General features: G+C 36.6%; 67 protein-coding genes, 6 tRNA genes, 1 rRNA gene, 1 pseudogene and 1 riboswitch (1 of these 76 only partly in view). Of the genes and pseudogenes, 50 read left to right on the forward strand and 25 right to left on the reverse strand.

The features are described 5' to 3' along the window. A 5S ribosomal RNA gene (gene rrf, locus ACIP9G_RS19055) occupies positions 1–95 on the forward strand; the annotation flags it as partial. A gap of 131 nt (positions 96–226) precedes the next feature. Here rrf and mbcS read toward each other — a convergent pair. After that, entirely contained in the window at positions 227–1,804 is a 1,578-nt protein-coding gene (gene mbcS, locus ACIP9G_RS19060; protein WP_401021454.1) for an acyl-CoA synthetase MbcS, read from the reverse strand. Positions 1,805–2,075: 271 nt separating this feature from the next. Here mbcS and ACIP9G_RS19065 point away from each other — a divergent pair. The 14 genes from ACIP9G_RS19065 to glmS all read left to right on the forward strand — a co-directional run bounded on the left by ACIP9G_RS19065 (position 2,076) and on the right by glmS (position 12,039). After that, positions 2,076–2,152: transfer RNA gene (locus tag ACIP9G_RS19065), tRNA-Asn, on the forward strand. Between the two features lie 116 nt (positions 2,153–2,268). Continuing rightward, a tRNA-Glu gene (locus ACIP9G_RS19070) sits at positions 2,269–2,343 on the forward strand. Positions 2,344–2,417: 74 nt separating this feature from the next. Continuing rightward, a tRNA-Val gene (locus tag ACIP9G_RS19075) sits at positions 2,418–2,493 on the forward strand. 16 nt (positions 2,494–2,509) lie between these two features. Then, positions 2,510–2,593, forward strand: a tRNA-Tyr gene (locus tag ACIP9G_RS19080). 20 nt (positions 2,594–2,613) lie between these two features. Continuing rightward, positions 2,614–2,688 (forward strand) — tRNA-Gln (locus ACIP9G_RS19085). Between the two features lie 15 nt (positions 2,689–2,703). After that, positions 2,704–2,776: transfer RNA gene (locus ACIP9G_RS19090), tRNA-Lys, on the forward strand. 180 nt (positions 2,777–2,956) lie between these two features. Then, on the forward strand, positions 2,957–3,862 hold the full coding sequence (gene rocF / locus ACIP9G_RS19095) for an arginase (RefSeq protein ID WP_340821803.1): 906 nt from the start codon (positions 2,957–2,959) through the stop codon (positions 3,860–3,862). A gap of 134 nt (positions 3,863–3,996) precedes the next feature. Beyond that, complete coding sequence (gene sigW / locus ACIP9G_RS19100) at positions 3,997–4,560, forward strand: RNA polymerase sigma factor SigW (RefSeq protein WP_004225410.1); 564 nt, start codon at positions 3,997–3,999, stop codon at positions 4,558–4,560. Between the two features lie 13 nt (positions 4,561–4,573). Beyond that, positions 4,574–5,197, forward strand: coding sequence for a zf-HC2 domain-containing protein (locus ACIP9G_RS19105; RefSeq protein WP_340821805.1), 624 nt, complete (start codon positions 4,574–4,576; stop codon positions 5,195–5,197). A 149-nt stretch (positions 5,198–5,346) separates the two neighbouring features. Next, positions 5,347–6,183, forward strand: coding sequence for a diadenylate cyclase CdaA (cdaA, locus tag ACIP9G_RS19110; protein WP_340821807.1), 837 nt, complete (start codon positions 5,347–5,349; stop codon positions 6,181–6,183). Beyond that, the gene (locus tag ACIP9G_RS19115; RefSeq protein ID WP_340821808.1) at positions 6,176–7,234 is read left to right on the forward strand and encodes a CdaR family protein; all 1,059 of its coding nucleotides are present in this window, start codon (positions 6,176–6,178) and stop codon (positions 7,232–7,234) included. Before cdaA ends, ACIP9G_RS19115 begins: the two co-directional genes overlap by 8 nt. 322 nt (positions 7,235–7,556) lie before the next feature. Next, a complete protein-coding gene (gene glmM, locus ACIP9G_RS19120; protein ID WP_340821809.1) occupies positions 7,557–8,912 on the forward strand; it encodes a phosphoglucosamine mutase in 1,356 nt (451 codons plus the stop codon). 113 nt (positions 8,913–9,025) lie between these two features. Continuing rightward, positions 9,026–9,547: a type 1 glutamine amidotransferase domain-containing protein gene (locus ACIP9G_RS19125; protein WP_401021458.1), complete on the forward strand. Its 522-nt coding sequence runs from the start codon at positions 9,026–9,028 to the stop codon at positions 9,545–9,547. Between the two features lie 689 nt (positions 9,548–10,236). Then, a complete protein-coding gene (gene glmS / locus ACIP9G_RS19130; RefSeq protein WP_340821812.1) occupies positions 10,237–12,039 on the forward strand; it encodes a glutamine--fructose-6-phosphate transaminase (isomerizing) in 1,803 nt (600 codons plus the stop codon). Between the two features lie 306 nt (positions 12,040–12,345). Here glmS and ACIP9G_RS19135 read toward each other — a convergent pair whose 3' ends face one another. After that, positions 12,346–12,816: a DUF2975 domain-containing protein gene (locus ACIP9G_RS19135; RefSeq protein WP_401021461.1), complete on the reverse strand. Its 471-nt coding sequence runs from the start codon at positions 12,814–12,816 to the stop codon at positions 12,346–12,348. 296 nt (positions 12,817–13,112) lie between these two features. On the opposite strand from ACIP9G_RS19135, the gene ACIP9G_RS19140 reads away from it, so the two are divergent. Beyond that, positions 13,113–13,598, forward strand: coding sequence for a DUF2975 domain-containing protein (locus ACIP9G_RS19140; RefSeq protein ID WP_401021463.1), 486 nt, complete (start codon positions 13,113–13,115; stop codon positions 13,596–13,598). Between the two features lie 10 nt (positions 13,599–13,608). Beyond that, the gene (locus ACIP9G_RS19145) at positions 13,609–13,827 is read left to right on the forward strand and encodes a helix-turn-helix domain-containing protein (RefSeq protein WP_401021465.1); all 219 of its coding nucleotides are present in this window, start codon (positions 13,609–13,611) and stop codon (positions 13,825–13,827) included. A gap of 235 nt (positions 13,828–14,062) precedes the next feature. On the opposite strand, the gene ACIP9G_RS19150 is transcribed toward ACIP9G_RS19145, so the two are convergent. The 4 genes from ACIP9G_RS19150 to ACIP9G_RS19165 form a co-directional block, all read right to left on the reverse strand. Then, complete coding sequence (locus ACIP9G_RS19150) at positions 14,063–14,953, reverse strand: alpha/beta fold hydrolase (RefSeq protein ID WP_401021741.1); 891 nt, start codon at positions 14,951–14,953, stop codon at positions 14,063–14,065. An 18-nt stretch (positions 14,954–14,971) separates the two neighbouring features. Further along, on the reverse strand, positions 14,972–15,412 hold the full coding sequence (locus ACIP9G_RS19155; RefSeq protein WP_401021468.1) for a DUF1330 domain-containing protein: 441 nt from the start codon (positions 15,410–15,412) through the stop codon (positions 14,972–14,974). 316 nt (positions 15,413–15,728) lie between these two features. Next, positions 15,729–17,174 carry an MDR family MFS transporter gene (locus ACIP9G_RS19160; RefSeq protein ID WP_340821818.1) on the reverse strand — a complete coding sequence of 482 codons (1,446 nt, stop codon included), beginning with the start codon at positions 17,172–17,174 and terminating at the stop codon, positions 15,729–15,731. 253 nt (positions 17,175–17,427) lie between these two features. Beyond that, a complete protein-coding gene (locus tag ACIP9G_RS19165) occupies positions 17,428–18,135 on the reverse strand; it encodes a DUF421 domain-containing protein (RefSeq protein ID WP_401021471.1) in 708 nt (235 codons plus the stop codon). A 323-nt stretch (positions 18,136–18,458) separates the two neighbouring features. Here ACIP9G_RS19165 and ACIP9G_RS19170 point away from each other — a divergent pair, with 323 nt between their 5' ends. The 5 genes from ACIP9G_RS19170 (at position 18,459) to ACIP9G_RS19190 (ending at position 22,921) form a co-directional block, all read left to right on the forward strand. After that, positions 18,459–18,980: a GNAT family N-acetyltransferase gene (locus ACIP9G_RS19170; RefSeq protein WP_340821820.1), complete on the forward strand. Its 522-nt coding sequence runs from the start codon at positions 18,459–18,461 to the stop codon at positions 18,978–18,980. Positions 18,981–19,574: 594 nt separating this feature from the next. Continuing rightward, positions 19,575–20,078 (forward strand): GNAT family N-acetyltransferase, encoded by a 504-nt coding sequence (locus ACIP9G_RS19175; RefSeq protein ID WP_401021473.1) that lies wholly within the window; start codon positions 19,575–19,577, stop codon positions 20,076–20,078. Between the two features lie 469 nt (positions 20,079–20,547). Next, positions 20,548–21,090 carry a cupin domain-containing protein gene (locus ACIP9G_RS19180; protein WP_401021475.1) on the forward strand — a complete coding sequence of 181 codons (543 nt, stop codon included), beginning with the start codon at positions 20,548–20,550 and terminating at the stop codon, positions 21,088–21,090. Between the two features lie 263 nt (positions 21,091–21,353). Continuing rightward, the gene (locus ACIP9G_RS19185; RefSeq protein ID WP_340821839.1) at positions 21,354–22,292 is read left to right on the forward strand and encodes a ring-cleaving dioxygenase; all 939 of its coding nucleotides are present in this window, start codon (positions 21,354–21,356) and stop codon (positions 22,290–22,292) included. 20 nt (positions 22,293–22,312) lie between these two features. After that, entirely contained in the window at positions 22,313–22,921 is a 609-nt protein-coding gene (locus tag ACIP9G_RS19190) for a flavin reductase family protein (RefSeq protein ID WP_401021477.1), read from the forward strand. Positions 22,922–23,026: 105 nt separating this feature from the next. Here ACIP9G_RS19190 and ACIP9G_RS19195 read toward each other — a convergent pair whose 3' ends face one another. Then, positions 23,027–23,419: a RidA family protein gene (locus tag ACIP9G_RS19195; protein ID WP_401021480.1), complete on the reverse strand. Its 393-nt coding sequence runs from the start codon at positions 23,417–23,419 to the stop codon at positions 23,027–23,029. A gap of 452 nt (positions 23,420–23,871) precedes the next feature. On the opposite strand from ACIP9G_RS19195, the gene ACIP9G_RS19200 reads away from it, so the two are divergent. Next, entirely contained in the window at positions 23,872–24,915 is a 1,044-nt protein-coding gene (locus tag ACIP9G_RS19200; RefSeq protein ID WP_340821842.1) for an AI-2E family transporter, read from the forward strand. A 290-nt stretch (positions 24,916–25,205) separates the two neighbouring features. On the opposite strand, the gene ACIP9G_RS19205 is transcribed toward ACIP9G_RS19200, so the two are convergent. Continuing rightward, positions 25,206–26,558 carry an MATE family efflux transporter gene (locus ACIP9G_RS19205; RefSeq protein ID WP_401021482.1) on the reverse strand — a complete coding sequence of 451 codons (1,353 nt, stop codon included), beginning with the start codon at positions 26,556–26,558 and terminating at the stop codon, positions 25,206–25,208. After that, positions 26,545–27,012, reverse strand: coding sequence for a GNAT family N-acetyltransferase (locus ACIP9G_RS19210; protein WP_401021484.1), 468 nt, complete (start codon positions 27,010–27,012; stop codon positions 26,545–26,547). The genes ACIP9G_RS19205 and ACIP9G_RS19210 overlap by 14 nt, the downstream gene beginning before the upstream one ends. A gap of 84 nt (positions 27,013–27,096) precedes the next feature. Here ACIP9G_RS19210 and ACIP9G_RS19215 point away from each other — a divergent pair, with 84 nt between their 5' ends. Continuing rightward, a complete protein-coding gene (locus ACIP9G_RS19215) occupies positions 27,097–27,930 on the forward strand; it encodes a MerR family transcriptional regulator (protein WP_340821847.1) in 834 nt (277 codons plus the stop codon). Positions 27,931–28,000: 70 nt separating this feature from the next. On the opposite strand, the gene ACIP9G_RS19220 is transcribed toward ACIP9G_RS19215, so the two are convergent. Then, positions 28,001–28,354, reverse strand: a complete 354-nt coding sequence (locus tag ACIP9G_RS19220) for a hypothetical protein (RefSeq protein ID WP_340821849.1) — start codon at positions 28,352–28,354, stop codon at positions 28,001–28,003. A 21-nt stretch (positions 28,355–28,375) separates the two neighbouring features. Continuing rightward, entirely contained in the window at positions 28,376–29,071 is a 696-nt protein-coding gene (locus ACIP9G_RS19225; RefSeq protein ID WP_340821850.1) for a DUF2225 domain-containing protein, read from the reverse strand. Between the two features lie 462 nt (positions 29,072–29,533). Between ACIP9G_RS19225 and ACIP9G_RS19230 the strand changes: the two genes are divergently transcribed. After that, positions 29,534–30,307 carry a Cof-type HAD-IIB family hydrolase gene (locus ACIP9G_RS19230; protein ID WP_340821852.1) on the forward strand — a complete coding sequence of 258 codons (774 nt, stop codon included), beginning with the start codon at positions 29,534–29,536 and terminating at the stop codon, positions 30,305–30,307. Positions 30,308–30,732: 425 nt separating this feature from the next. Then, positions 30,733–31,329: a DedA family protein gene (locus ACIP9G_RS19235; protein WP_340821853.1), complete on the forward strand. Its 597-nt coding sequence runs from the start codon at positions 30,733–30,735 to the stop codon at positions 31,327–31,329. Between the two features lie 72 nt (positions 31,330–31,401). Here ACIP9G_RS19235 and ACIP9G_RS19240 read toward each other — a convergent pair whose 3' ends face one another. After that, the gene (locus ACIP9G_RS19240; RefSeq protein ID WP_401021489.1) at positions 31,402–32,139 is read right to left on the reverse strand and encodes a cyclase family protein; all 738 of its coding nucleotides are present in this window, start codon (positions 32,137–32,139) and stop codon (positions 31,402–31,404) included. Positions 32,140–32,350: 211 nt separating this feature from the next. Further along, a riboswitch (SAM riboswitch) is annotated at positions 32,351–32,452 on the reverse strand. Positions 32,453–32,560: 108 nt separating this feature from the next. Continuing rightward, positions 32,561–32,866: a YuzC family spore coat inner layer protein gene (locus ACIP9G_RS19245; protein ID WP_340821855.1), complete on the reverse strand. Its 306-nt coding sequence runs from the start codon at positions 32,864–32,866 to the stop codon at positions 32,561–32,563. Positions 32,867–33,120: 254 nt separating this feature from the next. Here ACIP9G_RS19245 and ACIP9G_RS19250 point away from each other — a divergent pair, with 254 nt between their 5' ends. The 3 genes from ACIP9G_RS19250 (at position 33,121) to ACIP9G_RS19260 (ending at position 34,511) form a co-directional block, all read left to right on the forward strand. Further along, complete coding sequence (locus ACIP9G_RS19250; RefSeq protein WP_340821856.1) at positions 33,121–33,564, forward strand: VOC family protein; 444 nt, start codon at positions 33,121–33,123, stop codon at positions 33,562–33,564. A gap of 72 nt (positions 33,565–33,636) precedes the next feature. Beyond that, positions 33,637–34,239, forward strand: a complete 603-nt coding sequence (locus ACIP9G_RS19255; RefSeq protein WP_401021492.1) for a methyltransferase domain-containing protein — start codon at positions 33,637–33,639, stop codon at positions 34,237–34,239. A 113-nt stretch (positions 34,240–34,352) separates the two neighbouring features. Next, positions 34,353–34,511 (forward strand): DUF1540 domain-containing protein, encoded by a 159-nt coding sequence (locus ACIP9G_RS19260; protein WP_401021495.1) that lies wholly within the window; start codon positions 34,353–34,355, stop codon positions 34,509–34,511. 42 nt (positions 34,512–34,553) lie between these two features. On the opposite strand, the gene ACIP9G_RS19265 is transcribed toward ACIP9G_RS19260, so the two are convergent. Further along, on the reverse strand, positions 34,554–34,802 hold the full coding sequence (locus ACIP9G_RS19265; protein ID WP_340826400.1) for a group-specific protein: 249 nt from the start codon (positions 34,800–34,802) through the stop codon (positions 34,554–34,556). A 153-nt stretch (positions 34,803–34,955) separates the two neighbouring features. Between ACIP9G_RS19265 and ACIP9G_RS19270 the strand changes: the two genes are divergently transcribed. Then, positions 34,956–35,501, forward strand: coding sequence for a histidine phosphatase family protein (locus ACIP9G_RS19270; RefSeq protein ID WP_401021498.1), 546 nt, complete (start codon positions 34,956–34,958; stop codon positions 35,499–35,501). A gap of 71 nt (positions 35,502–35,572) precedes the next feature. Here ACIP9G_RS19270 and ACIP9G_RS19275 read toward each other — a convergent pair whose 3' ends face one another. The 3 genes from ACIP9G_RS19275 to ACIP9G_RS19285 all read right to left on the reverse strand — a co-directional run bounded on the left by ACIP9G_RS19275 (position 35,573) and on the right by ACIP9G_RS19285 (position 36,802). After that, on the reverse strand, positions 35,573–36,223 hold the full coding sequence (locus ACIP9G_RS19275) for an SIMPL domain-containing protein (RefSeq protein ID WP_401021500.1): 651 nt from the start codon (positions 36,221–36,223) through the stop codon (positions 35,573–35,575). Between the two features lie 35 nt (positions 36,224–36,258). Beyond that, positions 36,259–36,561 (reverse strand): YunC family protein, encoded by a 303-nt coding sequence (locus ACIP9G_RS19280; RefSeq protein WP_173479305.1) that lies wholly within the window; start codon positions 36,559–36,561, stop codon positions 36,259–36,261. A 118-nt stretch (positions 36,562–36,679) separates the two neighbouring features. Continuing rightward, positions 36,680–36,802: a hypothetical protein gene (locus ACIP9G_RS19285; RefSeq protein ID WP_401013313.1), complete on the reverse strand. Its 123-nt coding sequence runs from the start codon at positions 36,800–36,802 to the stop codon at positions 36,680–36,682. Positions 36,803–37,235: 433 nt separating this feature from the next. Between ACIP9G_RS19285 and ACIP9G_RS19290 the strand changes: the two genes are divergently transcribed. After that, positions 37,236–37,907, forward strand: a complete 672-nt coding sequence (locus ACIP9G_RS19290; RefSeq protein ID WP_401021744.1) for a polysaccharide deacetylase family protein — start codon at positions 37,236–37,238, stop codon at positions 37,905–37,907. A 71-nt stretch (positions 37,908–37,978) separates the two neighbouring features. Here ACIP9G_RS19290 and ACIP9G_RS19295 read toward each other — a convergent pair whose 3' ends face one another. After that, a complete protein-coding gene (locus ACIP9G_RS19295) occupies positions 37,979–38,245 on the reverse strand; it encodes a hypothetical protein (RefSeq protein WP_401021502.1) in 267 nt (88 codons plus the stop codon). Positions 38,246–38,354: 109 nt separating this feature from the next. Here ACIP9G_RS19295 and ACIP9G_RS19300 point away from each other — a divergent pair, with 109 nt between their 5' ends. From ACIP9G_RS19300 to ACIP9G_RS19320, 6 genes are all read left to right on the forward strand, one after another. Next, positions 38,355–39,146 carry a DUF2268 domain-containing putative Zn-dependent protease gene (locus tag ACIP9G_RS19300; RefSeq protein ID WP_401021504.1) on the forward strand — a complete coding sequence of 264 codons (792 nt, stop codon included), beginning with the start codon at positions 38,355–38,357 and terminating at the stop codon, positions 39,144–39,146. A gap of 146 nt (positions 39,147–39,292) precedes the next feature. Then, positions 39,293–39,805 (forward strand): DNA-deoxyinosine glycosylase, encoded by a 513-nt coding sequence (locus ACIP9G_RS19305; RefSeq protein ID WP_401021506.1) that lies wholly within the window; start codon positions 39,293–39,295, stop codon positions 39,803–39,805. A 139-nt stretch (positions 39,806–39,944) separates the two neighbouring features. Next, the gene (locus ACIP9G_RS19310; protein ID WP_401021509.1) at positions 39,945–40,493 is read left to right on the forward strand and encodes a hypothetical protein; all 549 of its coding nucleotides are present in this window, start codon (positions 39,945–39,947) and stop codon (positions 40,491–40,493) included. 281 nt (positions 40,494–40,774) lie between these two features. Then, positions 40,775–40,996 (forward strand): transcriptional regulator, encoded by a 222-nt coding sequence (locus tag ACIP9G_RS19315; RefSeq protein ID WP_401021512.1) that lies wholly within the window; start codon positions 40,775–40,777, stop codon positions 40,994–40,996. After that, the gene (locus ACIP9G_RS22710; protein WP_483869665.1) at positions 40,993–41,190 is read left to right on the forward strand and encodes a YhjD family protein; all 198 of its coding nucleotides are present in this window, start codon (positions 40,993–40,995) and stop codon (positions 41,188–41,190) included. The genes ACIP9G_RS19315 and ACIP9G_RS22710 overlap by 4 nt, the downstream gene beginning before the upstream one ends. Beyond that, the gene (locus ACIP9G_RS19320; protein WP_401021515.1) at positions 41,172–41,333 is read left to right on the forward strand and encodes a hypothetical protein; all 162 of its coding nucleotides are present in this window, start codon (positions 41,172–41,174) and stop codon (positions 41,331–41,333) included. Before ACIP9G_RS22710 ends, ACIP9G_RS19320 begins: the two co-directional genes overlap by 19 nt. A 38-nt stretch (positions 41,334–41,371) precedes the next feature. On the opposite strand, the gene ACIP9G_RS19325 is transcribed toward ACIP9G_RS19320, so the two are convergent. The 3 genes from ACIP9G_RS19325 to ACIP9G_RS19335 form a co-directional block, all read right to left on the reverse strand. Then, on the reverse strand, positions 41,372–41,611 hold the full coding sequence (locus ACIP9G_RS19325) for a helix-turn-helix domain-containing protein (protein ID WP_401021518.1): 240 nt from the start codon (positions 41,609–41,611) through the stop codon (positions 41,372–41,374). Positions 41,612–41,867: 256 nt separating this feature from the next. Beyond that, positions 41,868–42,017, reverse strand: coding sequence for a hypothetical protein (locus ACIP9G_RS19330; RefSeq protein WP_401021519.1), 150 nt, complete (start codon positions 42,015–42,017; stop codon positions 41,868–41,870). A 90-nt stretch (positions 42,018–42,107) separates the two neighbouring features. Then, the gene (locus tag ACIP9G_RS19335) at positions 42,108–42,728 is read right to left on the reverse strand and encodes a hypothetical protein (RefSeq protein WP_401021520.1); all 621 of its coding nucleotides are present in this window, start codon (positions 42,726–42,728) and stop codon (positions 42,108–42,110) included. A gap of 154 nt (positions 42,729–42,882) precedes the next feature. Here ACIP9G_RS19335 and ACIP9G_RS19340 point away from each other — a divergent pair, with 154 nt between their 5' ends. Beyond that, the gene (locus ACIP9G_RS19340) at positions 42,883–43,008 is read left to right on the forward strand and encodes a hypothetical protein (RefSeq protein ID WP_401021523.1); all 126 of its coding nucleotides are present in this window, start codon (positions 42,883–42,885) and stop codon (positions 43,006–43,008) included. Between the two features lie 766 nt (positions 43,009–43,774). Here the strand turns inward: ACIP9G_RS19340 and ACIP9G_RS19345 are convergent. Continuing rightward, on the reverse strand, positions 43,775–43,996 hold the full coding sequence (locus tag ACIP9G_RS19345; protein WP_401021526.1) for a hypothetical protein: 222 nt from the start codon (positions 43,994–43,996) through the stop codon (positions 43,775–43,777). 523 nt (positions 43,997–44,519) lie between these two features. Beyond that, positions 44,520–44,900 carry a sigma factor-like helix-turn-helix DNA-binding protein gene (locus ACIP9G_RS19350; protein WP_401021528.1) on the reverse strand — a complete coding sequence of 127 codons (381 nt, stop codon included), beginning with the start codon at positions 44,898–44,900 and terminating at the stop codon, positions 44,520–44,522. A gap of 254 nt (positions 44,901–45,154) precedes the next feature. On the opposite strand from ACIP9G_RS19350, the gene ACIP9G_RS19355 reads away from it, so the two are divergent. From ACIP9G_RS19355 to ACIP9G_RS19370, 4 genes are all read left to right on the forward strand, one after another. Then, positions 45,155–45,679 carry a recombinase family protein gene (locus ACIP9G_RS19355; protein WP_401021529.1) on the forward strand — a complete coding sequence of 175 codons (525 nt, stop codon included), beginning with the start codon at positions 45,155–45,157 and terminating at the stop codon, positions 45,677–45,679. Continuing rightward, the gene (locus ACIP9G_RS19360) at positions 45,652–45,720 is read left to right on the forward strand and encodes a helix-turn-helix domain-containing protein (RefSeq protein ID WP_401021746.1); all 69 of its coding nucleotides are present in this window, start codon (positions 45,652–45,654) and stop codon (positions 45,718–45,720) included. The genes ACIP9G_RS19355 and ACIP9G_RS19360 overlap by 28 nt, the downstream gene beginning before the upstream one ends. A 467-nt stretch (positions 45,721–46,187) precedes the next feature. Further along, positions 46,188–47,819, forward strand: coding sequence for a ribosomal protection-like ABC-F family protein (abc-f, locus tag ACIP9G_RS19365; RefSeq protein ID WP_401021532.1), 1,632 nt, complete (start codon positions 46,188–46,190; stop codon positions 47,817–47,819). Positions 47,820–47,983: 164 nt separating this feature from the next. Next, entirely contained in the window at positions 47,984–48,790 is an 807-nt protein-coding gene (locus ACIP9G_RS19370; RefSeq protein WP_401021534.1) for a hypothetical protein, read from the forward strand. Positions 48,791–48,836: 46 nt separating this feature from the next. Here the strand turns inward: ACIP9G_RS19370 and ACIP9G_RS19375 are convergent, their stop codons facing one another. Further along, the gene (locus tag ACIP9G_RS19375; RefSeq protein ID WP_401021537.1) at positions 48,837–49,325 is read right to left on the reverse strand and encodes an SRPBCC family protein; all 489 of its coding nucleotides are present in this window, start codon (positions 49,323–49,325) and stop codon (positions 48,837–48,839) included. Positions 49,326–49,457: 132 nt separating this feature from the next. Between ACIP9G_RS19375 and ACIP9G_RS19380 the strand changes: the two genes are divergently transcribed. After that, on the forward strand, positions 49,458–49,817 hold the full coding sequence (locus tag ACIP9G_RS19380) for a YybH family protein (RefSeq protein ID WP_401021540.1): 360 nt from the start codon (positions 49,458–49,460) through the stop codon (positions 49,815–49,817). Positions 49,818–49,843: 26 nt separating this feature from the next. Here the strand turns inward: ACIP9G_RS19380 and ACIP9G_RS19385 are convergent, their stop codons facing one another. Beyond that, on the reverse strand, positions 49,844–50,299 hold the full coding sequence (locus tag ACIP9G_RS19385; RefSeq protein WP_401021542.1) for a GNAT family N-acetyltransferase: 456 nt from the start codon (positions 50,297–50,299) through the stop codon (positions 49,844–49,846). Between the two features lie 96 nt (positions 50,300–50,395). Between ACIP9G_RS19385 and ACIP9G_RS19390 the strand changes: the two genes are divergently transcribed. The 7 genes and pseudogenes from ACIP9G_RS19390 to ACIP9G_RS19420 all read left to right on the forward strand — a co-directional run. Then, complete coding sequence (locus tag ACIP9G_RS19390; protein WP_340821873.1) at positions 50,396–50,578, forward strand: GNAT family N-acetyltransferase; 183 nt, start codon at positions 50,396–50,398, stop codon at positions 50,576–50,578. Positions 50,579–50,611: 33 nt separating this feature from the next. Then, a pseudogene (locus ACIP9G_RS19395) lies at positions 50,612–50,782 on the forward strand (GNAT family N-acetyltransferase); the annotation flags it as partial. A 69-nt stretch (positions 50,783–50,851) separates the two neighbouring features. Beyond that, positions 50,852–51,424, forward strand: coding sequence for a nucleotidyltransferase family protein (locus ACIP9G_RS19400; protein WP_401021545.1), 573 nt, complete (start codon positions 50,852–50,854; stop codon positions 51,422–51,424). A gap of 18 nt (positions 51,425–51,442) precedes the next feature. Then, the gene (locus ACIP9G_RS19405; protein WP_340821875.1) at positions 51,443–51,919 is read left to right on the forward strand and encodes a DinB family protein; all 477 of its coding nucleotides are present in this window, start codon (positions 51,443–51,445) and stop codon (positions 51,917–51,919) included. Further along, complete coding sequence (locus tag ACIP9G_RS19410; protein ID WP_401021548.1) at positions 51,910–52,737, forward strand: AraC family transcriptional regulator; 828 nt, start codon at positions 51,910–51,912, stop codon at positions 52,735–52,737. Before ACIP9G_RS19405 ends, ACIP9G_RS19410 begins: the two co-directional genes overlap by 10 nt. A 352-nt stretch (positions 52,738–53,089) precedes the next feature. Then, positions 53,090–54,070 (forward strand): ABC transporter substrate-binding protein, encoded by a 981-nt coding sequence (locus ACIP9G_RS19415; protein WP_340821878.1) that lies wholly within the window; start codon positions 53,090–53,092, stop codon positions 54,068–54,070. A 90-nt stretch (positions 54,071–54,160) separates the two neighbouring features. After that, positions 54,161–55,026 carry the 5' portion of a FecCD family ABC transporter permease gene (locus tag ACIP9G_RS19420; RefSeq protein ID WP_340821879.1) on the forward strand. It continues 142 nt past the right edge of the window, so the window shows 866 of its 1,008 coding nt (coding positions 1–866); the start codon lies at positions 54,161–54,163; its stop codon lies off the right edge, out of view.

The raw sequence follows: 55,026 nt of genomic DNA on the forward strand, positions 1-55,026 counted from the left end.
GTCACACCCGTTCCCATACCGAACACGGAAGTTAAGCTCTTTAGCGCCGATGGTAGTTGGGGGCTTCCCCCTGTGAGAGTAGGACGTCGCTAGGCGCAAAAAGTCGCTGCTGATACACTCAGTAGTGGCTTTTTTTATTTTTATATAAATATTATTTAACTTAACTGAAATAGAACAAAAAATAGAGACATTCCATCACGATAGGTGAAATGTCTCTTTAAATATTTTAAACAGTTATAGCTCGTAGCTCTACACGTCGGATTTTCCCCGATGTTGTTTTTGGCAGCTCATCTATAAAGACAATACTGCGTGGGTATTTATATGGCGCTGTTAAAGCTTTAACGTGCTCCTGAAGCTCTTTTGTTAATTCTTCCTCATCACGGTCTCGGAAGCTCTCACGTAGGATTACAAAGGCTTTAACAATATTACCTCTAATTTCATCTGGTGCAGCGACAACAGCGCATTCTTGTACAGCCTCATGCTTATTTAAAGCATCCTCTACTTCAAATGGACCAATTGTATAGCCTGATGAAATAATAATGTCATCTCCACGTCCTTCAAACCAGAAGTAACCATCTTCATCGCATTTTGCTTGGTCTCCTGTAATATACCAATCGCCTCTAAAAGCAGCTTGTGTGCGTTCAGGTTCACGATAATATTCTTTGAATAAAGCTGGTGATGATTTGTGGACAGCGATATCTCCGACTTCTCCTACAGGTGCCTCATTGCCCTCATGGTCAATAATACGCACAATATTTCCTGGTGTAGGAACACCCATAGAGCCAGGTCGTAATTCGGTGTTTTCAAGTGTACCAATTAATAATGTATTTTCCGTTTGTCCATAGCCATCTCGTACTTTAAGGCCGAAATTTTTCATAAATGTTTCGATTACTGGACGATTTAACGGCTCGCCTGCAGATACGGCACTTCTTAATTCAGCTAATTTGTAATCTTTTAGATTATCAATCTTTGCCATAATACGATATTCAGTAGGTGTACAGCAAAGTACATTTACTTTTTCGTCCTGAAGAAGCTGAAGATAAGTATGAGGATCGAAACTACCATGATAGACGAAAGCAGTTGCTCCTAACATAATCGTCGATAAAAATGGACTCCAAATCCACTTTTGCCAACCTGGTGCTGCTGTAGCCCATACTAGGTCACCTTCACGTACACAAAGCCATTTGGAAGCTGCTGTTCGAATATGCGCATAACCCCAGCCATGAGAGTGAACTACTCCTTTAGGTTTACCCGTTGTTCCGGAAGTATATGAAAGAAACGCCATATCATCACGTTTTGTAGCTACAGCCGTAAAGTTTGTTGATTGCTTGTCAGCTAATGCATCTAAAGATACCCAATTGTTTGTAGCATTACCAATGACTAATTTATTGTTTAAAGCCGCGACGGAAGAAGTAATTTGATCAACCTCGCTAGTAAAAGCCTCGTAGGCAATAACTGCTGTTGCAGAAGAGTGTTCCATACGATACTCTAAATCACTTGCACGTAACATCTCAGAACAAGAGATAGGAACTATACCAGCCTTTAAACAACCTAGGAAAACAAAATATGCTTCTGGTAGACGTGGAATAATGACTAAAACACAATCACCCTTTTGAAGTCCCTGTTCAGTAAACGCATTCGCGTATTGATTCATTTTTTGACATAGGTCGGCATAAGAAATTGTTCGACGATTTTGCTTTGTATCCAACCATCTTATAGCTTGACGATCACTATCTTGCGAAAACTTCTCTAATTCCTCTGTGATGTTGTAAAGTTCTGGTGCAATTAAATCATTTGTTACCATATATGAACATTCCTCCCCAAAACAAATTTAATAGAAAATTCTTAAAACTATTTTTATTTTAGCAATTACAATAATATACAGCAAGAATATTTGATGCACAAAATAGAAATATTAGATTTAATAGAGAACTATTGTGCTTTAGTACCTACGAATTAAAAATTATGCAATAAATTAAATAATTTTTTTTGAAAAAGTATTGCATAATTTAGAATGCTTGCTATAATAATAAATGTACTTAAGAGGTTGTTAAAACCGAATTGAATAGTATTGTTCCGAAGTAGCTCAGTTGGTAGTAGCACCTGACTGTTAATCAGGTTGTCGCAGGTTCGAGTCCTGCCTTCGGAGCCATTTTTTTGCCCTTTTTTAATTAAAAGTTATTTTTAAAAAGAAATTATTGAAAAAGGCTTGCATCATAATAAAAATGATGTTAATATAAATCTTGTCTTGTTTGAGACATAACGAATGGCCCCTTGGTCAAGCGGTTAAGACACCGCCCTTTCACGGCGGTAACACGGGTTCGAATCCCGTAGGGGTCACCATTTTCTAAGCATCGTAGTAATGCATAGGCTTAAAATGATAAATAAACTGTGAAGAAATAAACACCTGTCTCTATGGAGGATTAGCTCAGCTGGGAGAGCATCTGCCTTACAAGCAGAGGGTCGGCGGTTCGAGCCCGTCATCCTCCACCATATTGTGTTTTTTTTCGGAGGGGTAGCGAAGTGGCTAAACGCGGCGGACTGTAAATCCGCTCCTTAGGGTTCGGCGGTTCGAATCCGTCCCCCTCCACCAGTTTTATTTATACAAATGAATGGGGTATAGCCAAGCGGTAAGGCAACGGATTTTGATTCCGTCATGCCCTGGTTCGAATCCAGGTACCCCAGCCATTCATTTCTTAATTTGAGCCATTAGCTCAGTTGGTAGAGCATCTGACTTTTAATCAGAGGGTCGAAGGTTCGAGTCCTTCATGGCTCACTTTTCTATAATTTAAATTCAAAAGTGTAACATTAACTACAGATACTAATCTCTTGCTGAAAACAGCAGGAGATTTTTTTTGCTATTTTAAAATGTATAAATATACGATTTTTTGTGGGGTTGAGCCAAGTACATTGTAGGCTTTACAATAGTCTTATTAAGAAAAGGGGGTATAAAATAATGAATAAACATCAAGTATCAATTATTGGAGTTCCAACAGATTACGGACAAACACGAAGAGGAGTTGACATGGGGCCAAGCGCAATCCGCTATGCGGGAGTTGTAGAGCGATTAGAAGCAATTGGTCACAAAGTAGAGGATCAGGGAGATATTCTTGTTAGCCAAGTACAAGAGAGTAATAAAATAGATAAACAGCTATTAAATTTAGAAGAAGTTGTAGATGTTAGTACATCGTTAGCAAATCAAGTACATGAAGCATTAGAGCAAAAAAAATTCCCACTTGTCTTTGGTGGAGATCATAGTATTGCAATCGGGACACTTGCAGGACTAGGTGAGCATTTCAAAAACTTAGGCGTTATTTGGTTTGATGCACATGCGGATCTAAACACACCTGAAACTACACCATCTGGTAATATTCATGGTATGCCACTTGCTGTTAGTATTGGCTTAGGGCATGAACGCCTTGTACAAATTCGTAACTATGCACCAAAGGTTAAACCTGAAAATGTAATTATTATCGGGGCGCGTTCAGTAGATCCTGGTGAGCGTGAGCTAATTCGCCAACAAGGAATTAAAGTATATACAATGCATGAGGTAGATCGCCTTGGAATGACGCGTGTAATGGAAGATGCTATTGCCTATTTACAAGAACGTAAAGTAGATGGCTTACATTTATCGTTAGACTTAGATGGTCTAGATCCACTTTATACACCAGGAGTAGGTACGCCAGTGCCAGGTGGCATAACATATCGAGAAAGTCATTTAGCGATGGAAATGCTACAAGAATCAGGAATGCTAACATCTGCTGAGTTTGTTGAGGTAAATCCAATATTAGACGAAAAAAATAAAACTGCAGATGTAGCTGTGGCATTAATAGGTTCTTTATTTGGTGAGACACTAGTTTAATTCCAAATTGTGAAAATATTGTTTATCGCCACATTGAGTAAAAATCTTTTGTTATAATTGAATATAAATTGAAACTTTTCTTATAGTCGGGCCGTATAGTATAAGACAGTTGTAAAGGTGGAGAAGTAAACACAATGGATGCGTTAGTAAATAAGAGAATAAAACAAGTGCTTAAAGGCGATCAAAACGCATTTGCCGATATTGTGAGTCTCTATCAGCACAAACTGTACCAAGTATGCTACCGAATGTTAGGAAACAAGCAAGAATCTGAGGATATTGCACAAGAAGCGTTTGTTCGCGCTTATATGAATTTGCATACTTTTGATCAAAAAAGAAAATTTTCGACGTGGCTTTATCGAATTGCGACGAACCTCTGCATAGACCGTATTAGAAAGAAAAAGCCGGATTATTACTTAGATGCGGAGGTAGCTGGTACAGAAGGGCTGGATATGTATTCGCAAATTGCAGCAGATGACCAGCTACCAGAAGAGCAGTTAGAGCAGATGGAGCTACAAGATCGCATTCAATATGAGATTGGACGATTGCCGGATAAATATCGTTCAGTTATAGTATTGAAATATATTGAAGAATTATCGTTACAAGAAATCAGTGAAATTTTGGATATGCCTCTTGGGACAGTGAAAACGAGAATTCACCGCGGACGTGAAGCATTACGAAAGCAATTAAACAATCTGTAGGAGGGGGAGCGTCATGAATATTTGTCCAGAGCATATCATAGATTATATGCATGATTATTTAGACGGTGACATTAGTCGTGAGCATGAACAAGAGTTGAAACAACATTTGCATTCATGCGGTGATTGCAAGCAATTGATGCAGGAATTGAGTGAAACGATCGCCTTTGTGAAGAGTGCTTCCCATATTACAGCACCTCCAGATTTTGAAGCTGCGGTGATGGCTCGTTTACCGAAACCCAAAAGTCGTGTAGGTATGCAAAAATGGATTCGCCGTCATCCGTTCTTTGTTGCGGCAGCAGTTTTCTGTTTATTTATGAGTGCTACTTTATTGGGTAACTTTATGGATGATCAGCATTTCTCTGTTACAAAACAACCAAACCTAGTTGTTGAAGGACAAACGGTTATAGTACCAAAAGGTGAGGTTGTAAAGGGCGATATTGTCGTTAAAAATGGCGATTTAATTGTTGAGGGTGAAGTAGATGGCAATGTAACGATTATTAACGGCCAGTATATGGCATCTTCTGCAGTTGTTTCAGGTAAAATCGAGGAAATAGACGAAGCGTTTGAATGGTTATGGTATTCCATCAAAAATTCCGTTAAGACTGCAATGACATTTGAGGAAAAAGAAACTAAATAGAACTCTATACGTCCTACATGGTAGTGCACGTGAGAGGATGAAAGGTCTACTCATCTGGGTAGACTTTTCTTTTGAAAAAAGTTACATTTGAAAAGAATGTGCTATACTTAAATGTGTATGGATTCGCAATGAAAAGTGGGGGATGCCACGTGCAAATTATCGAACAATTCACGGATTTAACACCAGTGAATATTGTTATTAACTTCATAGATGTACTGCTCGTTTGGTACGTTGTTTATAAAATTTTAACCCTCATTAAAGGGACGAAAGCTGTCCAATTATTAAAAGGCATTTTCGTCATTATTATTGCACGCATTGCAACAGACTTTTTGGGGTTAGAAACATTAGGATGGATGCTAAAACAAGTAATCGAGTTTGGTTTCTTGGCTATCATTATCATCTTCCAGCCTGAAATCAGACGTGGTCTTGAGCAAATTGGCCGAGGCAAGCTGTTCCAACGTTCAACAAGTCAAGAAGAAGAAGAGCAAACTAGACTGATTGAGGCTATGAAGAAATCTGTTAGTTATATGGCTAAACGCCGTATTGGTGCGTTAATTTCTATTGAAAAAGACACAGGCCTAAATGAATATATTGAAACGGGAATCGCTTTAAACGCAGAGGTTTCGTCTGAATTACTTATAAATATTTTCATACCGAATACACCACTTCATGATGGGGCTGTCATTATGCAGAAAGATAAGGTCACAGCAGCTGCTTGCTATTTACCGCTTTCTGAAAGTCCGTTTATTTCGAAAGAGCTTGGAACACGACATCGTGCAGCTCTTGGGCTCAGTGAAGTAACAGATGCGATTACGATTGTCGTATCTGAGGAAACTGGAGCAATTAGTATTACGTTAAACGGTAATCTACATCGCAATCTTTCTCTAGAGGAATTCGAAACACTATTACGTAAAATGTGGTTCGGCTCAGTACAAGAATCTAATGCAGCCTCTAAGTTGACTTGGAGGGGGAAAAAGAATGGATAAAATGATGGATAGCCCTTGGGTTTTGCGGATCATTGCACTTTTCCTAGCGTGCTTACTATTTTTCTCTGTTCGGACTGAATTATCTTCTACAGATAAGACGGCGATGAATGAACAGATGGAAGTGATTCAAGATGTCCCAGTAGAGGTTTATTATGATGACGATAATCTTATTGTAACGGGTATACCGAAAACAGTTAATGTCACGATTAAAGGACCAAAGCAAATTGCTTTAAATACAAAGCTAGTGAAGGATTTCTCAATATTTGTTGACCTAAATGATTTATTAATAGGTGAACATAATGTCAAACTACAATACGAGAATATTTCTGATAAATTGCAAGTGACGCTCGACCCAGCAACAGTGAATGTAAATATTGAGGAAAAGGTCACACAAGAATTCCGTGTCGATCCTGAAATGAATAATCGTTTAATTGATGAAGGATATTACCTAAAAGGAATGTCTGCCAACCCAGCGACTGTGTTTGTAACAGGGGCAAAAAGTGCTATTGAGAGCATTAGTTATGTGAAAGCAACTGTAACGGGTGAACAAGGTCTGAAACAATCCTTCTCTCAAGAAGCGGCAGTTAAAGTGTTAGATCGCGATTTAAATAAACTAGATGTGACGATAGAACCAGAAAAAGTAAAAGTGCGAGTAGATATTGGAGAATATAGCAAAGAACTACCGGTCTCAATAAAGGAAACTGGTAAAGCAGCAGAAGGCATTACAATAAATCAATTAACGCTCGTTACGCCTACGCTAAAGTTATATGGGAGAAAATCGATTATTGATGTTTTAACAGAAATACCTGTTGAAATTGATTTGTCAAAAATTACTGAATCAAAAACATATGAATTTGATGTAAAATTACCAGATGGTGCGACTAAAGTATCTGAACAAAAAATTAAAATTAAAGCAGATGTTACTAAGGCAGAAAAAGCCGACAAGGTAGAAAAGGTAGAAAAAGAAGAAAAAGAAACGCCTGCAAATGCTGAAACAAAACCTGAAGAAACAAATCCTGATTCTGTCACAGAAGAAGATATTGATTCTTAAACAATAACTGACTATAATTTTAACTTGATTCATTAGAGATTCCTGTCTCAACAAATCATGCTTTCTAGCATAAATCAAAATGCTACGAACAAGTGAGGCTCAGGTTAACATTATTACAAGTGCGATTTAGTTAGATTAAACGCACAACGCCTGAGTACCAATAGCTTGGAGCTATAGAGCCTCTGAAAGATAGTTAGAGAGGCCTAACTACTACTACATGAATGAAAAAAGACTTTTCCAAAAGTAAGCAGACGAGCCGTCCGATTGTCCGCAGGAAACAGCATGATGCGGTCGTCTTGCATTGAAGGAGAGAACAATTAAAATGGGTAAATATTTTGGAACAGATGGCGTCCGTGGCGTCGCGAATAGTGAATTAACACCGGAATTTGCATTTAAACTAGGCCGCGTAGGTGGCTATGTTTTAACGAAGGATGCAACAGCAACAGGGCGTCCAAAGGTATTAATTGGTCGTGACACACGTATTTCAGGCGAAATGCTTGAAGGTGCACTGGTAGCCGGGCTATTATCAATCGGCGTAGAGGTAATGCGTCTAGGTGTAATTTCTACACCAGGTGTTGCTTATCTTTCCCGAATTATGAGTGCAGATGCAGGCGTCATGATTTCAGCTTCACATAACCCAGTTGCCGACAATGGCATTAAATTTTTCGGTCCGGATGGTTTTAAACTAACTGATGCACAAGAAGCAGAAATCGAAGCAATTCTTGATGCAGAAGATACATTGCCACGTCCAATTGGAGCAGATTTAGGTATTGTAAGTGACTACTTCGAAGGTGGACAAAAGTATATTCAATACTTAAAGCAAACGGTAGATGAAGAATTTGATGGTATTCATGTGGCACTAGATTGCGCACATGGTGCAACATCATCACTAGCGACTCATTTATTTGCTGACTTAGAAGCAGACATTTCTACAATGGGTGCTTCACCAACTGGTCTTAACATTAATGACGGTGTTGGTTCAACACATCCGGAAGGTCTTGCTACATTTGTTACTGAAAAGGGTGCAGATGTTGGTTTAGCATTCGATGGTGATGGGGACCGCCTAATCGCAGTAGATGAAAAAGGTAAAATCGTTGATGGCGACCAAATTATGTTTATCATTGGTAAGCACTTAAATGCAGTCGGTCGTTTAAAAAAACAAACGATTGTATCTACTGTGATGAGTAATATGGGCTTCTACAAGGCTGTTGAAGAAAACGATATGCACAGTGTCCAAACAGCTGTAGGTGATCGTTACGTTGTAGAAGAAATGCGTGCCAATGAATACAACCTAGGTGGCGAACAATCAGGCCATATTATTTTCTTAGACTTCAATACAACAGGTGATGGTCTGTTAACAGGTATTCAACTTGTCAATATTATGAAGGCTACTGGGAAAAAACTATCTGAGCTTGCGGCAGAAATGACGATTTTCCCACAACGTTTAGTAAATGTACGTGTAACAGACAAGCATGCAGTGACGGAAAATGCAAAAGTTGCGGCCGTAATTGCGGAAGTTGAATCTGATATGGCTGGTAACGGTCGCATATTAGTTCGCCCTTCAGGTACAGAGCCACTAGTTCGTGTAATGGTGGAAGCTGCTACAGAAGCGGACTGTGAACGTTATGTAGAACGTATTGCAAATGTAGTACGTAGTGAAATGGGTTTAACAGAATAATTGTCATGTAACTCGATCTCTCATTATTGAGAGATTGAGTTTTTTTATGTTTGAAATAGATTGGAGCGGGAAGAATACTATTGAGTCACAATAACAAGGGGTGTTTTATTGATATGGCTAAAATAGCAACAGTAATAACAGATATGTTTGAAGATGTAGAGTATACAAGTCCAAAGGAAGCGTTAGAAGCAGCAGGTCATGAGCTAGTAACAATTGATACTGAGGCTGGAAAAGAAGTAAAAGGTAAACATGGGGAGAAAGTAAAAATCGATAAAGGTATTGATGAAGTCAAAGGTTCAGAATTTGATGCATTGTTCATTCCAGGTGGCTTTTCACCAGATATTTTACGTGCAGATGATCGTATTGTAGCCTTCGTCAAAACGTTTATGGACGACATGAAGCCAACCTTTGCGATTTGTCATGGGCCACAGCTTCTAATAACAGCGAAGACTTTAAACGGGCGTGATGCGACAGGCTATAAGACCATACAAGTGGACTTAGAAAATGCAGGTGCTAATTTCCATGATGAAGAAGTATTTGTTTGCCAAAAGCAATTAGTAACAAGTCGTACGCCGAAAGACTTACCCGCTTTTAATCGAGAAATTGTGAAATTACTTGCAAGTAAAGAGAGCTAATTAAAGGGCACTCTAAATAATCTTAACGTAAGATGCAACCTGTGATACATGTTGTGTCTTACGTTTTGTATTGCTTCTAAAGAATCTTATTCATTAGTATGAGATTGTAATACTGCTAGAATCTTGGCGAAGCTAATTTTTTATGTCTTTGCACTAAAATTCGCCTTAAAAAAGGAGGAAAAGAAGAAGTTTTTATAACGAAAATTTGACGAATAGCATATGATTGAGTATTATGGAGAAGCTGACGGCTTGGCTAGACCTTGACCGCTTAGCAAGTGCAAAAGGGGGAAAGATAGCACATAAATCGGAAAACAATTATAGCGCCTGAGCTGAGGAAATTGGACGAAGACATCTTCAGCAGACGAGGTGGAGGTTTATCGAAAATTCGGCGGATGCCTCCCAATCGACATACCCGATTGTCATTTTTCATTTTGAAAGCATTTAAGTGATTGAATGTACAGAAAATGGAGAAGGTATAAGTAAAAGCAATAGATAAATAGGAAAACTTCACATATCGAAGCAAAGCACTATTTTAGATGGCTGAAATAGTACGAGGATGTGCGCGCATAAGTATGCTTATTTTTGAGATGAAAATAAGTGGTACTGTTTACGCCCACTGAAAAAATTTCGATACGCTGAGGTCTAGTTTGTCATTGCGTTAATATGACAATATCGGAGGAAAAGTTATTATGTGTGGAATTGTAGGATATATTGGTGAATCAGATGCAAAGGAAATTTTATTAAAAGGGTTAGAAAAGCTTGAATACCGTGGCTATGACTCAGCAGGTATTGCTGTGCGCAATGAAGAGGGCGTAACGATCTTCAAAGAAAAAGGTCGTATCGCTGACTTACGTGAAGCAGTAGACGAGGACGTTGCTGCAAAAGTTGGGATTGGTCATACACGTTGGGCAACTCACGGTGTGCCAAACCGCTTAAACGCTCACCCTCATCAAAGTGCATCAGGTCGTTTTACGATTGTGCATAATGGTGTTATCGAAAACTATCATTTATTACAAAAAACATATTTAAAAGGCATTCCAATGAAGTCTGACACAGATACAGAAGTTATCGTGCAGTTAGTTGAGCTATTTGTGAAGGATGGTCTGCAAACAGCAGAAGCATTCCGCAAAACATTATCATTATTACACGGCTCTTACGCACTTGCATTGTTAGATGCTGAAGTGGCGGATACAATTTTTGTTGCGAAAAACAAATCACCACTTCTTGTAGGTGTAGGTGAAGGCTTTAACGTAGTTGCATCAGATGCGATGGCAATGCTACAAGTAACGGATCAATTCGTGGAATTACACGATAAAGAAGTTGTTATCGTACACAAAGGCAGTGTGGAAATTACAAAATTAGATGGCACAGTAGTAGAGCGTGCACCATATACAGCAGAGCTTGATATGAGCGATATTGAAAAAGGTACGTACCCTCACTATATGTTAAAAGAAATGGATGAACAGCCAACGGTTATCCGTAAAATCATTCAAGCATACGAAGGCGAAAATGGCGATTTAACAATTGATGCAAATATTTTACAAGCATTGCAAGCTGCAGACCGTTTATACATTATCGCTGCGGGCACAAGCTATCATGCAGGTTTAATTGGTAAACAATATTTCGAGAAAATGGCTGGTATTCCTGTTGAAGTGCATATTTCAAGTGAGTTTGGCTACAATATGCCATTACTATCAGAAAAGCCGCTATTCATCTTTATTACACAATCAGGTGAAACAGCGGATAGCCGCCAAGTGCTTGTAAAAATTAAAGAGCTAGGTTACCCAACATTAACAATTACAAACGTACAAGGTTCGACGCTGTCACGCGAAGCAGACCATACGCTATTATTACACGCAGGTCCTGAAATCGCAGTAGCTTCTACTAAAGCATATGTAGCACAAGTCGCAGTACTTGCAGTAACAGCTTATGTAACAGCAAAAGCAAGTGGTCAAGGCTTAGAATTTGATTTGAAACAAGAGCTTGCGATTGCAGCAAACGGTATTCAAACAATTATCGATTCAAAAGATGTATTAGAAGATATCGCAGAAGACTATTTAAAAATTGCACGCAATGCATTCTTTATCGGACGTAATATCGATTTCTGTGTAAGTCTTGAAGGTGCTTTGAAACTTAAAGAAATCTCATATATTCAAGCGGAAGGCTTTGCAGGTGGCGAACTCAAACACGGTACAATTGCTTTAATTGAAGAAGGAACACCAGTATTCGCCCTTGTAACACAGGAAGCGGTAGCATTAAATATTCGCGGCAATGTTAAAGAGGTAGCTGCACGTGGCGCTTATCCATGTATTATCGCAATGGCTGGCGTAGACGAAGACGGCGACCGTTTAATCATTCCGCATGTCAATGAATACTTAACACCACTCGTTTCAGTAGTACCATTACAGTTAATTAGCTACTATGCCGCATTACACCGTCGTTGTGACGTTGATAAGCCTCGTAACTTAGCTAAATCAGTAACTGTAGAGTAGGGCTGGAGAGTTTGCGTTTGTTGTAGTTTTATAAAAAAGATTCTTTAAAGATCCTGCTATAATATGCAGGATCTTTTCTTATTCCACAATCGGGCCATATTGTTGAGTTATAAGCGTGAACTTGAACTATATATTGAACACTATAATTACAAACGTATATAAGTAAAATTAAAAGGATTGAGCTCGGTACAATACCGAATTCAATCCTGAACTTAATATAGTGTTTTAGTGTCATATCAAAAAAGATAGGCGCTGGGTCATGATGCAGTAGGGATAATATTTACTATACTTGCATAGTAAACACCTCTACATTTTTTCTAGTATATTTTTTATGGGCTTTTGAAGTACGTCTATAATGGCAGCAATGATAGCTGTTACTAAAATTCCTATTAGACCAAGTGCTATCGGACCTGCTGCGTCTTCACCCGTGAACATAGCAAAAATCCTTAAGTAAACTATTATAAATAAAATGAAGATAATAATTGTAAAAGCACACTTTTTTATAACCTTCAAGGATTTAAGGGATACCTCAGAAAACGCATTGTTTATATTGATATAACTCAATAATTTATATGCTTGATACAACGCAACAGAAAACGTAATGCATACTCCATAGGCACTTATTAGCAATGGATATATCGAGTAATCTCCTGGACGCACTTTTGCATCTCGTATAGCTGCTTGAGGTAACCAATATATACACACAGCAAGTACCGCAACGCCAATAAGAAAAGCAACGGTCTTTAAGAAAAAAGTTGAACTTAGTTTAACATTCATTTGAAGCACCCCACTGATTTAATAATAATATGTTTTAATACGATATTAGTTTATTTTTTATCGTTTATCAATATATTTATGTTGTTTTTCATAAAATTATTATTGCTATTAAGTAATTATTTAATAATCTCGTAGGAATTGTACTTCAGTTATTATGAAAACTAATATACGTTTTGTCAAAATTAGAAGGATGTTAAGATACCCTAATACCATAGCGAAAAACAATCTATATTTATTGTAAAACGATAAATTTTATGTTAAATTTATTTTGTCATTAAATAACTGAGGTGCTTACTATGAATGTTAAACGCGGTTCAACCACTTTTTTAAAGGTAATTATTTTTCTGGCTGGAATTGCAGTTCTTGCTTTATGTATATTTTTAGTGCCCCATATAGCGAATTTTGCATCGGAATTGTATCCAGATATTTCACCGATGAAATATCTCATTTTCATCGTAATGTATGGAGCGGCTGTACCTTTTTACGTTGCTCTCTATCAGGCCTTTAAACTTTTACGGTACATTGAGGAGAATACAGCGTTCTCGGAATTATCAGTAGAAGCATTAAAGAACATTAAGCGTTGTGCGATTATAATCAGTAGTTTGTATATATTGGGTATGCCACTCTTCTCTTTTATCGCGAAGAAGGTTGATCCTCCTGTTGGATTTATAGGACTTATTATCATTTTTGCTTCGTTCGTTATTGCCGTTTTTGCTGCTATTCTTCAACGGCTTTTACAAGAAGCGATTAACATAAAATCAGAAAATGATTTGACGGTCTGAGGTGGATGATATGGCGATTATTATTAATATTGATGTAATGTTAGCAAAGCGGAAAATGAGCGTAACGGAGCTTTCGGAGAAGGTTGGAATTACTATGGCGAATCTTTCTATTCTAAAAAATGGGAAAGCAAAAGCAGTTCGTTTTTCAACATTAGAAGCGATTTGCAAAACTTTAGATTGCCAGCCTGGTGATATTTTGGAGTATAAAGGCGATGAAGATACTGAATAAAAACAGATAATAAATCTGATTAACGAACAGGAGTTAATAGAGAATTAAAGGGGATAGCATAATTGCTATCCCTTTTTTGCTTTTATTTAAGTAATATGTACTGTTTGCACATCAATAGGGAACCCGTTAAAGTACCCGACTTTGATTTCGCTTAACATGTACATAAGTCGTGATGTTTATAGAACTTAACTCTGTTTTTTATTGCTCAATTATAGCCCTTATCCATGTAGCGATGTCAATTGCGACGAGCCATTTGCTCTATACCATCAACGATTACTTTGTACAGTTGGTGCGGCAGGTCATGACCCATGCCGTCAACCAACATTAGCTCGGCACCTGGGATGGCAGAAGCCGTGTCCTCGCCGCACGCCATGACGAACATGGGATCGTCCACCCCATGAATGACAAGTGTTGGTACTTTTATGTTCGCCAGCAGCGGACGACGATCACCAGAGACAGCGATAGCAGCAATCTGTCGTCCGACGCTACCTGGATTATATGCTCGGTGGGCCTCCTCCAAAATGAGCGCCCGATAAGCTTCTTCTTCAAACGGATAGCCTGTGCCGGCGATGCGTTTGGCAAAAGAGAGGCTGTGCGCCAAAAATCCTGCTTCATCCTCAAATGGGTTTGGCGCCGGTTTAGTCATCATTGCCATGACATCTGGTGCGGTTTGCGGAAGGGCGGGATTACCGGAACTGGACATAATGGATGTAAGTGATAACACACGTTTAGGGTACTCGCTGGCTGCAATTTGGGCGATCATTCCGCCCATCGATCTGCCTACAAAATGTGCACAATCAATTGATAGGGCGTCGAGCAATCCAATAGCGTCGTTGGACATGTCATCGAGAGTATAAGGGATGTCCGGTCGCTGTCCTGACATGAGAGCAGTCGCAAGAGCGTCAAAATTCAGCGTCGGATAATGGCTAAAGTGGGTCGAGCAACCGACATCGCGATTATCGAAGCGGATTACACGAAAGCCCCGCGCTGCTAATATCCAGCAAAACGAATCCGTCCAACGGATCATCTGGGTTCCAAGCCCAGCGATTAGGATAACAGCCTCGTCATTCTCGTTACCGAAACTGTCATAGGCCAATTCGACGTCGTTGACTTTTAGGATATTTATCATTATGTTCTCCTCCTTTTATTTTGATGTCGGAAGTTCTGTTATAGGCAGAAGGCGTGAATCTTCAATCGCGGCAGTTCGATGTCCGATACCGGTCATGTATTCTTGATGATTTGAAAAAGCAAGAAACGACTCCGCACTGCTCTGACGAATCATCATGATAAAATCCCATCTTTCCTTTTCGGGCCCAATAAGAAACTCTCCGCCGTCGCCAAGAAACATCACTTCACCTCCGCTTTCATGGAGAAATGGGAGGGTGTGCTCAATATAGCGATTGAAAGCTTCTGTACCACTAATTGGGACCTCTGGTGCTAGCTCAGGGTGTGCTGTATAATCGGCAACTTTACGAAAACGCAGCAGATTCAGCATGACAATGTTACCCTCAATGCCTCGTTGCATGAATCTCATGCCAGCGCGTTGTGTTGGTTCGGTGTATGAAATGAATTCAAACTCTGTCATAGCGACTCCTTTCGTAAATCCTTTTTTATTTCAAATTGTTTAACGATTTATAGCAAACATTATATTATTTTGTTTGTTATAAATCAAACATTTTAATTAACTGTTTGTTTATTAGTTTGTATTTAATTGGTGAAGGGGTATCTGAGGATAGGCATCTATAAAAAGTTAAGTGAACTAAATAAGGCTTATTTTGATTCATTACGGGCTAGTTTGCTCTAGATGTTTACACAATGTAAACACTACAAAGAAGCCTTACGATTTATAAGTAAATAAAAATAAGCTATAAAGAGTAATCTCTTTATAGCTTATTTATTCGTTATTTATGCTCGTTCACTAGTTGAGTGGCTGGCTTTAAAAAGAACCAAACAATTAACAAAGTTAGTAGTGCTAATATAAAAGTACCCATATAAATGTAATGTACACTAGAAGCTAGTGCCTCTTGCGATTTGGTTACGACGTTGGCTGTAGCTCCTCCATGACCACCAGATGAAACAAGATCAAGGTGCTGAATACCATGTGCATGGATCATCGTGTTGAAAAGCGCCCCGAAAACTGCAGCTCCTAATGTTTGGCTAAACGTATTGATAAATGTATTTAAGCCAATTGCTGTCCCACGTGTTTGATTTGAAACAGCTGTTTGAATTGTTACCATGTAAATAGGTGAAACAAGTCCCATCCCAAGTCCGAATAACCCAACCCCAACATAAATAAGGAACGCTAGGGAATCTGTTGACAATGTAAATAAAGTAAAGGCAGCAACTGACAGAACGCTAACCCCAATGAGGATAATTTGTTTCGTATTCAAGCGTCCAACTAATTTACCTGAAAAAATAGTCCCGACCGTCCACATAACAGGAAGCGGCATTAAAATGAGTCCAGCATCTGTCGCGTTTTTTCCTAATACACCTTGGCTCCAAATTGGTAAATACATCGTAATACTAATAAGCATTGCACCCGAAATAAGTGTTAGTATATTAATAGTAGATAATGTACGGTTAGAGAAAAGTGCTAGCGGAATTAGGGGTTCCGGAGATTTCTTCTCAATAAATAAGAAAATAACGAATGATACAACTGCAAAGAGTAACAGACCTATAATTGTCATGTCCCCCCAGTTGTTTTTACTGCTACCTGTTAATAACGCGTAAAGTAGAGCAATTGCGCTTAATGAGAAGACTGTTGCGCCAAGATAGTCGATATGATGCTTAGCGGGCTTAATAGATTCTTTGTAATAAATGACAATCATTATACAAGCAATAATTCCAAATGGAACGTTTAAGAAAAAGATGTAGCGCCAAGAAAGAGAATCAACTAAAAATCCGCCAACGAGAGGTCCGATAACACCAGAGATACCCCAAACGGCACTAATCCACCCCTGTGCTTTTGCACGGTCTTTCACTTCGCTATATAAGTCACCAATAATGGTCATAGTTATTGGCATAATAGCGCCTGCGCCTAGACCTTGAAGGGCACGAAAGACGATGAGCTGTTCCATCGATGTCACGACACCGCAAAGAGCAGAGCCAACTAAAAATATTGTAGCCCCAATAAGTAAAACTTTTTTTCGACCAAATAAATCCGCCAGTTTCCCGTATATTGGAGTCGAAACAGCAGTGGCAAGCATATAAATTGCATAGACCCAACTAACGAGTTCGACACCCGATAAATCACTTGTTATACGGGGAATTGCTGTACTAATAATTGTTCCTTCTACAGCAGAAAGGAAAGTCATTAACATTAATGACATAATAACTTTTTTTCTCATATTTTTCCTCTAACTTCCATCTTGTTAAATTTATTCAATATATAACTTACCTTTAAATCTTCCAAATAACAAATCTATTTTACTTGTGTAAGATGAATAGGCTAACTGTGAGCAGAAATGTTCTACGGAATAAACGGGTGGTTTTTATCAAATAATATTAACTTTAATTGAATCTTCGGCATTGTCAAATCTAAATAACTACTATAGTATACATTTTCGTTTAGATTAGCTTGTAGATTGTGTGCTACCGTTTTTAATTCACTTTTCGTATATCATCATTGGTATCCGCATAGGTTTTGATGAAAAATCCGTCAGTCTCTGACCATTCCGCATACAAAATATTTTGAATAGTCGTATAGCCTTCCTTTAGCAGTTCATCGTATAGCCATTCTTTTGACTTGTCCGTGTATTTTAAGATTTCTTCGTTGATTTCTCCTTCATCTACATAAAGGAAATTAATTGACTCGTCTTTTGGCTTTAAATTGAGCATGGCTGGTGTGACCATATCGAATTTTGCATATTTTTTTAAGCTGACAGTACCACCAGGCTCCAAGTACAAATCACAAACTTCACGCAGTGAGAATACCCCTTGTTGCCGTAACATAATGCGTAATTGCTCCATTTCCAAGTGATTCGCTTCTAGTTCTTTTAAGTTGAATTCGCCATTTTTGATTAAAATCGACGTTTCCCCTTTCAAAAGAACCCTTAATTTATCGTAGCGCTGTGATGAAATTTCGATAATAAATAACATTACTCCCCAAACGGTCACTGCGAACCAGACATGAAGCGGTGAAATTTTGTTATCATAGATGCTTTCTTCCAATATGCCACCAAGTACAATGGAATAAATAAAATCAAAGGGGGTGAGCTGCGATATTTCTTTTTTGCCCAACAAACGCGTCACAATTAATAAAGCAATGAACCCAAAAAATAACTTCGAGCCAATATTTACATATGTCATAAATTCAACTCCTCCACGTATTGTATTTAAATTTTTTTAAGCAAAATGAGGATACGAATGACGTATCCTCTCTGGTAATATTTCAGTTCATAGTTTAAGAGCCTATAGCACTCACGTAAAATTGATTCAAACTTCGCTAAATTTCCTCTCCTAGCAGTAGTGTCCTATACCCGTTCTGCCGAAAAACCCAACCTCTGAAGCGAAGCATTAAAGGTTGCCTTATTCAAAATTTCACCATGAGGAATCGTTTACCAATTATTAATAAGGTATAATATTCATATAATTTAGGGTTCTTAATTACCTAAATAGAAAAGGAAGAAATTATGAAGATTGAAAAGGGAACGGAAAATAATATCGGGGAAATTGAATCTTTGTATAATGATTTAAATGATTATCTTGATGCGCATATAAATTACCCTGGATGGAAAAAAGGTGTCTATCCTATAAAAGAAACTGCAGTACATGGTATACAGGAAGGCAATTTATATGTGATGAAAGATGGGGAACATATTGTTGGCACTGTCATATTAAGACATGAGCAAGAAGCAGCTTATTCTAAAGCTAATTGGTATCATGATTTCGATGATGAAGAAATATTGGTTATTAACACTTTTGCTGTACATCCTACATACCTTAATAAAGGAATTGGAACAAGACTTATGGATTTTATTATTCAACATAGTAAGGAAATGAACATAAAAGCTATTCGTCTGGATGTATATGAAAAAAATAAACCAGCTATAAAACTTTATAGAAAATATGGTTTTGAGTATATTGATGCCATTGATTTAGGATACAGTAAATATGGTTTAGATAAATTCGAACTTTATCAAAAGCTACTATAAATTCAAGTTTTAATGAGCAGTTAGTCTATACAGAGTAACTGCTTTTTGTTCTATAAAAGTAATTTAACAATGCAGTCCTGTAGCTACCTTTTTTAAATAATAAATTGACAAATATTATCATATGATTTAAAGTAACGAATAATTGAATGGAGGAGATTCTATGCGGGTTTTAAAGCATCTAATATCAACAACTACACATCATCATACCCATTAGTCTTGCTATCTGTATTAATTTATTAATATTGAATAGGACGACTATTTCTCATGAAATCGTATAACTAAGCCGATGTTGGAGCTTATGTTTGTACGGTTTTTTATTTTCTTAAAAACAAAGGAGAGACGATGATGAAGAAAATGGATGATCAAAATGTTAGAGAAACACAAGATTATTTACCTGAGCAAGAGCTTATTCGTCGTAAAATTCGCCGCACATAATAAAAAAAATTAAGAAAAGCGATGAATAAAGTGAATCGTGACAACATTCCATTTGTAATTGTGTTAGGAGAATAAGAAGTTACGGAAAATCAATATGTTGTAAAAAAAATGGAGACCGTAGAGACCGCTATTAAAATAACAGACGTAAGGGGATACACTATGGAAATTCGAATTTTAAATAAATCAGATGCTCAGTTGTATCAAGAAGTTCGATTAAGTGCGTTACAAATCAATCCAGAGGCATTTGGTTCAACATATGAGTGTGAAGTAAACTTTTCATTAGAAACTATAGCAGGGCGATTAGAACCAACGAACGATAAATTTGTCCTTGGTGCTTTCAATGACAACAATTCGTTAGTTGGAATCGTCACTTATATGCGCGAAAGCACTGTGAAAACTCGCCATAAAGGAAATGTTTTCGGAATGTATGTAGCACCTGAAGGAAGAGGTCAGGGCGTAGGGAAATTACTTATGCGTAAACTAATAGAGAAGGCAAAAAGTTGTGAAGGTTTGGAGCAAATTAAATTAACAGTTGTCTCTGACAATATTTCAGCCAAGAAGTTGTATAAGTCTTTAGGTTTTGAAGTGTATGGTGTAGAACGGAATGCCCTCAAATTTAATGGGCAGTATTGTGACGAGGATTTGATGGTTTTACATATGTAAGAAAATGAGATGAGATCTTCAAATTACTTTGCTCTTAAGAGGTCATGGTATTTTGGAGTTTACTGCAACATAAAAAGTAAATACTAGATTCTTTTTTTTGCTATTTAGTCATTTACTATAATAGAGATATCTTTTGCACAACAAAGGGGGAGAATGAGTTGCAACTCTTGTTAGAGAACGTAAAAGATTTAACTTTTTTAATCATATTACTTTCGAGTTTTGTTTATCATAGGCAGCTTAAATTAACGAAATGGAAAAGGAAGCTTTCGAAGGGTGAAATGGTGATGTATCTACTTACCTCCATAGCAATTCCTATCTATGGGATTATTTATTTGGCTCAGCTTTTTGGGACGTAAAAGGTAGGATATTTATGCTTTCACTGATTATGCGGGGACATTTCCTACAATGGGGGACATTTCAACAAAAAGTAGCATAGGATAATTTTATAATCTGTGAGAGGATTGAGAAAATGTACTATGTTCCTTATTATGTAAATCTACCAATGTATAGCTATGGCAATCAGCCTATTCACTGGCCTGTTCCTCATGAGGTAGTGCTTGCAAATCAAACTGGCTACGGTAATCACAATCAAATGACAACCGATTTTGGAAAAAAACCCTTTGTTGTTAATATGGAGGAGGCAACTAAGCTCAATAATACGTACCGTACTGCTATATGGACAGGAGATCATTTGCAAATTACATTAATGACTGTAAATGTTGGTGACGATATAGGTTTAGAGGTGCATCCGCATGTTGATCAGTTTTTATATATTGAACAAGGGCAGGGGGTTGCTCAAATGGGCGCTAGTAAAGATCATTTAAGCTTTACTAGAAATGTCTATGATGATTATGCCATCGTGGTACCTGCTGGAACATGGCACAATGTAACCAATACAGGGAATGGGCCATTAAAGCTGTTTTCAATCTATGCGCCTCCTAACCACCCATTCGGAACTGTTCATGCTACGAAAGCAGATGCAGTGGCAGCAGAAGAGGGTTATGGTCATTAGCAAATAATAAATTTTGAATAATAGGCAGAGTTGTTGATATATTGCAACTTTGCTTTTTTTTCATGCCAAGAAAAACAATTGTTAGCAGGGCGATTGACGAATTAAAAAATAACGTGTTATAATTATCTCGAATTCAAGATAAATTAATTCGAGATAAAATAAACGTCTATAAATTGTTCTTTGTTAGAAGTTTGAAGTAGCACATAGTTAGAAACTATAAACAAGAATAAGCAATAAATTATTTGTGAAGGAGAATCGTCATTATGAGCAAACATACAGAAGGTATACACCATATCACAGCAATTGTTGGGCATCCACAGGAGAATGTTGATTTTTATGCAGGAATTTTAGGTTTACGCTTAGTAAAAAAAACGGTCAATTTTGACGACCCAGGAACATATCATCTTTATTTTGGTAACAATGCTGGGAAACCAGGTACTATTATTACATTTTTCCCGTGGGCAAACGCTTATAAAGGACGCATCGGTGATGGGCAAGTAGGCGTTACAACATATGTTGTACCAGAGGGGGCATTGCCTTTTTGGATTAATCGTCTTGCAAAATTTTCTATTCCATTCAAAAAAGCCGAACGCTTTGGAGAGCAAGTCGTTCAATTAGATGATCCACATGGACTTCATATTGAATTAGTAGCACGTGCAGAAGGCGATTTAAATAATTGGGCATTTGGCGAGGTTACACCAGAGGTTGCAATCAAAGGCTTTGGTGGCGCAACACTTTATTCAAGTCGTCCACAAGAAACCGAGAAGGTATTAACAGATGTAATGGGGCTTGAAAAAATAGCAACAGAAGGCGAATATGTACGCTTTCAATCAAGTGCCGATATCGGAAATATTATTGACTTAAAAACTGTACCGGGCATACGTGGTCAAATGGGTGTCGGAACAGTCCATCATATTGCTTGGCGAGCAAAGGACAATGCAGATCACATAGAGTGGCAAGAGTATGTAATGAATCGTGGGCAACATGTAACGGAAGTAAAGGACCGTAATTATTTTAACGCTATTTATTTCCGTGAAGCAGGTGAAATTTTATTTGAAATTGCGACAGATCCACCAGGATTCGCACATGATGAAACATTTGAAACAATGGGTAGTCAATTAATGTTACCATTGCAGTATGAGCAACATCGTGAACAACTGGAAAGAACATTAATACCAATTAAAGTTCGTTCGGTTGATTGATAAAAAGGGGGACGAAACTTTTGATTTCGATTGATCCTAAAAAAAATACAGAACGTGAAAACTATAAATTATTAACTGGTAGTATTATTCCGAGACCTATTGCTTTTGTGACGACAAAGTCAGAGCAAGGTGTTATGAATGGCGCACCGTTTAGTTATTTCAATATCGTATCAGCAAACCCGCCGATGATTTCGTTAGCAATTCAAAGATCGAAAGGGTACTTAAAAGATACTGCTCGTCATATTCAGTATCAAGGGCAATTTGTTGTGCATATTGTAGATGAAGATAATGTTAGCCAGGTTAATGAAACAGCGGCTACGTTGCCTGTAACTGAAAGTGAGATTGAAAAAGCCAACTTTACAGTGGTAGACAGTCATTGTATTAAAGTTCCTGGCGTTAAAGAGGCGAAAGTTCGGATGGAATGTCGCTTAGTACAGACAATCCCCTTGCTAAATGGGGATGAGCAGACAGGTGAATTATTTATCGGTGAGGTCGTACAATTTCATTTAGATGATGCCATTTATTGTGAAGGAAAGATAGATCCAAGAGCACTAAAGGCAGTTAGTAGGCTTGCGGGATCGAGTTATGCAAAAATAGGAGATCTTTTTGAAATAGAACGTCCTATATAGTCAGACAGAAAAGTTAATTAAAGAAGATATGCTTGTGAATGGAGCGTACGAGAAATCAACGGACCTCCATTCATGAGCATTATCCTTCTTGAATACTTACCTCTATTATTTCATTTCCTGACATGCCCAAGCATCAATCTCTACCTTGAATGGTGGCGCAGCAAGTGCTACTACATACAACATCGTCATACATGGGACGTGATCGCCAAAAAAGTCATTCATCACTTTTTTTCTTTCTGTTGAGTCAAAATCCCCGACTAAATAAAAAACCACTTTTGTTAAATCATCAACAGTCATGCTAGCACTTTCAAGATTTTTTTTAATATTGTTAAGTGCTAATTTTAATTGAGCTATTGGATCTTCAGGCACAGTGCCGTCTACCGTCATCCCTATTTGTCCAGATAATGTTAGCCATTTAGTTGGACCCGTTATTTCAATCTGGTGAACGTAAGGAGCAACAGGTGGATGAATTTCCTTGGGATTTCTTGAGATTTTCATATAATCAATCCTTATCTAGACGAATTTAGTGAAACTTCTAAAATATCGTACGAAAATTAACATAAAAACGTTATTTAGATGCTGTTTACCAAATAAGTTGCTTTTGATATCGCAGTTTATAGGGTTATAATAGAATTAATAAAATTCAGGCTTTAACGCTGGTATAGCTTTCAATACACTATGATTAATAGTATTGTGTCTTTCATTTTAATTCGAAAAGTGTAAAAAATCTAATGTATATGGATTTACTTCTTGGATTAGATTGTTATGAGTAAGATAACGCCATATTGTTTTATTTTATGGGAAATAGAAATACTCTTCTATCTTTAAGCTCAAATAATGACATGAAAATTATATATATTGATAACTAATATGTTGTCTGCTTGCTTAATATTATCATATTTTGTAAGTTGGCAGTTGAGGCGAAGCTGTTTTGTGGAAGGAGCGAATGCATGAGTAATTTTTTTCGAAGTAATGGATTTAAACGTTTTATTATTCTAGCTGGGATCGCTGTTGCATTATATTTAATGCGCAGTATGATTAACCTTATTCTTCTCACATTCATTATGACTTACTTAATGAATGAGCTCTCTACTAAGGCGACTAAAGAGTTTAGACGTATTGCGCCAATCAATGAAAAAGCGATGATAGTTGCGCTTTATCTTCTACTTGTTGCCGGGATTATTGCTGTCATCTATAAGTATTTGCCAGTTGTGACCCAACAGATTACACAGCTTTTTGATTTGATTGCAGCTTTTAATCTCAATCCGAATGATAACGAGATTGCGAGATATTTAGCTCCGACATTTGAGAAGATTGAACTCGGTAAATATTTAGAGCAAGGCGTAGACATTACACTTAAAAATTTAACGAACATTGGTAAAGTCATTTTGCATGTTTTCATCGCGCTTATTTTGAGTTTGTTCATTCTTCTGGAGAAGAAACGAATTATTGAATTTACTGCAAAATTTAAAGATAGTAAAATTGGTCCGCTTTACGATGAGTTAACGTATTTCTCTAGAATATTTATTCGTTCTTTTGGTAAAGTAATTGAAGCGCAATTTATCATTGCTGCTGTAAATTGTGTTTTATCTGTTATAGCTCTCTCTATCATGGGCTTCCCACATTTAATTGCACTCGGAATAATGCTTTTCATCTTAGGTTTAATTCCTGTAGCAGGGGTTATTATTTCATTGGTTCCGCTTAGCATTATTGCCTATAGTATTGGTGGTCCGATGTACATTGTCTACATTCTTATTATTGTAGTGGTACTACATGCGATTGAGGCATATTTCTTAAATCCGAAGCTTATGTCTGCCAAAACGAATCTTCCTATTTTTTATACATTTATCGTAATCCTGTTCTCTGAGCAATTCCTTGGAGTATGGGGGCTAATTATCGGGATTCCGTTGTTTATGTTCCTGCTCGATGTTCTAGGTGTTACGTCCTCTGAGGGAGAACCTAAACAAACTGTAGCTATAAAAGTAAATAAGTAAAATCAAAAAAGGAAGCATCGCTTTATGCGTATGCTTCCTTTTTATGGTGCCAGGCACTCAAACAATTTCCATATGTCTTGCCAAGGAAAAATCCACGTAGACTCATGCGGGAACGCACGTAATGTAAGACGCAACAAACCACTCGACAGCGAGGGTTGCGGCTTACAAGGTGCCCGCGAAAAGCGTAGTGGATTTTTTCGATTTAGGTGCAAGGATCTATACAAAGTGCCAGGCACTCAAACAATTTGCGGAAAGCACCCGCCCGTAGCAGAGATCAATGGCAGTATTTATTATTTTTGAAATCCCACAGAGTTTGAAAAAACCGCACGTGGCTTTCTTCTGATATATAAGAAAATCAGCAATGCAGTAATACCTTCAGCGACGGGGAAAGTCCACCAAATTGCTTGTGCTCCTAGTAATTTAGGTAGCAATAAGAGCGCTGGAATAAATAAAATAATACTGCGCAGTAACATAATAGTTGTTGCAAGGCGAATTTTTTCAATAGATTGGAAAAACTCTGCAAGTACCATGTTTAAGCCTAAGAAGACATAGCCAATTGCAAATTGAACAAATCCTTGGGTTGCTATTTGGCGAATTTCAAACGTACTATCGCCGAATAACGCTATTAACTGTGAAGGGAATAGCATAGCAATAATGGCAATGCTTAAACCGAGAATAAGAGCGGTTGCTAAGCCAATTTTCAATAGCGCTGTTAAACGCTTTGTTAATCTGGCACCATGGTGGTAGCTGACAAGAGGTTGTAGAGCCATACCAATACCTAAAAATACAGTTAATAATACTGTATGAATATAGTTAACCATTGCATATGCTGTTACGCCGTTTGCGCCAAGGTAATGCAAAAATGATACATTATATAAAATAACGATAATCGCCATGGAAGCTTCTACGATAAAGCTTGGTAAACCAATGGAAAATATTTTCTTTAAATCGGATAGGCTGAAAAATGAAGATACAAATTTTAATTCAGACTGCTTTCTGAAGAAATGGAGACATAGCACCGACATGCCAATGATTGTAGAGATTGCTGTCGCTAAAGCGCAACCTTTTACACCGTAATGGAGCACGAAAATAAATACGTAGTTTAATAATATATTTAAAATGGATGTAGTGATTAAACCCATCATTGCAAGCTTTGGATTTCCATCATTGCGAATAAAAATACTTAATAAGTTTTCAATTGTGTAAAAGACACCAAATATCAAAATTACATGTAAATATTCTTGCACATAAGGATAAGTAACATCACTTGCCCCAAAAATATAGGCAATTTCCTTTAAGTTTACTAAAAGTAATAGCACCAACGTTAAAACTACTGCAAGCATCGTTGTAAATGCGAGTGTGAAAATCTGATGTGCTCGTTTTTTATTGCCTTCTCCAAGTGAAATGGAGTACAAAGTGGCACCCCCCATACCAATCCACAGAGAAATTGATAGTAAGATGGAGAAAATCGGAACGGCAATATTGACACCTGCTAGAGCAGTTGGGCCAACCCCATGACTGACAAATATACCATCAACTAAGATGTTTACAGACATGAGTAGCATACCAATCATCGCTGGGAATAAGTAGGATAAAAACAATGGCTTTAACGGTCTTGTTTCAATTGAATTAATTGTCGTCATGAGCAACTACCTCTCTTACCATGACCTTTTCGCCCTTTTCATCTAGCTCACCGTTAAAGGCAAATCCAAACTTTTTATAGAGCTGAATGGCTACTTTATTGTTGTCATAGACGCTTAAAAATATTTTTTGGCAATGGTATTTTGTTTGTAAGAAACTGATAAGCTGCTGTAAAAAGTACTTTCCAAGTCCTTTATGCTGATAACGCTCATCAATTAAATAGCGGTCTAGCCAAACGCGTTGTGTATCGTCCTCGTGAGGAAATACACCATACATTGCGAAGCCTACCGGGATATCCTCCTTGTACAAACCAACTGGAATAAATCGTCGATCGTCTTTTGCCTCGTCTAAGCATTGTTGTGTACTTTCAATAAAGTCCTGCTGATTGTCAGCGATGTGTAAAGCTAATACTTCTTCTTTGTTTAAAGCTGTGATGTCACGTATTTCCGTGAACATAATGTCAAAACCTTTCTAAATTTATTGTGAATAGGTACAATCTAAAGTATATAGTAACTATATAGTCAAGGGAGGAAACTTAAAATGCTTAATAAAAACGTAAAATATTTTACAACAGGAGAATTTGCCAAGCTTTGTAAGGTGAATAAACAAACGCTCATTTACTATGATCAAATTGGCCTTCTATCACCAATTATGAAAGATAGTAAAGACTATCGTTATTATTCCATCGCTCAATATGATTTTTTTAGTGTTATTGAATTATTAAAAACACTTGGTATGTCTTTAAAAGAAATTCAAAAATATATGGCAGATAAATCACCAGAAAACTTTTTAGATTTGATGCGTCAGCAAAAGGAGCTTGTGGCGAAAAAAAGGCAAGAGCTTGAGATGATTGAAAGTATTATTAAGGTAAAAATCGAGACAACAGAAGAAGCGATGCATATAGATTTTGACAGCATTACGATCGGCCATTTCCCAGAAGAGACATTATATTTAAGCAAAAATATTGAAGATTCCACAGAGGAACAGTTTGTAAAGGCGGTCTCAGATTTTATCGATGAATTGGATCGCTCGCAGCTTGATACAGGCTATCCAATTGGGGGCATCACAAAAAGAGAGCAAATTTTAGCTGGGAACTATGATAATTATTGTTACTTATATATGGAACAACCACATCCTCAAGAAGGGCATCCATATTTTAAGGCGATTGAAGGAGATTTTATTATTGGTTACCATATAGGATTATCAACGACGCTTGGCCAAACATATGAACGATTATTTAAGGTCATGGATGAAAATGGCTACGAGCTAGGGCAGTACGTGTATGAAGAATATATTTATGATGCTGTTATTAAAAATCGGGAGGAGGATTATGTCACGAAAATTATGATGGAAATTGTTAAAAGGGCAAAGTAGTTTTGCATAAAAAAGAATCTACGACATTGTGGCTACTCATGCAATGTCGTAGATTCTTGTATTCAAAGGTTTATTTGTAATGGTAAGTGCTCGCTCTTGAATTATTGCGTTGAATTTTATTAAACCATGCTTGATCTTTTTCTTCTTGCTGTAAGGTATTAACGATGGATGAGGAACAGTTAACACAAATTTTCGCTTGTGTAATTTTACCGCATCGTTCACATGGTGCGCCAAGATTAGGGAAGATAGAGGTTTTTAACTTTCCTGTCTTCACCCATTTAAAAAGTAAGTCCGATGAAATGCCTGTTAATGCAACAATTTCATCATTCGTTAAGTGCCGATTATTTTTTCTTAATAAAAAATGATGTAATTCCGAAAAAATATCCTCTTCTCGTGCGTCTATTTTTTTTCCAAACAGCAGCATTCGATTCCTCTCCCTTCTCAATTATTTGATGATTTCTTGTTTATTTTCAGTGACATAGTTAGGGTGTTCGTTATATTTATAGTTTTCCCAACGATCACGTGCTAATTTACGATATTTATTGGAAACATTGCGATCTGCAATTAATCTAGAAAATCCTTTTTTTGCTTCTACAATATCGCCGAGTCGAAGGCTTAATTCGGCATGTAAAAATTGAATTCGCTCGCTGCCTTCTTGATTGGACGCAAAAGATTTACTGTAAAAGTCTCTTGCTGCATACAAGTAGTGCGTTTCAGATTCGCTTTCATTTTTCAAACGATACAGCCAAGCTATTTTTAGGGCGATATTAGCCATTAAAAGTGCCTCTTCCATTGATGCCTTTGCTACGAGATAGGCCAATTTATAGCTTACGATAGCATCATCAATCGTGCGTTCGCGACAGATGTCCATTGGCTTATGTAGTTCTTTAATATACAATTCATCGATTAGTAGCAAGAACGGTCCATACGTTCTCGTCATAGATTTATGGTAAGCATATCCGCAATGCGGGCATACAGCAACTTCATAAAGTAATGGATTTAAGCCTTCATAAACGGGCATAAAATCCGTTTGTTCTTCGATTATTTTAAAACGATTTGGTCGTACTTTATATGTTGTATATTGTTTTTTGCAAAATTTACAATCCACATTACTTTCGTAGTAGTAAATATTAAAACCCATATGAACCAACTCCTCTGTGTCGAGTTTTTAACATTTCTTTAGTTCTATTTAAATAAGGGCGATACTCGTTCAATATATTTAATGGATTTTCTACTATTTTAGCAATTCTATGTTTTTTGGTATACTCCTTCAGTATGATTAAAGTATTACCCAAAAAACATTAATTTTTTATATGTAAAGGGAATGCATGGTTTAAATATACTGGCAATAGTATTTATCGGTGGTGCATAGGGAAAAGTTAAATGTTTTAGTCTACTTTATTAAATTAAATCTGACATACTAAGAATGCTCTTTTTTATAAAAAATTGTCGTAGTTTTATTATAATACATATAGGATAAATTTACTATTCAATAATATGCATATTGATAAGGGATTTAAGCTGGTAGAAAGCTATTTTTTTTATTTTCAAAGTACGATAATCACTATATTTTTCTATTTAATTTAAAAGGGGATAGATTGAATTGGACTGTAAAATTATTTTCTTTGATGTGGATGGTACGCTCATCAACTATGACGATGGTTGTATTGAAAGTAGTACGAAGAACGCGCTACAACTATTAAGAAACAAAGGAATTCGATTAGTAGCTGCAACAGGAAGACCATTATCTATGTGTCATGATTTGCAAGAACTAGGTATTGATACATTTATTACTGCTAATGGTGCTTATACTCGGCATGGTGATCAAATAATCCATACCATTCCTATCGCACAAGAAATCGTAGAAAACGTAAAAGCTTTTGCTGATGACAATAACAATAGTCTATCATTTTTCACTGATCAACTATTCATGAATAATGTTCGCCATCCTGCAACATTAAAAGCAATGAAGGAGACATTATCTTTAGATGAGTATCCTCCTACTAATAATAATATTTTAAACGAGGAAGTTTACTTAATGTGTTTATATGCCAACGTAAAAGAAGAGAAAAAGTACATAACACAGTTTCCGAATTTGAAGTTTGAGAGATGGCATCCGACGATTATAAATGTGCTACAAGATGATGTATCAAAATCCATCGCAGTTGAAGCAGTGCTAAAATATTTCAACCTAGTTCCGAAAGAGGCAATTGCTTTTGGAGATGGAGATAATGATATTGATATGTTAAAGCAAGTTGGATATGGTATTGCGATGGGAAATGGCAGTGTCGCATTAAAAAATATCGCTGATTATATCACGATGAAATCAGATGAAGGTGGCATAGATTATGCATTGCGCAAGCTACAGCTTATCTAAGGTAATAAATATGATAAAGAATGAAATAATATCGCAATCGCGTCTATAGGGGAATGTTCTCAGATTGTATGAATAAATTATAAATAATGATTGTGGTAGCTATTCTAGTTGCCATTGTCGTATGTATTTGTTTTTTAGTCAGCTCATCAGTTACTAACAAGTCGTTTTGACGTAGTCTACAGTAAGGGATATGGAGTCATCATCAATAGAAATTAGCGCGCTGAAGGAGATACGAAGATACGGTAAAGCGGGTTTTTGTTGAAAACTGAATTTAACAAAAATAAAGTTCTGTTGATTGTACAATATTGATATACATGTAATAATGATTAAACCTATGCAAAAGTGATTGTTAGAAATAATTGACTTTAAGAGGCTTATGTTAAGCTAAGATAATGGGAAAATTAAGGCTTTAGGTGGGGTAAAAAATGGTGCATCACGTGCAATCTCTTATTGAACATTACGGGTATTTTGGGATTATTCTTATACTAGTTGGAGGGATTGTCGGGCTGCCACTTCCTGATGAAATTTTTTTAACCTATGTAGGGTATAATGTTTATCGAGAAAATTTAGAGCATATTCCTGCATTAATAAGTGCTGCGGTGGGAGCTGCAGGAGGCATCACCCTCAGCTACTTTGTTGGTCGTCGATTCGGTTTGCCGTTATTACAAAAATATGGGCCAAAAATTTATATAACTGCACAAAAAATTGAGTTTACGAAAAAATTGTTTGAAAAGATAGGGCCTGTATTATTATTAATTGGATACTTTATACCTGGCGTTCGTCACCTTACAGCATATATTGCAGCCATTAATAATTATCCTTATAAAAAGTTTGCTGTTTATGCGTATGCAGGTGCAATAGTATGGACTTTCACATTTATTACTTTAGGGAAAGAGCTAGGAAATAAGTGGCGTTTTGTTGGTATGTATTTATCCCAATACAGCCTCTTTGCTATATTGCTGTTTATAGTAATAATGCTGATTGTGTACTATATTTTTAAAAAAAGAAATACGATTAAATGAATATCGCATGTTAAAAGAAGGTCTGCTGCAAATGTTTTATGACATTTTGAGGCAGACCATTTTTGTCTAGAATTAAGGCAAAATAGCAAATGAACGTACAGGGAATCCAGATGCTTTTTCAGGCTTTGGCACAATATTGAAAATGACTGCTCCTTTTGCTGGTAGCTTATCTAAATTCGTCATCAGTTCAATTTGATATGTATCCTGATCTAGTACAAAGTATTCGCCATCAAGCGTTCCATTTTTACGGAAATCTGCCGCTGAATCTGTATCGAACGTTTCATGACCTATTGCATTGATGTTCCGTTCTGTAAATAAAAACTGCAACGCTTCTAATCCCCAACCTGGAATATGGTTATGACCATCTTTATCTTTATTATTAAATAAATCCTTATCAGGCCAACGTTTACTCCAATCAGTTCGCAGAGCAACAAATGTACCTGCTTCAATTTCTCCATATTCTGCTTCGAAATCTAAAATATCTTGTACACTTAACGTGAAGTCATTGTCCGATTTAGCTTCCTTGGACTTATCAATAACAATTAGCGGTAGGACAAGTTCTTTTAATTCTAATTCGTCTAAGTAGCGTGTATCTGAAACAAAGTGTATAGGTGGGTCGATATGTGTTCCATATTGCCCAGGAAACGTAAATTGTTGTGCAAAGAAGCCGTCATTATGCGAAAAGAGCGTTTCAAATTTGGCATCTTCAAACATAAAAAAATGGGGTGAGTTAGGTCCGAATGTGTGTGTTAAGTCAACCCATTGCTTAGATTTTAATAACTGCAATGCTTGTAAAAGTTCATTTGTCATTTGTATTCCCTGCTTTCTTTATTATGAGTAGTGAATCAATTTCATCATTAAATACGAACATAGAAGAGATAAAAATTACGCTTTAGGCAGACGCTTTCCACGTGCAAGCCCCTAGCCCCTTTTGCTCCATATGAAATTAACTCTTGTTTAAAATAAAATAAAAAAAGAGCCCTCCTTGTAGAAGAGGACTCTCGTGTAACTGAAGTCAGTCTCCTCATCTTCTTGCGAATTTCGCAAATTGGAATTAGCACCATGCCTAAGACTGGTTGCTGAGACTTCATAGGGCCAATCCCTCCATCTCTCTTGATAAGAAAAATATATGAATTTTCAGAAATAGTAATACCAAATACTTTAGCATAATCATAAATAGTTTACAAGTTCTATCGGAGTGCATGGTTATAAAAAATAAGAAGCTTTTCCCTTACCAATATAAAATTACCGCTATACTACAGCACCCACCTTCTGATAATACAATTCGAATATTATCTGGCGTATATTTCGCTTCAAACTTCGCCGTAACGCCAGCTGAAGAAATGAGTTTTTGCACTTCATCCTGCTTGGAAAGCTGTGCGGCATTTTTAAGATCATGTGCAAATTGATCAGACCCTTCAATTTTCTCTGTCAGTAATTGGGCCTGCTGCATAATTGGCTGAATTTGTTTGGCAGATGTCTTCAACTTCAACGTATTAATAGGCGGGTACGGATTTGGGTTTGGGGATGTGGGCATCGCAAGCTGTCCCGGCAAATGATGCGGTAAAGGCGTATTAGAAGTGCCCCAATGTGGATATTGATAAACATAATACGGATAAGGATTGTAATACAGCAGAATTCCTCCAATCCATGGCTAATATCTTAGTGTATCTTATGTAGCGGCATTATGTTTTGTGTTGAAGAACATCTTTTATATGGAACGTGAGATAAAGGGAAATTAATTAAAAAAGTAGAATAAGTATTAGATACCGTAGAAAAGGGGCAGATGGGATGAATCGTTTAAACTTAATTACATTGGGTGTGAAAAATATGGTAGAATCGCTGGCATTTTATCGTGATGGGCTTGGGTTTGAAGTAGTCGTTTATGGGGATGAAACAAATCCAGATGTTATTTTTTTTAATAATGCAGGAACAAAAATATCTTTATTCCCAATTGAGCGCTTAGTAAAGGATATTGATGAAGCGAATCCACCTGCTGTAGGGAATGGCTTTAATGGCATTACACTTGCCTATAATGGAAAGTCTAAAGAAGAAGTCGATGAAGTATTTTTGTTAGCAAAAAAAGCTGGAGCGAATATTGTAAAGGAGCCTGAAACAGTGTTTTGGGGAGGCTATAGCGGCTATTTCCAAGACCCAAACGGCTTTTATTGGGAAGTTGCACACGGTGATATGTGGCAATTTGATGAAAATGACATGTTAATTATTACGCAATAGATTGTCAGTGTGCTTTGATGAAGTTTTGTCAAAGCACGTTTTTATAAACTAACCGATAGAGGAGATGGTATAGTGAAACCGTTTTGGGAGAAAGATTACTTAGCGGATACGCATTATGCTTTTGGTAACCCAAGTGATGAGGTGGTTGAATGGGCAAAAACATTACAAGCTGGGGCGCGTATTTTAGATATAGGGTGTGGTGATGGTCGGCACGCAGTCTATTTAGCACAGCTTGGGTTTGAGGTTGAAGCCATCGATATTTCGGAGGCAGGTATTGCTAAAATCAATAAATATAAAGCGTTGCACCAATTACATAACTTACAGGCTATTGTGCAAGATGTTACTACTTATAAGTTTAAACATTCCTATGATTGTATTATTTCACATGGCTTGTTCCACTTTTTAGAGCGTGAAGCTTGGCATAGCATTATTCATTCAATGCAAATACATACGAAGACACAAGGCATCAATATTATTACCGTATTTACAGACGAAGTAGATATTCCAGACGATTTAGCACCATTTGTTAAAGGAATATGTAAAGAAGGCGAAATCAAAGATTTATATCATAGTTGGTCTATTCAATATTATCGTTCCTACCAATTTGAAGATCAGCATGACAACAATATTAAACATTGTCACTCAGCAAATAAATTAGTCGCTGTTAGAAGATAATAAAGAAAAAACAGGCACGATTATGATTTTAGGCTATATTAAGGTTTTATGTTTAAGTTAAGTATTGAAAACCCCGAATTTGTTAAGGATAACAAAAGAGGAGGTGTGATACGATGGCACAACAGATTCTATGTGAAGTCAATAACTGCACGCATTGGGGCTCTGGTAACAAATGTACAGCAGAAGCTATTTACGTTGTAAGTCAAAAAGGTCAGCATGCATCCAAAAGTGAAGAAACAGATTGCAAAACATTTACACCTGAAGAGCATTAATGGCGTTAGGGTAACCCTTTAGGGGGCTACCCTTTTTTTATGTCATAACTGGTACATATCTACTTTGTCTTTCTTGAACAATAGGGTATGAGCATTTTTCACTTTTTCCTCTACATAATCTAATGAATAGTTGCCAAATGCGTCTGTTAAATCACCGATTGCACGAGATAAATTATCAATGACAGGTATTAATGTTTCGAGTTCTTTCAATTCTTTCCCTGCGTTCATCTCATCCATAATTTCATGAGCAAGATGTTGGATTTTCCGAAGGCGTTTGTTTTCCGCTTGCATCATATCCTCCTTTAAGCATCATCTTTTACACTGACTAAATATATGATGGTTATTTGTAGTTCATGAGTAATTGCTTTTACTCATATTTGTTATAAATGGTAAAATGTTAGAAATAAACGTAACAACTTTTTTAAATTTGTAGGGGGGAGCGAAATGAAGAGGATTTACGTAATTAGACATTGCGAAGCACAAGGGCAATCTTCAAATGCGCCTTTAACAGAAAAAGGGCACGAGCAGGCAATGCGTTTAGCTGACTTTTTTCATGCTTATAAAATTGACCGAATCATTTCGAGTCCTTTTTTACGTGCCATCCAATCGATAGAACTATTAAGTAAAACAACAAACAAAGAAATTGAGATAGATGAACGCCTTTCAGAACGTGTATTAAGCATAGATAATTTACCGGATTGGTATGAAAAACTAAAATTAACTTTTACTAATTTGGATTTAAAATACGAGGGTGGGGAGTCCAGTCAGGAGGCAATGGATCGCATTAAGAACGTTGTAAAAGAAGTGGCTGAGAGAGGAACTGAACATACAGTTATCGTCAGTCATGGTAATCTAATCTCCTTACTATTAAAGAGTTATAAAAGTGACGTAGATTTTATGTTTTGGCAAAGGCTAAGTAATCCAGATGTCTATCAAATAAGCTATATTCATAACGAAGCGGTTATCGAACGTATTTGGGATGCACAATAATAGAAGACAAGAAGCCAGACTACATTATGATAAATGGAGTCTGGCTTTGTTTTACGTTCTGGAAAATATATTTAGTATTGAAATGTAACGCGGACAGCGGCACTAATAGTGATTTGCCCTTGTTCAATAGGTGTTACCATTGACGAATCTGCCATTGCCATCGATTTATATAGCACAGGGCCACTTTCGTTTTCTTCAACAATTTCTATCGGCTGAGGATGCACAGATATTTGCATTGTCTGTGCAATCGTATTAGCCTTCATTTGAGCATTATGAAGTGCCAGGCTAAGCGCCTGCTGGTAATATGCATCTGCATTATCAATTTTAAATTGGATAGAGGATATACGATTTGCTCCATTTTCCACAGCCGTATCAATAACAACCCCTACAAGATTTATATCAGGTATTTTTACCGTAATTGCATTTGCCACCTCATAGCCTTTAAATACCTGTTTGCCATCTACATAATCATAAATAGGCGCTATTGTATAGGTGGCAGTTTGAATATTTTCCTTTGGAATAGTTAGTGCCATGATGGATTGAATTACACGATTCATAATGCTAGCATTTTCCTGCTGTGCTTGCTGCACATTTTCCCCTTGCGTAGTTACCTCAATTTGAAGCTGAACATAACTTGCATTCGCTACTACTTTTCCATTTCCTGTGACAGTCATAATTCGCGATGCAGGGAGCAAATGTGGATTGGTATGTGTGTGATACATTTAATACCACCTCCCGACTGGTCTCTAGTAGTGTTTTAAATCATTTTTAACAATGCTTCTACTCCAGTCATTCCTGCGAATATGCCTAGTTGCTCTGCCTCAAATGTAACGGACTCTAGTGGGGCTGTTAACAGCTCATCTATTGTTTTCACTCCAACCGCTCGACCTGCGATAATTTTTCGATCTAATAAGCGACTATTTAAAAGACCGACATCTAATGCACCACACATGATGTAGCCCGTATCATTTGAAATAGTTAGTAGTGTCGTTTTTGGTAAATGTACAATTACAGCAGTGAAAAAATGACCTTTAATCATAATAGGTTCAATTGTCACCATGAACATCACACTCCTTTTCTATCTATACATATGGCAATAGATAAAAAGGTGTTCGGTATTTCCGCTAAAAAAGTGTGTGTGACGTTAATTGTTTGAGAATTGTATGTGTGCCTGGCACTTATTTTGTATAAGAAAGCAATGCAGTTTGTTGTATATTTTTTAACGCTAGTTTAGCCTCATCTTGCGTAGTGTACTCGAACATACGGTATGAATCTTGTTCAAAAACAGTAATAACCCACATTATAAAATCCCCTTTGTATGTAAATTTGTAATATAACAGTAATCAAATTAGTTGTAGTTGTTATATATCAGTTTATGCACCTTATTTTACACCGATTTTTTTAAAAATAAAGTGTTAAATGAAAGGTTTCACATTTCGTTCAAAATTGACGCTACGTTTGTGGGAATTATTTAAAAATAAGGATATTGAAAAAATTTCATTAAACAGGTTATTAAAGTATAGAGAAACAGTTTGTTAAATGGTTTTTTAGCATAAAGGTTTTAGCAGGCATAAGTAAAATCAGGTAGTCTTTGTGAAGTATAATTCAACGTGTTTCGTAAATAGTAAGATGAGCTGTAATATGCAATAAAATGTGGGAGGTGATACGGTGATACGTAAAAATGTATTGTTTTTGACGGCTTGCTTTTTATTCATTTCTATCTGTTTTACAGGAATGAATACCTCTGCAGAAAAAGGGCGTAGTGAATATGAGGAGACTGGTGAAGTTGTGTGGGATATTAACACAAAGGATAAAATCGTTGCCTTAACCTTTGATGATGGCCCACATCCGAAGTATACCTCACAGGTGCTAGATATTTTAGCTAAGTATGAAGCAAAGGGGACCTTTTTTATTATTGGTCAAAATGCAGAAAAGTATCCAGATGTTGTTTCAAGAACTTATAAAGAGGGGCATGAGCTTGCCAACCATACTTACACACACCCATTCAAAGTTTCTGTATCTAAATTACAGGAGGAACTACAGCGGACAAACGAAATGATTAATAATATTACTGGTTTTTCACCTGTTTTATTTCGTCCTGTAGGTGGTAATTATAACGATAAAATAATTAATACTGCCGTAAAAAATGGTTATCAAGTCGTCATGTGGTCTTGGCATCAAGATACACAAGATTGGAAAGAACCAGGCGTAAATAAAATAGTCCAAAAGGTGCTCGGTGGAACAAAGCCAGGGGATGTTATTTTGTTTCATGACGGAGGCGGCAACCGCACACAAACAATTAAAGCCCTAGAAGAAATAATACCTACATTAAAAAAACAGGGCTATACATTTGTAACAGTATCGGAATTAATTGAAAGAAAACAGAATCAAGAGAAAGTCCAATAAGAAAAAAGCCATTTCAAAATAAATGAAATGGCTTTTTTTCCTAAGAGCAACGGATATTCTACGTATTTAAACTAGAAAAATAATATAGGTGCTAAAGCAATACCGGCAATTGCTCCAAATGCGAAACCAATGCCAAGTCCAGCGCCAAATCCTGGTCTAAAGCCCCAACCCCAAAAACCTAATCCATATCCTCTGTTTTGTCTATCAGGTAGAATCCATACCTGTCTTCTATCCACTTTAGTTATTTCTCCGACATGAACATTCCCAGATGTATCAGTAATTTTTACACGTTTACCGTGATATTTACAGCAAAGATTATAGCATTCAGCTGGATTCACAGAAATCTCCTCCTTTCTTAGTCCTTACAAGATAATATATGCCGTTGGATACAACCATCACTAGCCGAATGTCTATTGGAAACATATGCTATTGCATGGGGGTGAACGTATGTCAGTCATATCAACTGATGATTGGCTTTACGAGTTAAAGACTAGTCAAAAGTTAAATAACAGTAGAGATTTTGAAGATTTGCAACGTACGATTCTTTGTAGCCAATTAGTAGAACATTTTAACGGTGCAACTCTACAAGAAATACAGTTTGAATTACAGCAACAAGGGCTATTTCAAGCACATGAAAACATTGATATTAAAAAGCTACAGGATCAAAATACTTGGGAAATTGTTCAGGAAGAATATTTTTATTTAAAAAAGCGTTGGGGCGGGCCAGATATACCAATCTATATTTTTCCGCTAACACAGGAGCAAAACATTACAAATAAAAATGGTGTTGCATATCCAGATGCTTTATTTTTATTTATAGGAGAACTTGAAAGGGAAGAACTTAAAGCATTATTTGCACATGAATACAACCATGTTTGTCGACTGCGCTACTTAAACAAATCGTTACGTGAAGTAACGCTATTAGATTCATTAATTTTAGAAGGTTTAGCAGAATGTGCCGTAGAGGAAATTTACGGCTCTAAATGGTTAGCACCTTGGTTGGGAGACTATTCTTCGGAAAAGATGCTAGCCATTTGGAAGACTCAATTTTTGCCCAATATAAATATTCAAGACTTGAATAACCATGTTGAATATTTATATGGTGGAAAACTACCGCGGTGGATAGGGTATTGCATTGGTTATGAAATTGTAAGGACATATATTCAAAGTCACTCGGCTAAAGAGCTTCTTAAAAAAAGTTCAAAAAATATACTTACGGGCTCTGCATTTCCTTTATAGCTACGAAAAACCAGTTGTCGATGTTTGAATTGACAACTGGTTTTGTAATTAAATAGTGAGTACCTTTCGTATTGCCAACGACAATAATCAGCTTTTAAGCAACGTTTTAAAACTTTACGCTACAATAAAAGAAAGGAGTGATGGCTATGTCAGATGAAGTGAAAAATGTACTGCCTCCTATTATTGATGTAGCAACAAAAGTGCTCATCGTTGGTTCAATGCCAGGAAAGCTATCGTTAGAGAAGCAACAATATTATGGCAATCCACGCAATCACTTTTGGCCTATTATTGGAGAAATATTAAAGAGAGAGATTCCTGTAGATTATGGTCGGCGAATAGAGTTGTTAAAGGAAAACCGTATTGGTCTTTGGGATACAATTGAATCATGTGAGCGGAAGGGTAGTTTAGATTCGGCTATTCGAAATGAAAAACCGAATGACTTTAAAACACTTTTTATACATTTTCCAAAAATTGAACTTGTGCTTTTTAATGGTGGTAAGTCATTTGAAGTGTTTAAAAAACATATTGGCTTTGATGTTTTAGACGGGCGAGCATATAAAAAAATGCCATCAACTAGCCCGATACCTGGCAAAAATATTAAATCCTTTGATGAAAAACTCGAGGATTGGCGAGTGATGCAATCATATATAACACAATAAAGGCTCACAATTATGAACTCGGCCTTCGTTAGGAAAAGGTGAATGGTCAAGTGAAGACTAAATTGATGAGTAGGCTAATTGCTCAATCAGCTATTGCCCCTTATACATATATTGAATTATGTAAAAGGGGGATTTTATATTGAATTTATTTCCAAATGATGACTTAGGGGAAAGACGTCTACCACCTAACTTTGGCCCACCAAATATGGGTCCGCCGAATATGGGCCCACCTAATTTCGGTCCACCGAATATGGGTCCACCTAACTTTGGCCCACCAAATATGGGTCCGCCGAATATGGGCCCACCTAACTTTGGCCCACCAAATATGGGTCCGCCGAATATGGGTCCACCTAACTTTGGCCCGCCTAATTTCGGTCCACCGAATATGGGTCCACCTAACTTCGGTCCGCCACCAAATTACGGCCCACCATCAACTGGCCAAATGCCGACGAGTGCTCCACCAAGTTTTTCGCCAGCTATGCCTGCGTGGCATGGAGGTTCTAGTGGTATTCAAAGATGTTTATTTAGGAATACATTTATATGGACGAGGAACGGAAGAAGTTTTTGGTTTTTCCCGACGGTTATTGGCAGGGACGTTATTGCAGGATTCCGCTGGAGCAATAGATCTGGCTGGCGTTTCAGTACAATCTTGAGAGATAACATACTCGCATTCGAATGTTTTAGATAAGGGGCCTTTATTGCGGGGGATTCGTCGATTGGCTTAAACCTTTTGATTTCGCAAAGAATCCTTATTCTTGATAGAGAAGGAAAAGAAACTACATTTGTTGTTTATGGCGGGAAAAGTTGAATTAACGAAATAAATAAAGCTTTAAAATAAGGACTAATGATATATCTCCAGGCAGCAATTGAGCCTGGTTTTTTTATTCCTAAAAATTTACACTTGGCAAAAAACGAACGATTGTTCTAACATAAATACAAATGAACGTTCTCCTTTAAGGAGTGAAAATGATGAGGGAAGAACTAATAAAAGCAATGCAACGCAATCAAATAGTAAATATGATGTATATAGCAAAAGATGGTTCCATAACAAAAAGACGAGTAAAGGTCATTAAAATTGTTGGTGATTCATTTCAAGCTTACTGTTTTACAAGACAGGCAAAGCGTACTTTCATGATTGATAGCGTATTAGCAGTTGTTCCTATCATTCACAAGGAGCGTTCAGTTGTATGATAAGTTTTGAACAAAGGCGACTACTTCATAAATACGTAGTTTATGATCTGGCAGTACAGACATTACAGCGCGATTACAAAGTGATTAAAAATCTTAAATCGAGTAATTTGTATTTGCCAATACTCGATAAGCTTTTAGACGATATTTGCAAGAATGCTACAACTCAAAAAGGTTGTTGGCAAAAGATAAAATAAGAGTAGTACGGTGGGAAAAAACAAATGAATATTTTAGCGACTTAATTGTTGCCACTGCAGGTGAAGATTTAGTATTGACTTATGCTAATATGGCTTTAAAAACCCAAGTTGAGAAACTACTTTTAAGTCATCAAAATAAATAACCAGACGCTCAATTTTTTAGAGAGTGCCTGGTCTTTTATTATTCATCATATGGCCGATATTTTTTTCGGAGCGATTCAAGTTCATCTTTTTTCTCCAACAGTACACTTTTCAAAAACATTTTAGGTTGTTCTTTAGCTGCTTTTAACTTTCCATCTTTCATCAATTGTCCGAGTCGAGCTTTCGATATTTCTAAGACCTCAGCGGCTTCTGCTGCAGATAATAATTCAGTATTTAAAAATTCGAGAAGTTCTTCGGTAGTTTCGAAGTTGTAAATCATGGGATCACCTTTCTTTCGAAAACGCAAACAGTATTAGTCTTGTAATGTGAATTATCATTGTGAGTCCAAAAAGGGCTAATAATACATAATCAAATGTTGAAGGACTTTTAAAATCAACATATTTGATTATTATAGCTGTACTTGCAATTAATAAAGCAATGTTAGTATAACCAATTCGTTTTAGTATTCTTTTCATTCATGTAAGTGGATGTGATATAATTTGATTGAGAAGGAGGGGGTTAACCTCCTTCCGTTGTTACTTGCGACGTTTCTTCTTTGCGGGAGGGCGTCGCTTTTTCTTTGTGCCTTGCATCATGTCGTAAATGTCTTTCAAGCCTGATGTGAAGGCTTTGAAAGTTGTTGCGACAAGCGCTACTGTTGCAAGGACTTTTTGAAATTCATCCACTCTTGTTCACCTCCTTTCTATACTTTTATTATACAATACCTATTTAAAAAAGTAAATAGATATTTATATTAACTTTGCTTATTTTCTATTTTATTCCCTCCATTTTAAATCAATAAAATCACTAACAGCCTCGCTTATTCTTGTTACTGGCGTACCTACTTCATCCATGACATGAGCAAGTAATGAAGCCCATGAATGATGAGATTCCCCTTGTTTATTTACATATCTTAATATCTCCTTGAACTCTCTCATTTGTGACTCAGATAATTCGTGGCGTAAAAATTCTTTTATATATGCATTTACACATCTCACTTCACTCATACTCATTTCCAATAGAATCGCAGTAGCTCTGGATACTGTACAATCTAGCGCAAATGCCAATAATGCTACCTTGGCATACTCGTTTTGTGAGAGCCTCATTGTTATTCTTTCGCCATATCCATTTAAACGTTTTTCTACTGATTTGTTAGTTATATGACCACGAAATATAGTTGTATCAAATAATAAATCTCGTTTAAAAAATTTGGACAAATATTCAATCGAGCGACGATCATTAATAACCAGCATACAAAGTGCTGGACATACATCTTTAACCGGCAGGAAAGTGATGCCTGATAAACGATAAATTGTATCTTTTAAATCTAATTCAACAGTTGGCTTTACATCCCGTTTTTTATCTATACGTTGACCTCTTCCACCCTTTTCAACCATTTCATTCACCCCAAATAGCAGATTATTTTTAGGACAGTGTCTTTGTGTCCTTAGCCCACACTTCAATTTATTGTATTTGCCACTAGTCTAGAACGTTTAAAATTTTTTTGTGTTGACCAGACTCAGAGTAAATAAATAATGAGGTGATGTTTTTATGAATAGTGCAGAAGAAAAAAAACGCAAAATTATTGAGGGTGTAAAAAAACAATCAGAACGTTACAACTTCCCTACTTATCCAAACAAAAAGAAATCTAATAAGAAAAAGAATCGAGAAAAGTAATTATATTTTCGGTTCTCAATTTTTAATGAATTTTAATTTATTTTTGTTAAATTAAGATAAATTATTTATTTAGATTATCTAATAAAACTCTTAGAATTATTTATTTAAATTCTCTAATAAAACTCTTAGAATCATTTATTTAAATTCTCTAATAAAACTCTTAGAATCATTTATTTAAATTCTCTAATAAAACTCTTAGAATCATTTATTTAAATTCTCTAATAAACTCTTAGAATTATTTATTTAAATTCTCTAATAAACTCTTAGAATTATTTATTTAAATTCTCTAATAAACTCTTAGAATTATTTATTTAAATTCTCTAATAAAACTCTTTAATCTTAAATTATCAAAGCTTTATCCCTTGATAAAAATATACAAAACCATTATTATATGAGATAGTTAGTATTAATATTACTAAAATATAATTTATATCTAATATTAAGTCTTTAAATTTAGAGTTAAATTAAATTAAAAAGAGAATTAAAAGAGATAAAATTAATTAGTAATATTTTTTAAAGAAGTGCATATAATTTATGTTTTAAAAAATTAATAAAATAAATACTAATTTCACTTGTCAATTAAAAAAGTCAATGTTACTATATTAATAGGTTTAGAGATAAAAATAGAATTTAATTTCTATTAGGAGAGTTCTATACTCCGTAAAGTTTTTTAGTAAATAGAATTATAAAACCCTCTAAAGTTAGAAAACTTCTAAAAAAAAGAGCCAATTAGTTATCTCACTAACTAATCAGCAAATTTTTAAACTTATTTTTGATTTTGATCTTTTAACCATAGATAAACCATTATTAAAAACAGAAAAGCAAGTAAATTCCAGTTATTTAAGTATAAGACAAAATCTTTGACACTTTGATTAACTGATAAAAGGTCATTACTGATTCCTGATTGAATATGGATCATATATCCATACGCACAACAACCAATTAGATTGACTAAAAACGAAATTAAATCTTTATCACTTGAGTTCATATGATTTCTCCTTTCTGCTAAGAGAAAACCTTTAATTTTCCGCAAAAAAATTAAAAACGTTTCCTTAACGCTATATTATTGCTTCCCTGCCAGGAAGTAATGTAATTTTCTCACAACATGCTATAACATTAGTATAATTGGATTCTATTACATTTGTATTTAGTATATTGGAATATACGTCCATTTGTCAATTGAAAATTCGATTTTTCAACACATTTCGCTATATTGCAATGTGTTATTTTACTTTTCTAAAAATTAAGTCGATATTAAAAATACTATTTTCATATGAAAATAGTGTTTTTCTTTTCGAAACACATGTTATTTAAATAATAATAAGATATATTTAATATCATTCTTAATGCGTAGCCCCTTTAACAGACGTACTTATAGTAATATGACAAGCTCATGATTAGCATTACTTGTAACTTGCACATATAGAAGGTCGGACTTTTATTTAAAACAGAAAAGTCCCTAGAGCTATATATGAACAATTGCATATAGCTCCGATCACATAAAGGACTTTCTACAGTTCTCGTATATACCTCGATACAGTAGACTGAGAAATGTCTAAACGCTTTGCAATTTCATTTTGTGTTAATTTTTTTTCGTAATACAAACGTAAGATTTCTTCTTTGTAATCATATTTTTTATCAAGCAAAGGCAGTCTAGTATGAATAGTTACTTCTCCAAGCCCTTCCTCAACTGTATAGGTTTCAAATTCTCCGTTTCGCTTACCACTAATGGTTAAGGTTTTTGTTTGTTTGTCTTCCTTATAATGAAGTGAGCGTGAACCTTCCTCATAATTACTAAAGTTGGACATTATGGTCGACAATATATTATCGTTTTTTGGGGGCATTCCTGAAATTTTTGTCAGTTCGTTATTCCTATCGTTCTTCTTAAACATATTCATTCACCTTTCTTACAGATATTGATAATAAAAATTATAATATCATATTTCTTATAAAGATTAAAAAGTGTAATCGAACTAACACGATGATTTTAAATTCAATTATATAAAACCATCGTTTTATGTACATACAAATAACAAACACAATAATCGACATCGATTATCCGTTAAATTAGCCATATTTGTCTTTTTACTCGTCTATAATTATAATTATATAAAACGTTTGGTTATAGACAATAAAGGTGCATTTCATGAGAATTATTGGATATGCACGTGTTAGCACCGATGACCAGAATTTAGATATGCAACAATTGGCCATTGAAAAATATGCCGTTGATAAAAATTTGGAGCTTGTTATGTATGTAGAAAAAATTTCGAATAGAAATGATGAAAGAACGGAATTACACCATGCAATGAAAGCAGCTACTGCAGGTGATCTGTTTGTTGTTTTTAAATTGGATCGATTAGCAAGAAGTACAAAAGAGCTCTATCAACTAACAGAGGAATTGAAAAATAAAAATGTAGATTTTGTTAGTATCAATGATGCATTTGATACTTCGACACCAATAGGTAGGGCTATGTTCGGAATGTTGGCTGTATTTGCAGAGTTTGAAAGAGACATTATTCAACAACGGACCAAAGCAGGATTAGAGGCAGCAAGAAAACGGGGGCGCATTGGTGGTCGTCCAGCAGTGGACGAAAAACAAAGCGTCATATCATCACACTTTTTAATGCTGGTGAGAGTGCTATTGATATTGCTAAAGAATTTGGAATAGCGCGGAGCACTGTGTATAAAGTCTTAAAAACTAGCCTTTAGGGCTGTGGATAACTAATGAACGAGATGAATCCCTTTTTATTGTAGTGAACATAGTTCCCTTTTCGAAAATATAGAGAGAAATTTATTATAATTATTCTGTTTTTGAGCAATTGATGTTACAATTATTGTAACTAAAGATGAAGGGACGATGGGTGGCTAATGATTAACTAATCTTATTTTTTGCACATGAAATGTATATTTCAATGAACCAAAAATAGGATTAGTCTGCCCATTTTCCATAAGTGCAACGATATAGGTTTAACGCCGACTATCGTTAAACGCATACTTAAAACGCATATTTTCCCGCTAGAAATTCTTTAGTGGGGTATAGCTTTTTTTAGTATTGGATCATCGCATAAATAAGGCTCTACGTTGGAGCTTTTTTATGCATGATATTTCGCGACTAATCCTTCCAAAATAATTGGAGGGATTTTTTTTATCCCTCTATACGGAGAGGAACGGATGTAATGAAAGAACTTTTAAAAATACAAAATGTACAGTATGAAGTGAGTGACACAGTTATTTTTGATAATGCGACCGCTACAGTAAAACAGGGTGAAGTCATTGGCATAATCGGTAAAAATGGTGCTGGAAAATCGACATTATTACAGCTCATTCAAGGCATACTAACTCCTACAAAAGGGCAGCTATTGTGGTTACAGCGAATCAACATTGCTTATGTAGAACAAGAGCAAGCAGCTATTGAAAATTGGGAAGTAAGTGCAGAGGAAGCAGATTTACTAGCGAAATGGCATGTGCCAAACACAGAGTTTACCGCTTTAAGTGGTGGCGAAAAGCTGAAAAGACGACTAGCAAGAGGCTTTTCACAACATGCGCAATTACTATTGTTAGATGAACCGACAAATCACTTAGATGAAACAAGTACAGCACTGCTAATCGCCCACGTAAAAAAATATGGCGGTACAATTATTGTCGTGTCCCACGACCGTTATTTTTTAGACGAAGTTGCCACAAAAATATGGTCATTGGAAGACGGAAAACTGATAGAGCATAGTGGTCATTATACAAGTTATATAGCGGCACGAGAGCAACAAAGGTTAGCGCAGCAACGTGCATATGATAAACAACAGAAAAATATTGAACGTATTGAAGCACAGATGAATGAGCTTTCTTCTTGGTCGCAGAAGGCACATGCGCAATCGACTAAGCAAGAGGGTGTAAAAGAGTTTTATCGAGTAAAGGCTAAACGAATGGATGCACAAGTAAAATCAAAGAAAAAACGCTTGGAAAAGGAGCTAGCAAAAACGAAAGTTGAACAACTTAAGCAAGAAGAGGAAGTGCGATTTTCAGTAGAGTCAAACCAACGGGTAGGAAAACGATTTTTAGAGTGTAAGCATGTAACAAAATCTTTTCAGCATCGTCTTATATTTAAAGATGTAACTATGACGATTAAATTTGGTGAAAAAATTGCTATTACTGGCCCAAATGGTAGCGGGAAAACGACTTTATTGAAAGTGCTGACAGGGCAAGAAAAAGCAGATGGCGATATATGGATTTCTCCTGCTGCCAACATCGGCTATTTAACGCAGGACGTATTTGATTTGCCGCTTGAACTGACGCCAGAGCAATATTTTTACAAGGAGACGTTCGAGGAAAGAGGTAAAGTCCGCAATGTCATGAAACATTTAGGGTTTACAGCAAGTCATTGGACAGCACCTATTAGCAATATGAGTATGGGTGAGCGTGTGAAGTGTAAGCTTATGGCATATATACTAGAGGAAAAAAATGTTCTTATTTTAGATGAGCCAACGAACCATTTAGATTTGCCTTCAAGAGAGCAGTTGGAGAAAACATTGGAGTTGTATACAGGTACATTGCTCGTTGTATCACATGATCGTTATTTTTTAGAAAAAACGACCAACATTGTTTGGGAGCTTAAAAATAATGGCATTGAGAAAAAATGGAGAGAGAGCGCACCGCCACAAGTAAATGATACGAGTGCACTACGACTAAAGCTTGAAAATGAAAGACAAGAAATACTCGGCAAACTTAGCTTTCTAACTGCAAAGGATAAGGAATATGCAGTGCTTGATCGAAAGTTTAATGAATTGACTAAGCAAATTAATGATCTTCGCTAGTTTCACGTTTAAGAGAGAAAAGAGTGGGGAAAATAAACTTGATTCAACAAAAATTCTCCACTTTTATAATGTGGGGAAACCTAGCTAATGTCACAAGCTTTTAGAGCAGGATTGAAAAAACGCCAAAACCGTTATTGATATAAAGCCAAAAGAGGGGTGTCTAGATGAAAAAATTACTTTTTACAAGCTTACTCACAATTAGTATGCTAAGCGCATGTACTACAGATGAAGAGAAAGTGAGCGAGCAAGACCATACACAGCAAGACCATACGCAAGAAGAGCAGCAATCGAATGAAAATGAGAATGCTACAACTGAAACTAAATCTGAAGACACTGTATCTTCTATAACGCAAGCAGAAGCATTGAAAACGATAAAAGAGCAGCTTGGAACAGAATTAGCGGTTGTTATGCCAAATAACCTTCCGCTAACAAAAGGGACTTTTCTAACGGCTACAACAACAGGTTCAGACAAACAAGCAGAAGTTCTTTTTCTAGAAAGTAAAGAGTATATTCCTGTTAATGATGTGAAGCTGAAAAATGCTTCTAATGCAACGCCAATTGCCAAGCTTACTGTAAAGCTATTCGACAGTATAGATGAGGCAAGCGAACAGATTGCTTATGAAGATTATAGTAAAAATGGCGGGCAACAAGTACCGCTCGGATACAATATTAATGGCTATCAGGATGCAGGTGCTGGCTCGTTATGGACTGGCTGGAATGAGGGGAGATGGGCATTAGCAGCCCGTACCCGAACAGATAACCCAGCCGCTGGAGTAGACCTAGCGAAACAAGCAGTAGAATATTTAGAATCCCATACGCTTCCGATTCCACATGAAAACGGCATGGTGCATTTAGACGTTTATGAGTCAGGAAACTTAATCGTATGGCAGGATGGAAAGCTTGTCTATACACTTGATTCGATAAAGGATCCAATGAAGGCACTAGCAATTGCAACAGCCTTTAATCAATAAATAAAATTCCTTGAGTGGCAATCCGCTCAGGGAATTTTTTTGCTGTTTACTTTTCAGCTTCATGTATTAGTAGCGTATATTCTGCTAACCTTTTTTGCCATGCTTCCATTGGAAATTCTCCAGGCACTGTGTCATTTAACAAATCAGACAGGAGTTCTAAGCAAATATGCCATCCCGCTAAATCTTTAGGCGTATGATCAGTCAGCTGACCGATTTTTTCGTGCAATACTAATATTGAACCATCACTAGTCGGTGATAGCTCAAAGCGTACACTATCCTTGCCCCATTCAAACTCCAGTACCTCCTGCTCAATATAATCCGTAATAGCGATGTCTATAAAGGCATCAGTTCCGTCATTCATATTGAAACGCATTTTACCATTCTTTTTAGGCTCAATCATTTCTAAATTGCTCATCCATTTTTGAAGTTTGCCATTCTCTGTTAGTACCGCCCAAACTTCGCAAATTGAATGTGCCAGTGGGCATTCAATTTGCGCGATATAGCCGGTTTGGTTTTTGTGAATTGTAGCGAGCATAAATATCCTCCTTGAATTTAAGGTCTTTCAAATTGTAGTACTAAATAATCTTTCTAGACTAATTAAGTTTTAAATAAAATTGTGAGAATACTGTTCTTTAGCTAATATTAGATGAAAAGAGGAGGAATGGAAATGGATTATCAACAAGCTTTAACACATTACATTGAAGCAACAAATACACATGATTTTAACAACGTCAAAGCGCTATTACACCCACAAGCAGTTTATTGGTTTACTGATCAAACATGCACAACGCTAGAAGAGATAGGAGCTTATTTCAATCGTGCATGGCACGTCATAAAAGATGAAGTTTATCGGGCGACAAATGTTCAGTGGCTTACTGCGGATGCAACTACCGCTACATGTATTTATACATACCATTACGAAGGATATCATAATGGCACATTTGTATCAGGGAGCGGGAGAGCGACAAATGTTTTTACTGTAGTAAATAATGAATGGAAGCTTATTCATGAACATTTAAGTAGCTAACGCAGTTGGCATTAGGCGCACCCTTTTTAATCTAGCTGTGCCGCATAAATGCGTGAACTTTCTCCCCAAGGATGGTAGCCAGTACCGATATGTGAAAAGCCATAGCGTTCATATAAGCCAATATGATCTGTACAAAGATAAAGTTGTGGAAATCCGTGTCGCTGGGCATCCTTTTTAGCTTGCTCTAATAGCAATGCTCCGTATGCATGCCCGCGATGGCTTTCTTCGATATACACCGCACATACCCAAGGATATAAATCCATACGACTAATAAAATCATTCGTTACTAAACCTGCACAGCCAATAATTTCATCATTATCCATTAATAAATACCACTGCGGAAGTGGTGCTTGCGCATTAATGCAATGTGAAATGCAGTCCTCATAGAGCATCATACTTTCCTCACTTGCCCATTTGCTTTGTATATAGCGGGTCGCCAATTCAGCATAGCTAGGCTCCTGCCGTACAGAAATAATTTTCATACTCACACTCCTTTGAAAAATAAATGCATACAGTTATTATTGTAATAAATGGAAACATTAATAAGCAATAATAAACTTATGTCAGGGGCAATAAAGGTGCAAATTAGATCCGCTGATATACATGATATCAAAGCTTTAACTTTGTTGATGGAGCAGCTTGGCTATCCAACGACAGAGGAGAAAATGACGTTAAGATTTCAAGCTTTAGCAGCAAATCCAAGTTATCAACCATTAGTTGCAGAAATGGATGGCCACGTAGTTGGGATGGCAGGATCGTGACATAGCTTATTTTACGAGCATGATGGATGTTATGTACGAATTCAAGCCTTTGTCGTAGATCATCATTATCGTAGAAAGGGCATTGGACAGAAGTTGCTCGAAGCGATAGAATACTGGGCAGTGGAACAGCGTGCTTCTGCACTTGTGTTAAACGGTGGTAATCGTGAAGAACGAAAGATAGCATACCATTTCTACAGACAATAAGGCTTTGAAGGAAAATGTACCGGTTTTAATAAGCAATTAAAATAGAGATATATCAAGGGGTTTGGTTGAATGGAGCGGTTACTAACAGAAAGAGATTTAATAACTTTAATTGAGTCAGATAGATGGATGATGGAAATTTTACGCTGTGTCGAGCAGCTACAATTACTGGACGGCTGGGTATGTGCTGGATTTATTCGTTCAAAGGTGTGGGATTATTTGCATGATTATAAAGATAGAACGCCATTAGGTGATATTGATGTCATTTATTTCGATAATCATCATAATTCAGAACAACTAGAGAAGCAATATGAACAGCGATTATTAGAACTCTTACCAAAAGAACCGTGGTCTGTGAAAAATCAAGCTAGAATGCATGTCGTAAACAATAGTAATCCGTATCAATCTTCCGTTGATGGCATTGCGCATTTTCCTGAAATACCTACAGCGATTGGCGTACGGCTTACACAAGGTGCACTAGAAATTGCAGCGCCTTATGGCATACAACAATTGCTGTCGGGTATTGTTGCGCCTACACCTTATTTTGATGAAAAGACTCAATTGCATGACATTTATCAAAAGAGGATACATAACAAACGATGGCAAAATATTTGGCCAAAACTAGTATTTGTAACATCAGTATAGCTAAAGGGGCTGACAGAATTGCATCCAGAAAAGAAGCAAATACTTATGCATTATGAAAAATCTATACTGTGGCTAGAGCAACTTTCGCATGTTTCGGACAAGCAGTGGCGTTCACCAATACAACAGGGGAAGTGGACAGTTGCCGAAGTGATTGGACATTTAATTCCGTGGGATGAATTTGTATTGCATAAGCGCATTCCATTTCTATTTTCAAAAGAGCAGTTACCTAAGGGGCCCGATGTGGAACAGATGAATGCTGAAGCAGCGAGTAGTAGTCGTTTACTAAGTATGGAGCAAACATTACAAGCGTTACTGAATAATAGGTGTTTACTGTTAGATGCCCTTGCGCTTTTACCAGATGAATTGTGGCAGCAGAGCTTTAAAATAGGGCACTCTGAGCTTACACTTTACAGTTATTTTTGTGGCCTAGTAGAACATGATTTGCATCATTTTTTACAAATCCAAAATGTTATAGGTGAGATGGAATGGAAATAAATATAAATCAAATGATTGATTATTATGCACAGGCAACTGTGAATTTTGTTGATATTTTTACGAATAAAATGGACCCAGATCGAAAGGATATCGGGCGTACAACAGCGCCAGGAAAATGTGGTTTAGTCTTTCCACTGGCAGGCAGTGCGTCTTTTAGCTTTAATGGTACTCCTTATATCATGGAGCCTGGAATGGTTGTTCATGCGGGGCCACAAATGCCAATAGAGATACATACGATTGGTGATAAAGTGTGGGAGTATGCGGTAGTCCATTATCATGTACCTGCAGACGAGGCGGCTATTAATCCATTAGCAACACAGCATTTCTTAATCAATACAGGTGAAAACTCAAAAATTATTAATCTAGTACAACAGCTAATAGAAAGTTATGCAATGCCAGGTAGTATGGCAACATTTAAATCAAAGTCGATATTTATGAATTTAGTGGAAACGATTTTAATTTCGGCAAAAATGAAGGTTCTTGATACAGCAAATGAAATGATGGAGCAGGTAATACAATACATTCACGAGCATTATTCGAAACCATTATCAGTGTCTAAAATTGCACAGGAATTCGGTTTGGAGCGTCGAAGATTTGCATATCTTTTTGAACAGCACACAGGTATGAATCCTAGTAGCTATTTAACAGAATATCGCATGCGACGGGCAAAGGACTTGCTACGATATTGCGATTCTACAGTAACTGAGATTGCAGAATGTGTAGGCTATGTTGATAGCTTTTACTTTAGCAGGGTATTTAAAAAATGCACCGGAATGTCTCCATCAGCATATCGAAAAATAATGATGGAAGAAGCTTAGGGGGACGAGAGAATCGCCGATAAAAGCCAGTGAATCGCCAGTAAGATGAGAGAAATCGCCGATAAAAACTCGTAAATCGCCAGTAACGACACGGGTATAGCGAAAAAGTGTTAGATTGATTGCGGTCAATCTAACACTTTTTTTCTTATGAATCAGCATCTTTTTTTAAAATAATTTCGGCAAAAGTCCATATAGAAAATAAAATTGTCCATTCACAACTATTTTTCTCTTTGGTAGGATAGTAATCGTAAATGATAATGACTATCAATTAAATAGCTAATTACTATTGACTTATAAATGAAAATGATTATCATTATCGTAAGTAGATGAAAATAATGAGGAGAGATTCATTGTGAATAAATATATCAAAATGTGTGCACCTGCACTTTTAGCACTATCCCTTGCGGCTTGTGGTACTGATAAAGAGGAGTCCACACCTGTCAAAAACGAAGCAGCAGAAACAAGTACAACTGAAACACAAACAGAACAAGCAAAAACACAAAGCATTACATATTTAGGTGAAACGTATGAACTGCCTGCAAAGGTGGAAAACATTGTAGCTGCAAGCTTAGAATCAATGGAAGATGCTGCAATGCTTGGTATCAAGCCAGTTGGTGTACTTGATATTGGTGGCAAAATTCCATCATATCTTACAAAGGAATTAGAGGGTGCAACACTAGTAGGAAATAAAATGGAGCCGAATGCGGAGGCAATTTTAGCACTTGACCCCGATGTTATTATCGGTACTTCAAAATTCCCTGAGGAAACGGCTGAAAAATTAAATAAAATTCAAACAATGATTCCTTACTCTCATATTTCAACAAATTGGAAAGAAAACTTAACACTTCTTGCACAGCTTACTGACAAAGAAGATGATGCTAAAAAAATTATTGCAGATTATGAAGCCAAAGTAGCGGACGCTCAGGTTAAATCAAAAGAGCAACTAGCGGACAAGGAAGTATTAATTATTCGCTTACGTGGCGGCGTAATGTATATTTATCCTGCAGGCGTTTACTTAAATCCTGTGCTGTATGAAGATTTAGGTGCTCCAGTACCTGAAATTTTAAACGCGACAAAAGCGCAAGCAGAGCTTTCACTTGAAACGTTAGCCGAGATCGACCCAGACTCGATTTTCCTACAATTTGAGGAATCTGAAAATACGGATGCACCGAAAGCATTAGAAGATTTACAAAAGAATCCGATTTTTGCAAGCTTAAAGGCAGCTAAAAATGAACAGATTTTCGTCAATGCAATTGATCCACTTGCTCAAGGAGGTACTGCTTGGTCTAAGGTTAAATTCCTAGATGTTGCAGCGGAAAAATTACTTAAATAGAAGAAGTAGGCTGGTAGTAGAATTGGTGCAAGCACCGGGCTATTACCAGCCTTTTATAAGATAAAGATTAAATAGAAAAAGGTGTGGCAGTTGAAAAAAACAAACATAGTATCATTTTCTATATTAGTAGCTTCACCTTTCTTAATTGCAATTGTGGCTTTAATTTCTGTCATGTACGGTACAAAGGATATTAGCAGCTTAACCGTATGGCAAGCACTTACGGCATTTGATGCTGGAAATATTGATCATCAAATTGTTAGGACTAGTCGTATTCCTAGAATTTGCGCCGTATTACTAGTAGGTGCGTTTTTGGCAGTAGCCGGGGCGGTTATGCAAGGTATTACTCGAAATTATTTAGCATCACCATCATTGATGGGCGTTAATGATGGCTCCGCATTTGTCATTACATTGGCGCTTGTGTTCTTTCCAGGACTTCCAAATTACCAAATGATTTTACTATCTATGCTCGGCTCTGCAATGGGAGCAGGTATCGTTTTCGGGTTTGGCTCTTTAATACGGAATGGGCTTTCCCCAGTTCGATTAGCAATTATTGGAACAGTAATAGGGACATTTTTGAGTAGTATAGCGACAGCAATAGCAATGTATTTCCAAGTGTCGCAAACGGTTAGTGCTTGGTATAACACTAAGGTACATACAGTAGACAATGATATGCTCATGCTTTCAATACCTTTCGGATTAATAGGCCTTATTCTTGCATTATTATCGGCAAGAGCTATTACTATCACCGCATTAGGCGACGATATTGCCTTAGGTCTTGGTCAAAAAACAAAAGCAGTAAAAATTGTTAGTATGCTTGCAGTTGTATGTTTAACAGGTACAGCGGTGGCACTTGTCGGAAAAATAGCTTTTGTTGGGCTTGTTATTCCACATATTACACGTTTCCTTGTTGGTGTTGATTATCGCTTTATTATTCCATGTGCAGCGGTAATAGGAGC

The sequence above is a fragment of the Lysinibacillus sp. NPDC093197 genome, from assembly GCF_044754025.1.
In the GTDB taxonomy this organism is placed as follows: Bacteria; Bacillota; Bacilli; order Bacillales_A; family Planococcaceae; genus Lysinibacillus.

What these genes read in the sequence shown, in the direction of transcription:
- mbcS (WP_401021454.1), bottom strand. Translation starts at nt 1,804, where the DNA reads ATGGTAACAAATGATTTAATTGCACCAGAACTTTACAACATCACAGAG.
- rocF (WP_340821803.1), top strand. Translation starts at nt 2,957, where the DNA reads ATGAATAAACATCAAGTATCAATTATTGGAGTTCCAACAGATTACGGA.
- sigW (WP_004225410.1), top strand. Translation starts at nt 3,997, where the DNA reads ATGGATGCGTTAGTAAATAAGAGAATAAAACAAGTGCTTAAAGGCGAT.
- ACIP9G_RS19105 (WP_340821805.1), top strand. Translation starts at nt 4,574, where the DNA reads ATGAATATTTGTCCAGAGCATATCATAGATTATATGCATGATTATTTA.
- ACIP9G_RS19115 (WP_340821808.1), top strand. Translation starts at nt 6,176, where the DNA reads ATGGATAAAATGATGGATAGCCCTTGGGTTTTGCGGATCATTGCACTT.
- glmM (WP_340821809.1), top strand. Translation starts at nt 7,557, where the DNA reads ATGGGTAAATATTTTGGAACAGATGGCGTCCGTGGCGTCGCGAATAGT.
- ACIP9G_RS19125 (WP_401021458.1), top strand. Translation starts at nt 9,026, where the DNA reads ATGGCTAAAATAGCAACAGTAATAACAGATATGTTTGAAGATGTAGAG.
- glmS (WP_340821812.1), top strand. Translation starts at nt 10,237, where the DNA reads ATGTGTGGAATTGTAGGATATATTGGTGAATCAGATGCAAAGGAAATT.
- ACIP9G_RS19135 (WP_401021461.1), bottom strand. Translation starts at nt 12,816, where the DNA reads ATGAATGTTAAACTAAGTTCAACTTTTTTCTTAAAGACCGTTGCTTTT.
- ACIP9G_RS19140 (WP_401021463.1), top strand. Translation starts at nt 13,113, where the DNA reads ATGAATGTTAAACGCGGTTCAACCACTTTTTTAAAGGTAATTATTTTT.
- ACIP9G_RS19145 (WP_401021465.1), top strand. Translation starts at nt 13,609, where the DNA reads ATGGCGATTATTATTAATATTGATGTAATGTTAGCAAAGCGGAAAATG.
- ACIP9G_RS19155 (WP_401021468.1), bottom strand. Translation starts at nt 15,412, where the DNA reads ATGACAGAGTTTGAATTCATTTCATACACCGAACCAACACAACGCGCT.
- ACIP9G_RS19160 (WP_340821818.1), bottom strand. Translation starts at nt 17,174, where the DNA reads ATGAGAAAAAAAGTTATTATGTCATTAATGTTAATGACTTTCCTTTCT.
- ACIP9G_RS19165 (WP_401021471.1), bottom strand. Translation starts at nt 18,135, where the DNA reads ATGACATATGTAAATATTGGCTCGAAGTTATTTTTTGGGTTCATTGCT.
- ACIP9G_RS19170 (WP_340821820.1), top strand. Translation starts at nt 18,459, where the DNA reads ATGAAGATTGAAAAGGGAACGGAAAATAATATCGGGGAAATTGAATCT.
- ACIP9G_RS19175 (WP_401021473.1), top strand. Translation starts at nt 19,575, where the DNA reads ATGGAAATTCGAATTTTAAATAAATCAGATGCTCAGTTGTATCAAGAA.
- ACIP9G_RS19180 (WP_401021475.1), top strand. Translation starts at nt 20,548, where the DNA reads ATGTACTATGTTCCTTATTATGTAAATCTACCAATGTATAGCTATGGC.
- ACIP9G_RS19185 (WP_340821839.1), top strand. Translation starts at nt 21,354, where the DNA reads ATGAGCAAACATACAGAAGGTATACACCATATCACAGCAATTGTTGGG.
- ACIP9G_RS19195 (WP_401021480.1), bottom strand. Translation starts at nt 23,419, where the DNA reads ATGAAAATCTCAAGAAATCCCAAGGAAATTCATCCACCTGTTGCTCCT.
- ACIP9G_RS19200 (WP_340821842.1), top strand. Translation starts at nt 23,872, where the DNA reads ATGAGTAATTTTTTTCGAAGTAATGGATTTAAACGTTTTATTATTCTA.
- ACIP9G_RS19205 (WP_401021482.1), bottom strand. Translation starts at nt 26,558, where the DNA reads ATGACGACAATTAATTCAATTGAAACAAGACCGTTAAAGCCATTGTTT.
- ACIP9G_RS19210 (WP_401021484.1), bottom strand. Translation starts at nt 27,012, where the DNA reads ATGTTCACGGAAATACGTGACATCACAGCTTTAAACAAAGAAGAAGTA.
- ACIP9G_RS19215 (WP_340821847.1), top strand. Translation starts at nt 27,097, where the DNA reads ATGCTTAATAAAAACGTAAAATATTTTACAACAGGAGAATTTGCCAAG.
- ACIP9G_RS19220 (WP_340821849.1), bottom strand. Translation starts at nt 28,354, where the DNA reads ATGCTGCTGTTTGGAAAAAAAATAGACGCACGAGAAGAGGATATTTTT.
- ACIP9G_RS19225 (WP_340821850.1), bottom strand. Translation starts at nt 29,071, where the DNA reads ATGGGTTTTAATATTTACTACTACGAAAGTAATGTGGATTGTAAATTT.
- ACIP9G_RS19235 (WP_340821853.1), top strand. Translation starts at nt 30,733, where the DNA reads ATGGTGCATCACGTGCAATCTCTTATTGAACATTACGGGTATTTTGGG.
- ACIP9G_RS19240 (WP_401021489.1), bottom strand. Translation starts at nt 32,139, where the DNA reads ATGACAAATGAACTTTTACAAGCATTGCAGTTATTAAAATCTAAGCAA.
- ACIP9G_RS19245 (WP_340821855.1), bottom strand. Translation starts at nt 32,866, where the DNA reads ATGCCCACATCCCCAAACCCAAATCCGTACCCGCCTATTAATACGTTG.
- ACIP9G_RS19250 (WP_340821856.1), top strand. Translation starts at nt 33,121, where the DNA reads ATGAATCGTTTAAACTTAATTACATTGGGTGTGAAAAATATGGTAGAA.
- ACIP9G_RS19260 (WP_401021495.1), top strand. Translation starts at nt 34,353, where the DNA reads ATGGCACAACAGATTCTATGTGAAGTCAATAACTGCACGCATTGGGGC.
- ACIP9G_RS19265 (WP_340826400.1), bottom strand. Translation starts at nt 34,802, where the DNA reads ATGCAAGCGGAAAACAAACGCCTTCGGAAAATCCAACATCTTGCTCAT.
- ACIP9G_RS19270 (WP_401021498.1), top strand. Translation starts at nt 34,956, where the DNA reads ATGAAGAGGATTTACGTAATTAGACATTGCGAAGCACAAGGGCAATCT.
- ACIP9G_RS19275 (WP_401021500.1), bottom strand. Translation starts at nt 36,223, where the DNA reads ATGTATCACACACATACCAATCCACATTTGCTCCCTGCATCGCGAATT.
- ACIP9G_RS19280 (WP_173479305.1), bottom strand. Translation starts at nt 36,561, where the DNA reads ATGGTGACAATTGAACCTATTATGATTAAAGGTCATTTTTTCACTGCT.
- ACIP9G_RS19285 (WP_401013313.1), bottom strand. Translation starts at nt 36,802, where the DNA reads ATGTGGGTTATTACTGTTTTTGAACAAGATTCATACCGTATGTTCGAG.
- ACIP9G_RS19290 (WP_401021744.1), top strand. Translation starts at nt 37,236, where the DNA reads ATGAATACCTCTGCAGAAAAAGGGCGTAGTGAATATGAGGAGACTGGT.
- ACIP9G_RS19300 (WP_401021504.1), top strand. Translation starts at nt 38,355, where the DNA reads ATGTCAGTCATATCAACTGATGATTGGCTTTACGAGTTAAAGACTAGT.
- ACIP9G_RS19305 (WP_401021506.1), top strand. Translation starts at nt 39,293, where the DNA reads ATGTCAGATGAAGTGAAAAATGTACTGCCTCCTATTATTGATGTAGCA.
- ACIP9G_RS19315 (WP_401021512.1), top strand. Translation starts at nt 40,775, where the DNA reads ATGAGGGAAGAACTAATAAAAGCAATGCAACGCAATCAAATAGTAAAT.
- ACIP9G_RS22710 (WP_483869665.1), top strand. Translation starts at nt 40,993, where the DNA reads ATGATAAGTTTTGAACAAAGGCGACTACTTCATAAATACGTAGTTTAT.
- ACIP9G_RS19325 (WP_401021518.1), bottom strand. Translation starts at nt 41,611, where the DNA reads ATGATTTACAACTTCGAAACTACCGAAGAACTTCTCGAATTTTTAAAT.
- ACIP9G_RS19335 (WP_401021520.1), bottom strand. Translation starts at nt 42,728, where the DNA reads ATGGTTGAAAAGGGTGGAAGAGGTCAACGTATAGATAAAAAACGGGAT.
- ACIP9G_RS19340 (WP_401021523.1), top strand. Translation starts at nt 42,883, where the DNA reads ATGAATAGTGCAGAAGAAAAAAAACGCAAAATTATTGAGGGTGTAAAA.
- ACIP9G_RS19345 (WP_401021526.1), bottom strand. Translation starts at nt 43,996, where the DNA reads ATGAACTCAAGTGATAAAGATTTAATTTCGTTTTTAGTCAATCTAATT.
- ACIP9G_RS19350 (WP_401021528.1), bottom strand. Translation starts at nt 44,900, where the DNA reads ATGTTTAAGAAGAACGATAGGAATAACGAACTGACAAAAATTTCAGGA.
- ACIP9G_RS19355 (WP_401021529.1), top strand. Translation starts at nt 45,155, where the DNA reads ATGAGAATTATTGGATATGCACGTGTTAGCACCGATGACCAGAATTTA.
- abc-f (WP_401021532.1), top strand. Translation starts at nt 46,188, where the DNA reads ATGAAAGAACTTTTAAAAATACAAAATGTACAGTATGAAGTGAGTGAC.
- ACIP9G_RS19370 (WP_401021534.1), top strand. Translation starts at nt 47,984, where the DNA reads ATGAAAAAATTACTTTTTACAAGCTTACTCACAATTAGTATGCTAAGC.
- ACIP9G_RS19375 (WP_401021537.1), bottom strand. Translation starts at nt 49,325, where the DNA reads ATGCTCGCTACAATTCACAAAAACCAAACCGGCTATATCGCGCAAATT.
- ACIP9G_RS19380 (WP_401021540.1), top strand. Translation starts at nt 49,458, where the DNA reads ATGGATTATCAACAAGCTTTAACACATTACATTGAAGCAACAAATACA.
- ACIP9G_RS19385 (WP_401021542.1), bottom strand. Translation starts at nt 50,299, where the DNA reads ATGAAAATTATTTCTGTACGGCAGGAGCCTAGCTATGCTGAATTGGCG.
- ACIP9G_RS19400 (WP_401021545.1), top strand. Translation starts at nt 50,852, where the DNA reads ATGGAGCGGTTACTAACAGAAAGAGATTTAATAACTTTAATTGAGTCA.
- ACIP9G_RS19410 (WP_401021548.1), top strand. Translation starts at nt 51,910, where the DNA reads ATGGAAATAAATATAAATCAAATGATTGATTATTATGCACAGGCAACT.